This is a genomic window from Nonomuraea guangzhouensis, from assembly GCF_019396345.1.
Taxonomy (GTDB): domain Bacteria; phylum Actinomycetota; class Actinomycetes; order Streptosporangiales; family Streptosporangiaceae; genus Nonomuraea; species Nonomuraea guangzhouensis.
The window spans coordinates 1-56,503 of the sequence record NZ_JAHKRM010000006.1 but is presented as its reverse complement, the minus strand read 5'-3'; the positions used below and the strand labels follow the sequence as shown (position 1 = coordinate 56,503).

At 69.5% G+C, this 56,503-nt stretch carries 55 protein-coding genes and 1 pseudogene (1 of these 56 cut by a window edge); 30 read left to right on the top strand and 26 right to left on the bottom strand.

Annotated features, from left to right (window positions below; all coding sequences use genetic code 11):
• A protein-coding gene (locus tag KME78_RS13135; RefSeq protein ID WP_219529138.1) for an acetoin utilization protein AcuC crosses the window boundary here: on the bottom strand, positions 1–70 show its beginning. It extends 1,094 nt beyond the left edge of the window; only the first 70 of its 1,164 coding nucleotides appear in the window; the start codon lies at positions 68–70; the stop codon falls past the left edge of the window.
• Between the two features lie 129 nt (positions 71–199).
• Between KME78_RS13135 and KME78_RS13130 the strand changes: the two genes are divergently transcribed.
• The 4 genes from KME78_RS13130 to KME78_RS13115 all read left to right on the top strand — a co-directional run bounded on the left by KME78_RS13130 (position 200) and on the right by KME78_RS13115 (position 3,751).
• Entirely contained in the window at positions 200–1,387 is a 1,188-nt protein-coding gene (locus KME78_RS13130) for a sensor histidine kinase (RefSeq protein ID WP_219529137.1), read from the top strand.
• Entirely contained in the window at positions 1,384–2,043 is a 660-nt protein-coding gene (locus KME78_RS13125) for a response regulator (protein WP_219529136.1), read from the top strand. The genes KME78_RS13130 and KME78_RS13125 overlap by 4 nt, the downstream gene beginning before the upstream one ends.
• A gap of 80 nt (positions 2,044–2,123) precedes the next feature.
• On the top strand, positions 2,124–3,014 hold the full coding sequence (locus KME78_RS13120; RefSeq protein ID WP_219529135.1) for an ABC transporter ATP-binding protein: 891 nt from the start codon (positions 2,124–2,126) through the stop codon (positions 3,012–3,014).
• Positions 3,011–3,751, top strand: a complete 741-nt coding sequence (locus KME78_RS13115) for an ABC transporter permease (protein WP_219529134.1) — start codon at positions 3,011–3,013, stop codon at positions 3,749–3,751. Before KME78_RS13120 ends, KME78_RS13115 begins: the two co-directional genes overlap by 4 nt.
• A gap of 39 nt (positions 3,752–3,790) precedes the next feature.
• Here KME78_RS13115 and KME78_RS13110 read toward each other — a convergent pair whose 3' ends face one another.
• The 5 genes from KME78_RS13110 to KME78_RS13090 are packed head-to-tail and all read right to left on the bottom strand — an operon-like array spanning position 3,791 to position 8,795.
• Positions 3,791–4,975, bottom strand: coding sequence for an ABC transporter permease (locus tag KME78_RS13110; RefSeq protein ID WP_219529133.1), 1,185 nt, complete (start codon positions 4,973–4,975; stop codon positions 3,791–3,793).
• On the bottom strand, positions 4,972–5,685 hold the full coding sequence (locus KME78_RS13105; RefSeq protein WP_219529132.1) for an ABC transporter ATP-binding protein: 714 nt from the start codon (positions 5,683–5,685) through the stop codon (positions 4,972–4,974). Before KME78_RS13105 ends, KME78_RS13110 begins: the two co-directional genes overlap by 4 nt.
• A complete protein-coding gene (locus KME78_RS13100) occupies positions 5,682–7,049 on the bottom strand; it encodes an efflux RND transporter periplasmic adaptor subunit (RefSeq protein ID WP_219529131.1) in 1,368 nt (455 codons plus the stop codon). The genes KME78_RS13105 and KME78_RS13100 overlap by 4 nt, the downstream gene beginning before the upstream one ends.
• 52 nt (positions 7,050–7,101) lie before the next feature.
• Positions 7,102–7,896 carry a pyrroline-5-carboxylate reductase gene (gene proC, locus KME78_RS13095; RefSeq protein WP_219529130.1) on the bottom strand — a complete coding sequence of 265 codons (795 nt, stop codon included), beginning with the start codon at positions 7,894–7,896 and terminating at the stop codon, positions 7,102–7,104.
• Between the two features lie 17 nt (positions 7,897–7,913).
• Positions 7,914–8,795 (bottom strand): proline dehydrogenase family protein, encoded by an 882-nt coding sequence (locus tag KME78_RS13090; RefSeq protein WP_219529129.1) that lies wholly within the window; start codon positions 8,793–8,795, stop codon positions 7,914–7,916.
• 92 nt (positions 8,796–8,887) lie between these two features.
• Here KME78_RS13090 and KME78_RS13085 point away from each other — a divergent pair, with 92 nt between their 5' ends.
• The 7 genes from KME78_RS13085 (at position 8,888) to KME78_RS13055 (ending at position 17,072) form a co-directional block, all read left to right on the top strand.
• A complete protein-coding gene (locus KME78_RS13085; RefSeq protein WP_246651025.1) occupies positions 8,888–9,346 on the top strand; it encodes a hypothetical protein in 459 nt (152 codons plus the stop codon).
• 167 nt (positions 9,347–9,513) lie between these two features.
• Positions 9,514–11,385, top strand: a complete 1,872-nt coding sequence (gene dnaK, locus KME78_RS13080) for a molecular chaperone DnaK (protein ID WP_219529128.1) — start codon at positions 9,514–9,516, stop codon at positions 11,383–11,385.
• Complete coding sequence (gene grpE / locus KME78_RS13075; RefSeq protein ID WP_219529127.1) at positions 11,385–11,981, top strand: nucleotide exchange factor GrpE; 597 nt, start codon at positions 11,385–11,387, stop codon at positions 11,979–11,981. Before dnaK ends, grpE begins: the two co-directional genes overlap by 1 nt.
• Before the next feature lie 23 nt (positions 11,982–12,004).
• The gene (gene dnaJ / locus KME78_RS13070; RefSeq protein ID WP_219529126.1) at positions 12,005–13,186 is read left to right on the top strand and encodes a molecular chaperone DnaJ; all 1,182 of its coding nucleotides are present in this window, start codon (positions 12,005–12,007) and stop codon (positions 13,184–13,186) included.
• A 3-nt stretch (positions 13,187–13,189) separates the two neighbouring features.
• The gene (locus KME78_RS13065; protein WP_113703558.1) at positions 13,190–13,540 is read left to right on the top strand and encodes a heat shock protein transcriptional repressor HspR; all 351 of its coding nucleotides are present in this window, start codon (positions 13,190–13,192) and stop codon (positions 13,538–13,540) included.
• 6 nt (positions 13,541–13,546) lie between these two features.
• Positions 13,547–16,117 (top strand): ATP-dependent chaperone ClpB, encoded by a 2,571-nt coding sequence (gene clpB / locus KME78_RS13060; RefSeq protein ID WP_219529125.1) that lies wholly within the window; start codon positions 13,547–13,549, stop codon positions 16,115–16,117.
• Between the two features lie 268 nt (positions 16,118–16,385).
• On the top strand, positions 16,386–17,072 hold the full coding sequence (locus KME78_RS13055) for a hypothetical protein (RefSeq protein ID WP_219529124.1): 687 nt from the start codon (positions 16,386–16,388) through the stop codon (positions 17,070–17,072).
• Positions 17,073–17,364: 292 nt separating this feature from the next.
• Here KME78_RS13055 and KME78_RS13050 read toward each other — a convergent pair whose 3' ends face one another.
• Positions 17,365–17,895 carry a tetratricopeptide repeat protein gene (locus KME78_RS13050; protein ID WP_308126929.1) on the bottom strand — a complete coding sequence of 177 codons (531 nt, stop codon included), beginning with the start codon at positions 17,893–17,895 and terminating at the stop codon, positions 17,365–17,367.
• A gap of 170 nt (positions 17,896–18,065) precedes the next feature.
• On the opposite strand from KME78_RS13050, the gene KME78_RS13045 reads away from it, so the two are divergent.
• On the top strand, positions 18,066–18,416 hold the full coding sequence (locus KME78_RS13045) for a hypothetical protein (protein ID WP_219529123.1): 351 nt from the start codon (positions 18,066–18,068) through the stop codon (positions 18,414–18,416).
• Positions 18,417–18,418: 2 nt separating this feature from the next.
• On the opposite strand, the gene KME78_RS13040 is transcribed toward KME78_RS13045, so the two are convergent.
• The 4 genes from KME78_RS13040 to KME78_RS13025 form a co-directional block, all read right to left on the bottom strand.
• A complete protein-coding gene (locus tag KME78_RS13040) occupies positions 18,419–19,060 on the bottom strand; it encodes a TetR/AcrR family transcriptional regulator (protein WP_219529509.1) in 642 nt (213 codons plus the stop codon).
• Positions 19,061–19,103: 43 nt separating this feature from the next.
• Positions 19,104–20,912, bottom strand: coding sequence for an SDR family oxidoreductase (locus KME78_RS13035; protein WP_219529122.1), 1,809 nt, complete (start codon positions 20,910–20,912; stop codon positions 19,104–19,106).
• Between the two features lie 41 nt (positions 20,913–20,953).
• Positions 20,954–22,057 carry a CapA family protein gene (locus KME78_RS13030; protein WP_219529121.1) on the bottom strand — a complete coding sequence of 368 codons (1,104 nt, stop codon included), beginning with the start codon at positions 22,055–22,057 and terminating at the stop codon, positions 20,954–20,956.
• 70 nt (positions 22,058–22,127) lie between these two features.
• Entirely contained in the window at positions 22,128–22,961 is an 834-nt protein-coding gene (locus tag KME78_RS13025; RefSeq protein WP_219529120.1) for a helix-turn-helix transcriptional regulator, read from the bottom strand.
• Positions 22,962–23,068: 107 nt separating this feature from the next.
• On the opposite strand from KME78_RS13025, the gene KME78_RS13020 reads away from it, so the two are divergent.
• Together KME78_RS13020 and KME78_RS13015 are read left to right on the top strand one after the other, a co-directional pair.
• The gene (locus KME78_RS13020; RefSeq protein WP_219529119.1) at positions 23,069–24,478 is read left to right on the top strand and encodes an MFS transporter; all 1,410 of its coding nucleotides are present in this window, start codon (positions 23,069–23,071) and stop codon (positions 24,476–24,478) included.
• 73 nt (positions 24,479–24,551) lie between these two features.
• Positions 24,552–24,746 (top strand): annotated as a pseudogene (locus tag KME78_RS13015) (catalase-related domain-containing protein); the annotation flags it as partial.
• A 236-nt stretch (positions 24,747–24,982) separates the two neighbouring features.
• Here KME78_RS13015 and KME78_RS13010 read toward each other — a convergent pair.
• Both KME78_RS13010 and KME78_RS13005 read right to left on the bottom strand, forming a co-directional pair.
• The gene (locus tag KME78_RS13010) at positions 24,983–25,210 is read right to left on the bottom strand and encodes a DUF397 domain-containing protein (protein WP_219529118.1); all 228 of its coding nucleotides are present in this window, start codon (positions 25,208–25,210) and stop codon (positions 24,983–24,985) included.
• A gap of 55 nt (positions 25,211–25,265) precedes the next feature.
• Positions 25,266–26,129 (bottom strand): helix-turn-helix domain-containing protein, encoded by an 864-nt coding sequence (locus KME78_RS13005; RefSeq protein ID WP_219529117.1) that lies wholly within the window; start codon positions 26,127–26,129, stop codon positions 25,266–25,268.
• A 282-nt stretch (positions 26,130–26,411) separates the two neighbouring features.
• On the opposite strand from KME78_RS13005, the gene KME78_RS13000 reads away from it, so the two are divergent.
• From KME78_RS13000 to KME78_RS12970, 7 genes are all read left to right on the top strand, one after another.
• Positions 26,412–26,633 carry a hypothetical protein gene (locus KME78_RS13000; RefSeq protein ID WP_219529116.1) on the top strand — a complete coding sequence of 74 codons (222 nt, stop codon included), beginning with the start codon at positions 26,412–26,414 and terminating at the stop codon, positions 26,631–26,633.
• 172 nt (positions 26,634–26,805) lie between these two features.
• A complete protein-coding gene (locus tag KME78_RS12995) occupies positions 26,806–27,021 on the top strand; it encodes a hypothetical protein (RefSeq protein ID WP_219529115.1) in 216 nt (71 codons plus the stop codon).
• Between the two features lies 1 nt (position 27,022).
• Positions 27,023–27,664, top strand: coding sequence for a hypothetical protein (locus tag KME78_RS12990; RefSeq protein WP_219529114.1), 642 nt, complete (start codon positions 27,023–27,025; stop codon positions 27,662–27,664).
• A gap of 142 nt (positions 27,665–27,806) precedes the next feature.
• Complete coding sequence (locus KME78_RS12985; RefSeq protein WP_219529113.1) at positions 27,807–29,996, top strand: molybdopterin-dependent oxidoreductase; 2,190 nt, start codon at positions 27,807–27,809, stop codon at positions 29,994–29,996.
• Position 29,997: 1 nt separating this feature from the next.
• Positions 29,998–30,609 carry an HD domain-containing protein gene (locus KME78_RS12980; RefSeq protein ID WP_219529112.1) on the top strand — a complete coding sequence of 204 codons (612 nt, stop codon included), beginning with the start codon at positions 29,998–30,000 and terminating at the stop codon, positions 30,607–30,609.
• Between the two features lie 63 nt (positions 30,610–30,672).
• Complete coding sequence (locus tag KME78_RS12975) at positions 30,673–31,551, top strand: Rieske (2Fe-2S) protein (protein WP_246651023.1); 879 nt, start codon at positions 30,673–30,675, stop codon at positions 31,549–31,551.
• 28 nt (positions 31,552–31,579) lie between these two features.
• Positions 31,580–32,419, top strand: coding sequence for an NAD(P)H-binding protein (locus KME78_RS12970; protein ID WP_219529111.1), 840 nt, complete (start codon positions 31,580–31,582; stop codon positions 32,417–32,419).
• A gap of 18 nt (positions 32,420–32,437) precedes the next feature.
• Here KME78_RS12970 and KME78_RS12965 read toward each other — a convergent pair whose 3' ends face one another.
• The 4 genes from KME78_RS12965 to KME78_RS12950 all read right to left on the bottom strand — a co-directional run bounded on the left by KME78_RS12965 (position 32,438) and on the right by KME78_RS12950 (position 35,254).
• Entirely contained in the window at positions 32,438–32,656 is a 219-nt protein-coding gene (locus KME78_RS12965; RefSeq protein ID WP_219529110.1) for a DUF8836 family protein, read from the bottom strand.
• 30 nt (positions 32,657–32,686) lie between these two features.
• Entirely contained in the window at positions 32,687–33,442 is a 756-nt protein-coding gene (locus KME78_RS12960) for a sulfite exporter TauE/SafE family protein (RefSeq protein WP_219529109.1), read from the bottom strand.
• A 32-nt stretch (positions 33,443–33,474) separates the two neighbouring features.
• Positions 33,475–34,398 carry an SPFH domain-containing protein gene (locus tag KME78_RS12955; RefSeq protein WP_219529108.1) on the bottom strand — a complete coding sequence of 308 codons (924 nt, stop codon included), beginning with the start codon at positions 34,396–34,398 and terminating at the stop codon, positions 33,475–33,477.
• 67 nt (positions 34,399–34,465) lie between these two features.
• Positions 34,466–35,254 (bottom strand): ABC transporter ATP-binding protein, encoded by a 789-nt coding sequence (locus KME78_RS12950; RefSeq protein ID WP_219529107.1) that lies wholly within the window; start codon positions 35,252–35,254, stop codon positions 34,466–34,468.
• A gap of 70 nt (positions 35,255–35,324) precedes the next feature.
• On the opposite strand from KME78_RS12950, the gene KME78_RS12945 reads away from it, so the two are divergent.
• Positions 35,325–36,131 (top strand): Rv1486c family protein, encoded by an 807-nt coding sequence (locus KME78_RS12945; RefSeq protein ID WP_308126928.1) that lies wholly within the window; start codon positions 35,325–35,327, stop codon positions 36,129–36,131.
• On the opposite strand, the gene KME78_RS12940 is transcribed toward KME78_RS12945, so the two are convergent.
• The gene (locus KME78_RS12940) at positions 36,121–37,065 is read right to left on the bottom strand and encodes a CPBP family intramembrane glutamic endopeptidase (protein ID WP_219529106.1); all 945 of its coding nucleotides are present in this window, start codon (positions 37,063–37,065) and stop codon (positions 36,121–36,123) included. The two genes, KME78_RS12945 and KME78_RS12940, sit on opposite strands and share 11 nt — an antisense overlap.
• A gap of 137 nt (positions 37,066–37,202) precedes the next feature.
• Between KME78_RS12940 and KME78_RS12935 the strand changes: the two genes are divergently transcribed.
• Together KME78_RS12935 and KME78_RS12930 are read left to right on the top strand one after the other, a co-directional pair.
• The gene (locus tag KME78_RS12935; protein ID WP_308126927.1) at positions 37,203–38,402 is read left to right on the top strand and encodes a sensor histidine kinase; all 1,200 of its coding nucleotides are present in this window, start codon (positions 37,203–37,205) and stop codon (positions 38,400–38,402) included.
• Complete coding sequence (locus KME78_RS12930; RefSeq protein ID WP_308126926.1) at positions 38,399–39,013, top strand: response regulator; 615 nt, start codon at positions 38,399–38,401, stop codon at positions 39,011–39,013. The genes KME78_RS12935 and KME78_RS12930 overlap by 4 nt, the downstream gene beginning before the upstream one ends.
• Here KME78_RS12930 and KME78_RS12925 read toward each other — a convergent pair.
• A complete protein-coding gene (locus KME78_RS12925) occupies positions 39,005–39,628 on the bottom strand; it encodes a response regulator (RefSeq protein ID WP_219529105.1) in 624 nt (207 codons plus the stop codon). The genes KME78_RS12930 and KME78_RS12925 overlap by 9 nt on opposite strands.
• Positions 39,625–40,764 carry a GAF domain-containing sensor histidine kinase gene (locus tag KME78_RS12920; protein WP_308126925.1) on the bottom strand — a complete coding sequence of 380 codons (1,140 nt, stop codon included), beginning with the start codon at positions 40,762–40,764 and terminating at the stop codon, positions 39,625–39,627. The genes KME78_RS12925 and KME78_RS12920 overlap by 4 nt, the downstream gene beginning before the upstream one ends.
• Positions 40,765–40,886: 122 nt before the next feature.
• On the opposite strand from KME78_RS12920, the gene KME78_RS12915 reads away from it, so the two are divergent.
• From KME78_RS12915 to serB, 3 genes are read left to right on the top strand one after another with little or no spacing between them, the layout of a single operon-like run.
• A complete protein-coding gene (locus KME78_RS12915; RefSeq protein ID WP_219529103.1) occupies positions 40,887–41,543 on the top strand; it encodes an SDR family NAD(P)-dependent oxidoreductase in 657 nt (218 codons plus the stop codon).
• Positions 41,540–42,550 (top strand): S-adenosylmethionine:tRNA ribosyltransferase-isomerase, encoded by a 1,011-nt coding sequence (locus tag KME78_RS12910; protein WP_219529102.1) that lies wholly within the window; start codon positions 41,540–41,542, stop codon positions 42,548–42,550. Before KME78_RS12915 ends, KME78_RS12910 begins: the two co-directional genes overlap by 4 nt.
• A gap of 49 nt (positions 42,551–42,599) precedes the next feature.
• Entirely contained in the window at positions 42,600–43,817 is a 1,218-nt protein-coding gene (serB, locus tag KME78_RS12905) for a phosphoserine phosphatase SerB (RefSeq protein WP_219529101.1), read from the top strand.
• Here serB and KME78_RS12900 read toward each other — a convergent pair.
• From KME78_RS12900 to KME78_RS12885, 4 genes are all read right to left on the bottom strand, one after another.
• Complete coding sequence (locus tag KME78_RS12900; protein WP_308126924.1) at positions 43,807–44,283, bottom strand: SixA phosphatase family protein; 477 nt, start codon at positions 44,281–44,283, stop codon at positions 43,807–43,809. The two genes, serB and KME78_RS12900, sit on opposite strands and share 11 nt — an antisense overlap.
• A 232-nt stretch (positions 44,284–44,515) precedes the next feature.
• Positions 44,516–46,834: a sodium-translocating pyrophosphatase gene (locus KME78_RS12895; protein ID WP_219529100.1), complete on the bottom strand. Its 2,319-nt coding sequence runs from the start codon at positions 46,832–46,834 to the stop codon at positions 44,516–44,518.
• A 562-nt stretch (positions 46,835–47,396) separates the two neighbouring features.
• A complete protein-coding gene (locus tag KME78_RS12890) occupies positions 47,397–47,834 on the bottom strand; it encodes an ATP-binding protein (RefSeq protein ID WP_219529099.1) in 438 nt (145 codons plus the stop codon).
• 2 nt (positions 47,835–47,836) lie between these two features.
• A complete protein-coding gene (locus tag KME78_RS12885; protein ID WP_020542579.1) occupies positions 47,837–48,187 on the bottom strand; it encodes an STAS domain-containing protein in 351 nt (116 codons plus the stop codon).
• A 168-nt stretch (positions 48,188–48,355) separates the two neighbouring features.
• On the opposite strand from KME78_RS12885, the gene KME78_RS12880 reads away from it, so the two are divergent.
• Positions 48,356–51,073 carry a DEAD/DEAH box helicase gene (locus KME78_RS12880; protein WP_504740160.1) on the top strand — a complete coding sequence of 906 codons (2,718 nt, stop codon included), beginning with the start codon at positions 48,356–48,358 and terminating at the stop codon, positions 51,071–51,073.
• A 332-nt stretch (positions 51,074–51,405) separates the two neighbouring features.
• Here KME78_RS12880 and KME78_RS12875 read toward each other — a convergent pair whose 3' ends face one another.
• Complete coding sequence (locus tag KME78_RS12875) at positions 51,406–51,996, bottom strand: TetR/AcrR family transcriptional regulator (protein ID WP_219529097.1); 591 nt, start codon at positions 51,994–51,996, stop codon at positions 51,406–51,408.
• 79 nt (positions 51,997–52,075) lie between these two features.
• On the opposite strand from KME78_RS12875, the gene KME78_RS12870 reads away from it, so the two are divergent.
• Positions 52,076–52,516 (top strand): VOC family protein, encoded by a 441-nt coding sequence (locus KME78_RS12870; protein WP_219529096.1) that lies wholly within the window; start codon positions 52,076–52,078, stop codon positions 52,514–52,516.
• 243 nt (positions 52,517–52,759) lie between these two features.
• Here KME78_RS12870 and KME78_RS12865 read toward each other — a convergent pair whose 3' ends face one another.
• Positions 52,760–55,132 carry a hypothetical protein gene (locus KME78_RS12865; protein WP_219529095.1) on the bottom strand — a complete coding sequence of 791 codons (2,373 nt, stop codon included), beginning with the start codon at positions 55,130–55,132 and terminating at the stop codon, positions 52,760–52,762.
• 719 nt (positions 55,133–55,851) lie between these two features.
• Here KME78_RS12865 and KME78_RS12860 point away from each other — a divergent pair.
• Positions 55,852–56,503: transposase (locus tag KME78_RS12860; RefSeq protein ID WP_219529094.1), on the top strand; the 652-nt coding region annotated here is incomplete at its 3' end.

Here is a 56,503-nt window from a genome sequence, read left to right as displayed (position 1 = left end):
GCGGATGGCCCGGCCCGAAGTCGTAGGAGATGAGAGCGTCGTCCCAGATGGCCCGTGCCGTCGAACTCATGCCCGCTCCCGTCGCCTCGCCCCTTGAGGCGACGTTACCGCAGCGTCAGCGGAGCACGTCCATACGGTGACGTCGGCTACTCCGGCGAAATATCGTCACTTTTCAAAAATTGAAACATAGGGTTGGATCATGCGCTTCATGCGTCGGATCACGGCCGCATGGCGTTTCTTCAAGCGTCCGCGCGTCTTCGACAGCACGCTGGTGGCCGTGCTCGTCATCGGCGCGAGCATCGGCCTGTACTCCACCTGGCGCGACGGCTACCCGGACGTCGCCAAGGGCGCCGGTCTCTTCATCATCTGCACGTTCCCGCTGCTGTTACGGCGGAACAGGCCGATCACCGTCGCCGCGATCGAGACGGTCGCCGACGTCTTCGGCATGACCGCCGACATCCTGCCGAGCAACTCCCTCACCTCGATGATCGCCTTCTACAGCGTGGGCCGTTACACCCCGGGCAGGACCGCCGCGCTCACCGCCGCCGGCGTCAGCGTGGTCTACGGGGTGGCGACCGCCCTGACCAGGCCGCTGGCCGGTTCCTGGATAGGAGGGATGATCTATCCGCTGATCATCGTGGGCATCGGGCAGTTCGTCAGGATGCGCGCCGAGCTCAGAGAGCGCGGCCAGCGGGAGGCGGCCGAGAGCGCGGTCCGCGCCGAGCGGCGGAGGATCGCCAGGGAGCTGCACGACGTCGTGGCCCACCACATCAGCGTGATCAACGTGCTGGTCGGCGGCGCCAGAGCCACCCTGCCGCCGAGCGAGGATGTCGCCCTTGACGCCCTGGCCGGTGCGGAGCGGACCGCCCGCCAGGCACTGGCCGAGATGCGCCAACTCCTCTACGTGCTCAGGGCCGACGACCCGGTCAGGACCGGCGGCGTGCTCACCACCGATGGCCTGGTCCGGGTCGAGGGCGGCGCGGACGCGGCGACCGGGGTGGGCGCGGCCCGGCTGCCCGCGCTGGTCCAGGAGGCCGAGACCGCCGGGCTGCCCGCGAGCCTGACCGTGACCGGCGAGCCCGTCACGCTGCCCGCGGCCGTCGACCACGCCGTCTACCGGATCGTGCAGGAGGCGCTGACCAACACCCGCAAGCACGCCGCGGGGGCTCGGGCGAGCGTCCGGCTGGCGTACGAGGGCGAGGCCGTCGAGGTGGAGGTCATCGACGACGGCCTGCCCACGCCGGGCGGCCGGACGGCCGCCGCGCCGGGGTTCGGGCTGGACGGGATGGCCGAGCGCGTGGCACTGTGCGGCGGCCTGCTGCGCACGGGTCCCCGCCTGGAGGGCGGCTTCGTCGTGCATGCCCGGATCCCCCTGGAGAGAACATGATCGCCGTACTGCTGGCCGACGACCACGCGCTGGTGCGCAAGGGCTTCCAGCTCATGCTCGACGCCCAGCCGGACCTGCGCGTGGTGGGCCAGGCGGCCGACGGCGCCGAGGCGGTCGAGCTGAGCAGGCGGCTGCGCCCCGACGTGGTGCTCATGGACCTGCACATGCCCGGCCTGGACGGGGTACGCGCGACCGAGCAGATCACCGGCGAGCTGTCCGACGTGCGGGTGCTCGCGCTGAGCACGTTCGACCTGGACGAGAACGTGGTCGCGGCCCTGCGTGCGGGCGCCGCCGGGTTCCTGCCCAAGGACGTCTCCCCCGAGGAACTGGTCGAGGGCGTCCGCGTGGTGCACCGCGGCGAGTCCGCCGTGGCGCCGCGGCTGCTGACCCGGCTGATCGGCACGTTCGTACGGGCGTCACGGCCCCGCAAGCGGGCGGTTCCCACGCGGCTGGGCGGGCTGACCGAGCGCGAGCGCGAGACGCTCGTCCTGATCGCCCGCGGCCGGTCCAACGCGGAGATCGCCGAGGAGCTGGACGTCTCCCCCTCGACCGTCAAGAACCACGTGACCAGCCTGTTCGCCAAGATCGGCGCCCGGGACCGGGCGCAGGCGGTGATCGTGGCCTATGAGGCGGCGCTGATCACCCCTGGAGAGTAGGAGCAGGGTCCCAGAAGCCGCGCGCGCGAACGGTCCCCGAGCAGGAAGAAACTCCGGCCGACCGCGGCCACGCTGGAGTCATGACCGCAATTCGGGCAACCAACCTGACCAAACGCTACGGCGACACCGTGGCCGTCGCGGACCTGTCCTTCGACGTCGAACCCGGTCAGGTGACCGGATTCCTGGGTCCCAACGGCGCGGGCAAGTCGACCACCATGCGCATGATCCTCGGCCTGGACCATCCGTCGGGCGGCTCGGTCCTCGTGGACGGCAAGCCGTACGCCGAGCTGCGGCATCCGTTGCGGAAGGTCGGCGCGCTGCTAGACGCCAAGGCCGTGCACGGCGGGCGCAACGCCCGCAACCACCTGCTGGCCATCGCGCAGACCAACGGCATCCCGGCGTCCAGGGTCGAGGAGGTGCTGGAGGTGGTCGGCCTGGCCAAGGTGGCCAAGCGGCGGATCGGCGGGTTCTCGCTCGGCATGTCGCAGCGGCTCGGCATCGCCGCCGCGCTGCTCGGCGATCCGGAGATCCTGCTGTTCGACGAGCCCGTCAACGGGCTGGACCCGGACGGCATCCTGTGGATCCGCACCTTCATGCGGAAGCTGGCGGGCGAGGGGCGCACGGTGTTCGTCTCCAGCCATCTGATGAGCGAGATGGCGCAGACGGCCGACCACCTGGTGGTGATCGGCAAGGGCGCGCTGATCGCCGACACGAGCGTGTCGGAGTTCATCGGGCGCAGCTCCCAGGCGTACGTACGGGTGCGCTCGCCGCGGCTGGCCGAGGTGGCCGAGCTGATCAGGGTCGGCGAGTCGCACGGCGACCACCTGCGGGTGACCGGAGTGACGCCGCTGGAGATCGGCACGATCACCGCGCGGGCCGGGTTGCCGCTGGAGGAGCTGACGCTCGTCCAGCCCTCGCTCGAAGCGGCCTACATGGAGCTCACCAAGGACAGCCTGGAGTACTCGTCATGATGGACATCCTCAGGTCCGAGTGGACCAAGATCCGATCCGTCCGGTCCACCGTGTGGACGCTGGCCGTCACCGCCGGGCTGATGCTGGGCTTCGCGGCCCTCATCAGTGTCACGGCAAGGAGCACGGCCGGCGGGCGGGTCCCGGGCGATCACGTGATCACGGCGAGCTTGACCGGTTCGATGCTCGCCGCGCTGTCCATGGCCACCCTGGGTGTTCTGGTGATCTCCAGTGAGTACCGCACCGGGGGCATCCGCACCTCGCTCATGGCAGTGCCCAAGCGCATACGCCTGCTGACCGGTAAGATCGTGGTGTTCGTGGCGGTCTCGCTGGTCGTCTGTGTGGCCGCGTCGGCCGGGGCGATCGGCATCGGCGTGGCGATCTTCCAGCCGCCGTCGATCGAACTGGGCGAGGTGGTGCGGTCCGCACTCGGGTCCGGTCTTTACCTGACCGCGTGCGGGCTGTTCGGGCTGGGACTGGGCACGCTGATCAGGCACACGCCGGGCGCGATCGTGTCGGCCATCGCGCTGATCCTAGTCCTGCCCATGGTGGCGAACCAGCTCCCGGGCGAGTGGGGCAGCACCGTGGCCGACTATTTCACCACGAACGCCGGCTTGCTGGTCGTGTCCGGCCAGAGCAACGGCTCCCTGGGCCCGTGGAGCGGGTTCGCGGTCTACCTCGTCTGGGTGGCCGTCGCCGTGCTCGCGGGCGCCGTGCTGATGCGACGGCGCGACGCGTGATCACTCGGCGGGGAGGGCGAGCACCGGAGCGGACCGCGCTCACTCGGCACGGAGGGCGATGACCGGGTCCAACCGGCCCGCCCTCCGCGCGGGGGCGACGCCGAAGAACACGCCCACCGCCGCGGACACCCCGAACGCGAGCGCGACCGACCACCAGGTGACCGAGGCGGGCACCGGCGTGAGCGCCTGGATGGCGAACGCGCCGCCCACGCCGAGCAGGATCCCGATGACGCCGCCGATCGTCGTCAGCAGCACCGCCTCGATCAGGAACTGGGCCAGCACGTCCCGCTGCTTGGCCCCGAGCGCCTTGCGCAGCCCGATCTCGCGGGTCCGCTCCCGGACGCTGACCAGCATGATGTTCGACACGCCCACGCCGCCCACCAGCAGCGAGATGCCGGCGATCGCGGCCAGTACGCCGGTGAGCATGCCGAGCACGCTGCCGATCGTGCCGAGCAGCTGGGTCTGTGTGACGGCCGAGAACTTCTCCCCCGGATACCTGTCGGTCAGCGCCGCCACGACCCGCTCCTGGAGCGGCTCGATCTCGTCGGGCCCCGAGGCGCCCACCGCGATGCCGTTGACCCTGGCGATGCCGAGCAGGCGCTGGGCCGTCGTCACCGGGATGTGCACCTCCTGGTCGCGCGACACGCCGAAGGTCTGGCCGATCTTGGCGTAGACGCCGACGACCCGGAACCGCGCCCCGGAGACGGTGAGCTGCCGCCCGATCGGGTCGAGGTCGCCGAACAGCTTGTCGGCCACTTCCGAGCCGAGCACGGCGACCCTGCGCCGGGTGTCGACGTCGGTCTCGCTCAGGTGGCGGCCCTTGTCGAGCGGGCGCTCGAAGATGTTGGTGAGGTTCTGGTCGGTGCCGACGATCGTGACGAACGCCTCGCTCCCGCCGACCCGTACGGTCTCGCCCGACTGCAGCGACACCGTCACCTTGGCCGGGTCGCCGACCACGCGCCGCACATACGCGACGTCGGCCAGGTTGAGCTTGCTCTGGGTCGGCGCCGCGCCCACGCTGAGCCGGCCCGGGACGACCAGGATGATGTTCGTCCCGAGGCCGGAGATCTCCTTCTCCACCGCGTCCTTCGCGCCGGTGCCGACGGCCACCAGGATCACCACGGCGAGCACGCCGATGATGACGCCGAGCATGGTCAGCACGCTGCGCAGCCGGTTGACCCGCAGCGCCTCCAGCGCCATCCCGAACGCCTCGCGCCCTCTCACGCCGGGTTACGCTCCGCGGTGTCGAGCTCGATGAGCCCATCGCGTACGTGGATCTGCCGCCGGGCGTGCTCCGCGACCTCCGGCTCGTGCGTGACCAGCACCACGGCCACCCCGCTGTCGCTGTTGAGCCGGTCGAGTATGGCCATGACCTCGGCGCCGTTGCGGGTGTCGAGGTTGCCCGTCGGCTCGTCGGCCAGCAGCACCTTGGGCTGGCCGACCAGCGCCCTGGCGATCGCCACGCGCTGCTGCTCGCCGCCGGACATCTGCGAGGGCCGGTGGTCCATCCGGTGCCCGAGCCCCACCGACTCCAGCGCCGCCCGCGCCCTGGCCCGGCGCTCGGCCTTGCCGACGCCTCGGTAGACCAGCGGCAGCGCCACGTTCTCCAGCGCGGTGGTCCTGGCCAGCAGGTGGAACGACTGGAACACGAACCCGATGGTCTTGTTGCGCAGCTCGGCCAGCTGGGTGTCGGACAGCTGCGACATCTCCACCCCGTTCACCCGGAGCCGCCCGGAAGTGGGCTGGTCGAGGCAGCCGAGCAGGTGCATCAGCGTGGACTTGCCGGACCCGGACGGCCCGATGATGGCCACGAACTCGCCGGGGCCGATGCGGAGCGACACCCCGCGCAACGCCTCCACGGCGACGCCGTCGAGCTGGTAGCGCCTGGTGAGGTCGACGGCTTCCAGGGCGGCTTCTAAGACGGGGGTCGTCATGGCAGTCGCTGCCCCTGTCGTACCGAGTCCGCGCCCTTGACCACGATCCGGTCACCCACCGACAGTCCGTTCAGCACCTCGACCACCGCCTCTCCCTGTGCGCCGAGCTTGACCACGCGGCGCTCCGCCGTACCGTTCCTGACCACCCAGACCACGCTCTCGCGTCCGCTGGAGACGATCGCCGAGGCCGGGGCCGCGATGGCGGCCGGCGACTCGCGGACCGTCAGCCGCGTCACCGCGCTCATACCCGGTTTGGGGGTGGGCGCCTCGGCGCCGTCGTCGAACCTGCCCGCGCCGAGCGTGAGCTGCACCGGGTAGCTGACACCGCCGGTCGTGCCCGCCAACGGCGTCACGCCGACACCCGTCACGCGCGCCGTGTAGCCCGCGCCGGGGACCGCGTCGAGCTCGACCGTCGCCTCGGTGCCCTTCTTGACCAGCAGCACGTCGGTCTCGTCGATGTCGGCGGAGAGCGTGAGCTCCGAGACGTCCGTGACGGTGACGATCGGGTCGCCCGCCGACACGGGGACGCCCGCGGCCACCGGTGTGCCGCCGCTCGCGGAGCCGCCCGAGGTGTCGGCGGGCAGCTGCTGGCCGCCGGTGGGCAACTGGCTGAGCAGGCCGTTCAGGCTGCTCGCCGAACCGCCGCCGGTGGGCCGGCCGAGCGTGACCACCCCGCCGAACGGCGCCTTGACGGTGAGCGACTTCACCGTGCTCTCCGCCGCCTTGACCGCGGCCTTCGCCTGGGACTTGGAGGCCGCCTGCAACGACGCCATCGACGACGTCAGGCCGCCGAACCCGCTCGTGACGCCGGCCAGCACGCTGTTGATCGACCGGTTGAGCTGGGCGGTGATCGACTTCAGGGCCCTGGTCTGCGCCTTGTGCTGGGCCTCGGCCAGGCCGATGGCGCTGAGCAGCTGCCGGCGGGCCTGGGCGTCGTCGATCTTCTTGGCCTCCCTGCGCGCCCTGGCGAAGTGCCTGGCCACCTTGAGGTCGAACGCGCCGGTGTCGAAGGAGGCGAGCCGGACGTTCGGGCGGCCCAGGCCCGGGGTGGCGGGCGCGGCCGACTTCGACGCCTGCCTGGCCTGTTTGAGCTGGTCCTGGGCCTGTGGTGAACGGATCTTGGCCACGATCTGGCCCTTGCGCACGTGGTCGCCCTCGCGTACGTAGAGCTTGGCGATCGTGCCCTGGGCGGGCGAGCGGAGGGTGGCCGTGGCGCGGGCGCCGATCGTGGCGGGCGCCTCGACGACCTCGGTGACGGGGGCGCGCTTGACGTCGGCCAGTTGTACGGCGGCCGGTTCCTCGGACGAGCAACCGGTCAGCGCGAGCAGGACGAGCAGCGGGGGGATGCCGCGACGGATCGTCACCCGACCCATCGTAGGAGCAGGGCGGTCCGGGCGGCCTTTGGGCCTCCCGGGCTCAGCCCGAGGCCAGCTCGCGGCTGCGGTCGCGGGCGGCCTCGATGGCGGCCAGGAAGGCGGCGCGGACGCTGTGCCGTTCGAGCTCGGCGATCGCCGCGATCGTGGTGCCGCCGGGAGAGGTGACCGCCTCGCGCAGGATCACCGGATGCTCGCCCGAGTCGCGCAGCATCACGGCGGCGCCCACGATCGACTGGGTGACCATGTCGAGCGCCGCGGCCCTGGGCATGCCGAGCAGGATCCCCGCGTCGACCATGGCCTCGACCAGGTAGAAGAAGTAGGCGGGCCCGCTGCCCGACAGGGCGGTGGCCGCGTCCTGCTGCGACTCGGGCATGCGCAGCACCTTGCCGACCGGCTTGAGCAGGTCCTCGGTGTGCTTGAGGTGCTCCTCGCCCGCGTGGGCGCCCGCCGAGATCACGCTCATCGCCTCGTCGAAGCGGATCGGCGTGTTGGACATCACCCTGACCACCGGGACCTCGACGCCGAGCCGCTGCTCGACGAAGGCGGTGGTGATGCCGGCGGCGGCGGTGATCACCAGGCGGTCGGCGGGGACGTAAGGGGCGATCTCCGCCAGCAGCGTCGCCATGTCCTGCGGCTTGACCGCCAGGATGAGCGTCTCCGCGGCCTTGGCGGCCTCGGCGTTGGTGACGGTCCGCACGCCGTACGCCTCACGCAGCGCCTGTGCGCGCTCCGGTCGGCGGGCCGTCGCCATGATGTCGCCCGAATCGAACCCTGCCCGAAGGAGACCGGACAGGAGGGCCTCGCCCATCTTGCCCGTGCCCAGAATCGCAATCACGCCGGTAGCCTACCTAGCTAGTGCCTGCTCACCAGCGACCGGGCGAAGAAGGCCAGGTTGCGCGGGCGCTCGGCGAGGCGGCGCATGAGGTAGGCGTACCAGTCGGTGCCGTAGGGCACGTAGACGCGCACCTGGGCGCCGAGCCCGGCCAGGCGGGCCTGCTCGGCGGGCCGGACTCCGTACAGCATCTGATACTCGAAGCCCGTCGCGTCCCGCCCGGTCAGTACGGCCAGCGCCGAGGCGATCTCCACCAGCCGGGGGTCGTGCGTGGCGACCATGGGATAGCCGGTGCCGTTCATCAGCACCTTGAGGCAGCGCACGAACGAGCGGTCGATGTCGGCCGGTGCGGTATAGGCGCCGGGCGCGGTGTAGGCGCCCTTGCACAGCCGCACTCTGGCCCCTTCGAGCCGCTCGCAGCGCTCGCGGGCGTCCGGAAGGTACGCCTGCACCACGACGCCCACGTCAGGATGCTCCTTGCGCAGCGTGGCGTGCACGGAGTGGAGCGCGAGGATCGTGTCGTGCTCCTCGGCGTCGAGGGTGATCGTCACGCCCTTGGCCGCGGCGGCCTCGCAGATGGTGGCCGCGTTGTCGAGCGCGAGCTGCTCGGAGAGCCGCAGTCCCAGCGCGGTCAGCTTGATCGACACGTCGGCGTCCCGGGGCAGCCGGCCGAGCAGCGCGAGGTGGTCCTGGACCGAGCGCTCGGCCTGCGCCCGGTCGGTGACGTCCTCGCCCAGGTGGTCGACGGTGACCAGCAGCCCGTCGCGGGTCAGCCGGGCGATGACCGCGTCGACGTCGTCGGCGACATAGCGCCTGACCACGTCCCTGGTCAGCGGCGATGTGGTGACGACCCGCTCGGCGAGGTCGCTCCTGGAGACGGCCAACAGGGCCTGACGCAGCACGTGTTCAACCCTAACTTCACCGGCGGGATTTCCGCCGGATCCCGGTGACTGAACCTCCGAGGCGTCCCATTCGTCCAAGAAGTATGCGCACAATGACAGCGACTCTTCTGGCCGGATGTCTGGTGCTTGCGACGAGCTGCGGGGCCCCGGCGCCTGCCAAGCAGGCCCCCGCTTCTGCCCCCCAGGCGCCGGTCACCACCGACCCCGTGGCGAGCGGCCCCGTGGCGACGACTCCCACGAAGTCCCCGAAACCGGTCAAGCCCACGGGCGACACGATCAACACGCACAAGGTCCGCTGGACCAAGGCGCAGCCGACGTCCCACGGCCGCAAGCTCAAGCTGACCTGGTGGTCGGGCGTGGCCCCGTGCAGCGTCCTGGACCGGGTCAAGGTCAAGGAGACGGGCAAGCGCGTCACGGTCACGCTCTACGAGGGCACCGCCCCGAAGGCCAAGGACGTCGCCTGCATCATGATCGCGGTGGAGAAGACCACGACGGTCAAGCTCAAGTCGCCACTCGGCAAGCGCAAGGTCGTGGACGGCGCCAAGTCCTGAACCCCCTATGAGACCTCCGGCACATGTGTCGGAGGTCTCGTCTTGCAGGGGGGAGTGCGGGTGCTCGGGGCGGGGTTGAGTCGAGTAGGCTCAAGCTGTTTGACAAACACCGCGGGCATTCGTACGTTGAGTCCGACCGACTCAACTTTAACTACAGGGACGTACTCATGGCACGTGCGGTAGGTATCGACCTTGGGACGACCAACTCCGTCGTCTCGATCCTCGAGGGCGGTGAGCCCACCGTCATCGCCAACGCGCAGGGCTCGCGGACCACGCCGTCCGTGGTCGCCTTCGCGAAGAACGGCGAAGTCCTGGTCGGCGAGGTCGCCAAGCGACAGGCCGTCACCAACGTGGACCGGACCATCCGCTCCGTCAAGCGCGAGATGGGCACCAACTGGTCCCAGGAGATCGACGGCAAGAAGTTCTCCCCCCAGCAGATCAGCGCCTTCGTCCTGCAGAAGCTGAAGCAGGACGCGGAGGCCTACCTGGGCGAGAAGATCACCGACGCGGTGGTCACCGTCCCGGCCTACTTCAACGACGCGCAGCGCCAGGCCACCAAGGAGGCCGGCACGGTCGCGGGCCTCAACGTGCTCCGCATCATCAACGAGCCGACCGCGGCGGCGCTCGCGTACGGGCTCGACAAGGAGCAGGACCAGACGATCCTGGTCTTCGACCTCGGCGGCGGCACCTTCGACGTGTCCCTGCTCGACGTCGGCCAGGAGGACGGCCACGGCTTCGTCGAGGTCAAGGCGACCTCCGGCGACAACCACCTCGGTGGTGACGACTGGGACCAGCGGGTCGTCGACGAGCTGGCCAACCGGTTCAAGAACGCTCACGGCGTCGACCTGTCCAAGGACAAGATGGCCCTCCAGCGCCTGCGTGAGGCGGCGGAGAAGGCCAAGATCGAGCTGTCCAGCCAGGCCGAGACCAACATCAACCTGCCCTACATCACCGCTTCGTCCGAGGGCCCGCTGCACCTCGACGAGAAGCTGACCAGGGCCGAGTTCCAGCGGCTGACCGCCGACCTGCTCGAGCGGACCAAGGGCCCGTTCCACCAGGTCATCAAGGACGCCGGCATCAAGATCTCCGACATCGCCCACGTGGTGCTCGTCGGCGGCTCGACCCGCATGCCCGCCGTCTCCGAGCTCGTCAAGGAGCTGACCGGCGGCAAGGAGCCCAACAAGGGCGTCAACCCGGACGAGGTCGTCGCCATCGGCGCCGCCCTGCAGGCCGGTGTGCTCAAGGGTGAGGTCAAGGACGTCCTGCTGCTCGACGTGACCCCGCTGTCGCTGGGCATCGAGACCAAGGGCGGGATCTTCACCAAGATCATCGAGCGCAACACGACGATCCCGACCAAGCGCTCCGAGGTCTTCACCACGGCCGAGGACAACCAGCCGTCGGTGCAGATCCAGGTCTACCAGGGCGAGCGCGAGATCGCCTCGTACAACAAGAAGCTGGCCACCTTCGAGCTGACCGGCATCGCCCCGGCGCCGCGCGGCATCCCGCAGATCGAGGTCACCTTCGACATCGACGCCAACGGCATCGTCAACGTCTCCGCCAAGGACCTGGGCACGGGCAAGGAGCAGACGATGACGATCACCGGCGGCTCCGCGCTGCCGAAGGACGACATCGAGCGGATGATGCGCGAGGCCGAGTCCTACGCCGAGGAGGACAAGAAGCGCCGCGAGGAGGCCGAGGTCCGCAACAACGCGGACGGGCTCGCCTACCAGACGGAGAAGTTCCTCCGCGAGAACGACGACAAGGTCCCCGGCGAGATCAAGACCGAGGTCAACGACGCGCTCGGCGAGCTGAAGAAGGCTCTTGAGGGCACCGACACCGACGTCATCCGCAACTCGGCCGAGAAGCTCGCGACCGTCAGCCAGAAGATGGGCTCGGCGATCTACGCTCAGAGCCAGGGCCAGCAGGCCGACGGCGAAGGCGCCCCGCAGGACGCCGCGGCCGGCGAGCAGCAGAAGGCCGACGAGGACGTGGTCGAGGCCGAGATCGTCGACGAAGACCAGCCGAAGAAGGACAAGTGATGCCGACGCGTGACAACGGGCACGACGAGCCGGTGATCCGCGACAACCGTAAGATCGACCCGGAGACGGGCCAGGCGCGCGAACGTCCGCAGGACCAGGAGACCCCCGTTCCCCCCGCCCCCACCGAGGTGGCGGCGCAGGACGGGGACCTGCTGGCCCAGCTCTCCGAGCGGACGTCCGACCTGCAGCGTCTCCAGGCGGAGTACACCAACTACCGCAGGCGGGTCGAGCGTGACCGGGTCGCGGTTCGCGAGCAGGCCGTCGCGAGCGCCCTCCAGGAGCTCCTGCCCGTGCTCGACGACATCGGGCGGGCACGTGATCACGGCGAGCTCACCGGTGGCTTCGCGAAGGTGGCAGAGTCACTGGAAGCGGCGGTCACCAAGCTCGGCCTCAACTCCTTCGGGCAGAAGGGCGACCCGTTCGACCCGACCGTTCACGAGGCGCTGATGCACAGCTACTCGCCGGACGTCACCGAGCCGACCGCGGTCGAGGTGCTACAGCCCGGTTACCGGATGGGTGACCGGGTGCTCCGCCCGGCGCGGGTGGCCGTGGCGGAGCCAGAAGACGCCCCTCCGGCGTCCGACGACGACAACTGACGAAGCAGAACGAAGGGCGATAGATGAGCACCAAGGACTACCTGGAGAAGGACTACTACGCCGTCCTTGGTGTGCCCAAGTCAGCCACGGCCGAAGAGATCAAGAAGGCCTACCGCAAGCTGGCCCGGCAGTACCACCCCGACACCAACCAGGGCGACGTGGCCAAGGAGACCAAGTTCAAGGAGATCTCCGAGGCCAACGACGTCCTGTCCGACAGCAAGCGCCGCAAGGAATATGACGAGGCGCGCGCGCTGTTCGGGTCGGGGGTGGGCGGCCAGCGTCCCGGCAGTGGCGGCTTCCCGTTCGACTTCGGCGACCTGTTCGGTGGCACCGCCAGCCAGCAGCAGCAGGGCCACGGTGCGGGTGAGCGGCTCGGCGACCTGTTCGGCGGGCTGTTCAACCGCGGCGGCGGCTCGGCCCGTACGACCAGCACCACCAGGCCGCGGCGTGGCCAGGACATCGAGTCCGAGGTCACGCTCACGTTCACCGAAGCGGTCGAGGGCTCCACGGTCTCGCTCCGGCTGACCAGCTCGGCCGCCTGCACGGCGTGCAGCGGCACCGGGGCCAAGGCCGGCACCACCCCGCGGGTCTGCCCGACCTGCGAGGGCACCGGTGCGGCCAGCCGCAACCTGGGCAACTTCGCCTTCTCCGAGCCCTGCCGCGACTGCAAGGGCCGTGGCCTGCTCGTGGACGACCCCTGCCCCGTGTGCGAGGGCAGCGGCCGGGCCAAGAGCACCCGCAACATCCAGGCGCGCATCCCCGCGGGGGTGGCCGACGGCCAGCGGGTCAAGCTCAAGGCCAAGGGCGCCCCGGGCGAGAACGGCGGCCCGGCCGGCGACCTCTACATCCTCGCGCACGTCAAACCGCATGCCGTGTTCGGCAGGGCGGGCGACAACCTGACGATCACCGTGCCGGTGACGTTCTCGGAGGCCGCGCTCGGCGCCGAGATCAAGGTGCCGATACTCAAGGGCCTGCCGGTCACGCTGCGCATCCCGACGGGCACCCCCAACGGCCGGACGTTCCGGATCCGCGGCAGGGGCGTCGCCCACAAGGACGGCACCAAGGGCGACCTGCTCGCCACGGTCGAGGTGGTCGTCCCCAAGACGCTGGACGACAAGTCCCGCGAGCTCCTCACGGAGTTCAACACCGCGACCGCGGGCGACGACCCGCGAGCTGATCTCATACAGAGAGCCAGAAGCGAGTAGCCGATGGACGCCAACTATTTCGACCTGTCAGACGAAACACCGGTCTATGTGATCTCGGTAGCCGCGCAACTGTCGGGTCTCCACCCGCAGACGCTGCGGCAGTACGACCGGCTCGGACTGGTGTGTCCAGGCCGTACGGCGGGGCGCGGCCGCCTCTACTCCACCCGCGACATCATCCAGCTCCGCGAGGTCCAGCGGCTCTCCCAGGAAGAGGGCATCAACCTCGCGGGCATCAAGCGGATTCTCGAGCTCGAGAACGAGGCTCTGCGGCTGCGTGAGGAGGTTCACCGCCTGCGCGCCGAGATGCAGATGGTCAGGGCGCTGATCCGCTACGAGCTGCCACCGGGGGCCTAGAAACACATGGACTACAAGCTCACCCAGAAGAGCCAGGAAGCTCTCTCCGGGGCCATGCGGCGTGCCGCCGCGGAGGGCAATCCGGAGATCGCGCCCGCGCACCTGCTGACCACCCTGCTCGCCCAGACGGGCGGCACCGCCATTCCGCTGCTCGAAGCCGTCGGCGCCGACTGGAAGACGCTGCGCGCCAAGGCCGAGGAGCAGCTCGCCGCGCTGCCGAAGGCGCAGGGCTCCACCGTGAGCGCGCCGTCGAGCTCCCGCCAGCTGCTGACCGTGATCAACACCGCCGCGCAGCGGGCCAAGCGGCTCGAGGACGAGTACGTCTCCACCGAGCACCTGCTCGTCGGCCTGGCCACCGACGGCGGCCAGATGGCCGAGCTGCTGAAGTCCCAGGGGGCCACCCCGCAGGCGCTGCTCGACGCCTTCGAGAAGGTACGCGGCCACGCCCGCGTCACCAGTGAGACGCCCGAGGACACCTACCAGGCGCTGGAGAAGTACGGCGTCGACCTGACCGAGCGGGCCCGCAGCGGCAAGCTCGACCCGGTCATCGGCCGCGACTCCGAGATCCGCCGGGTCGTGCAGGTCCTGTCCCGGCGCACCAAGAACAACCCCGTGCTGATCGGCGAGCCCGGCGTCGGCAAGACGGCCGTCGTCGAGGGCCTGGCCCAGCGCATCGTGGCCGGCGACGTGCCCGAGTCGCTGCGCAACAAGCGGCTGATCTCGCTCGACCTGGGCGCGATGGTCGCGGGCGCGAAGTACCGCGGCGAGTTCGAGGAGCGGCTCAAGGCCGTGCTCTCCGAGATCAAGGAGAGCGACGGGCAGATCATCACGTTCATCGACGAACTGCACACGGTCGTCGGGGCGGGCGCCGCCGAGGGCGCGATGGACGCGGGCAACATGCTCAAGCCCATGCTGGCCCGCGGCGAACTCCGCATGATCGGCGCCACGACCCTCGACGAATACCGCGAGCGCATCGAGAAGGACCCCGCGCTGGAGCGCCGCTTCCAGCAGGTCTACGTCGGCGAGCCCACGGTCGAGGACACGATCGCGATCCTGCGCGGGCTCAAGGGCCGCTACGAGGCCCACCACCAGGTCCAGATCGCCGACAGCGCGCTGGTCGCCGCCGCCGCGCTCTCCGACCGCTACATCACCAACCGCTTCCTGCCCGACAAGGCCATCGACCTGGTCGACGAGTCCGCCTCCCGGCTACGCATGGAGATCGACTCGCGGCCCGTCGAGATCGACCAGCTCCAGCGCAACGTCGACCGGATGAAGATGGAGGAGCTGGCCCTGTCCAAGGAGACCGACGAGGCCTCCATCCAGCGGCTCGAACGCCTCCGCAAGGAGCTGGCCGACCGCCAGGAGGAGCTCAACGCCCTCGTCGGCCGCTGGGAGACCGAGAAGGCCGGCCTGAACAAGGTCGGCGAGCTCAAGAAGCAGCTCGACGAGGCCAGGAGCAGCGCCGAGCGGGCGCAGCGCGACGGCGACTTCGAGGCCGCCTCCCGGCTCATGTACGCCGAGGTGCCGCGCCTGGAGCAGGCCCTGCGGGCCGCCTCCGAGGCCGCCACCCCCGACAACGCCATGGTCAAGGAGGAGGTCGGCCCCGACGACATCGCCGAGGTCATCTCGTCCTGGACGGGCATCCCGGCGGGCCGCCTGCTGGAGGCTGAGACGGCCAAACTGCTGCGGATGGAGGAGGAGCTGGGGCGGCGCCTCATCGGGCAGCAGCAGGCCGTACAGGCCGTCTCCGATGCCGTACGGCGGAGCCGGGCCGGGATCTCCGACCCCGACCGGCCCACGGGCTCGTTCCTGTTCCTCGGCCCGACGGGTGTCGGCAAGACCGAGCTGGCCAAGGCGCTGGCGGAGTTCCTGTTCGACGACGAGCGGGCGATGACCCGCATCGACATGAGCGAATACTCCGAGAAGCACAGCGTCGCCCGGCTCGTCGGCGCCCCTCCCGGCTACGTCGGCTACGAGGAGGGCGGCCAGCTCACCGAGGCCGTCAGGCGGCGGCCCTACACGGTCGTGCTGCTCGACGAGGTGGAGAAGGCCCACCCCGAGGTCTTCGACATCCTGCTGCAGGTGCTCGACGACGGCCGGCTGACCGACGGCCAGGGCCGGACCGTCGACTTCCGCAACACGATCCTGATCCTCACCTCCAACATCGGCTCGCAGTTCCTGGTCGACCCCAAACTGGCCAACGGCGCCAAGCGCGAGGCCGTCATGGGCGCGGTGCGCAACGCGTTCAAGCCGGAGTTCCTCAACCGGCTCGACGACGTGATCCTGTTCGACGCGCTCGGCTCGGAAGAGCTGACGCGCATCGTCGACCTCCAGGTCGAGCGCCTGGCCCAGCGACTGGCCGACCGCCGGCTCACGCTGGAGGTCACCGACGCGGCCCGTGAATGGCTGGCGCTCACCGGCTACGACCCGATGTACGGGGCGCGCCCGCTGCGCCGCCTGGTGCAGTCGGCTATCGGCGACAAGCTGGCCAAGTCCGTGCTGTCGGGTGAGGTCGTGGACGGTGACCGCGTCCTGGTGGACCTCGGCGACGACGAGCTCACCATCGCCCGCGGCTGACCCCGCGCTCGCACGACGCCCGGAAACCGGCTGGTTTCCGGGCGTCGGCGTTTCCGGGCGCCAGCGCTTCCGGGCGCCAGCGCTTCCGGGCGCCAGCGCTTCACGGCACCGGCGCTTCACGGCACCGGCGCTTCACGGCACGGTCAACGGCGGCCCTTCGTCGTCAAGCGTTGCGCCACCCTTCCGGCAAGCCGGCCCGCGGCGGAGGCGGTCGTGGCTAGCTTCGGCCTTCTTCGCATCACCGAAAGCCGAAGCAGGAGGACGTGCAGTGTCATCTCGGAAGTTCCGCCTCGCGGTGGCCACGCTGACCGTGGCAGTGAGCTGGACGGCGGCGGGTCCCGCAGCCGCCCGCAGCTCCTTCGATGCCTCGGATGGCTGCACCGGGCCGTCTGCGGAGGTGACGTCGTCCGCGTCCACGGTCCGTGTCTGCGACGACAGCACGGATCTCGTGGTGCTGGACGGGTCGCAGGGCGGCTCGGCCGGCGACCGCCTGTCCATGGCCGCGATGCGGCTGGCCGACCGGCTCGGCGTGGCCGGTCTGGCGACGGGCCGTTCGGTGATGAACATCGCCGACCAGGGCGGGATGGCCGCCACCACGGGCGCCTCGACGCTCCCCGGCGGCATCCCCGGCACGGCGGGCCTGGCGGACGTGTCGAGGCTGGCGGAGGCACCCGACCTCCCCATGCCGCGGCACCTGCCACACACCGGCAACCTGGCCGACGACGCGACCGCGGCCGGCTCACGCATAGTGGGCACCGTGGCCGAGTCTCCCGTCGGCCCGCTCCAGTCCGGCAGCCCGCTCCAGTCCGGCGGCCCGCTCCGGCCTGTCGACGCGCTCCCGCCCGTCGATCAGGTGAAGCGCGAGACCGTCGACCCCGTACTGCCGGAGGTGCCCGATCGCGCCCCCGCCATCGACGGCGTCAACGGACTGATCCAGAGACTGGCCCTGGACTGACGCCTCGCGCGCCCACGCCCTGCCCACCGCACAGCTCACGCCATTCACCCACGGAACGGCTCGCGCGACCCGCCCGAGTGAGCGGATCGCGCCACCCATCCACGGGCCGTCGCCACCACCCACGGGTTGCGCCACCCGCCCAGCAGGGCGCGCCACCTCAGAGTTACGCCACCCGCCCAGCGGGGGCAGACCGCGCAACCCACCTGCGGATCACGCCATGCGCCCAGCAGGACAGACCGCGCCGCCCTCCTACGGGCGGGCGGATCGCGTCATCTGCCCACGGCGTCCCTCGTCAGGAAACCAGGGCGTCCAGGTCGTCCTCCGGCAGGCCGAGGTCCACCCTGATGCGGTAGCGGGTGCGCAGCAGGGCCACCTGCTCGGGGTCGTTCTCGTCGCAGGCCAGCACCGCCTGGGTCGCCCACTCGTGCCCCGCCCTCAGGTCACCGTAGGCGACCAGGGTCTCGGCGATCGTGTGAGCGGTCGCCGTGGTGGCACGGCCTTCCGCACGGATGGTCTCGATGACCTCCCTTGCCTCGTCCGGTCTGTCGAGCTCGAAGAGCGTGTCGGCTATGCCGGCTCGCGGGTCGATGCTCGACTCGCCACCGTCTTCCATCGCGCGCTGGAAGCACTCCATCGCACGTGCGGGTTGTCCCGCCGCTCGCCATTCCTCAGCGGCCAGGACCAGGATGGATGCCCTGGAAACGTCGCCCGACGAATAGCCGAGCGCGACGTCGTACAGCCGCTTGGCCAGCGAACCGTGGTCGTCGGCCAGCAGTGCCTGCTCTAGCAGGCGATCAAGGTGCTCACGGGTCACATGCGCCACACCGCGAGACTACCGAGCCGCTTGCGGTTTTGCCCGGTCAATGCACATCGCGGATCTCGCACGGGTTCGGCAACGTAGCGTTAAAGTATGACTACAGTCAGCGTGTCTGTGCTGGTCGGAGGGGATATAACCGTCGCGCTCGTCCGCTAGTGGAGGGAGTCGCGATGGGCATGTCCAAGCAGATGACCTTCGTCTTGGTCTGCGTCATCGTGCTGTCGGCCGTGATTCCCGGGGCGGTCGGCTACCTTTCGGCCCGCCTGGAGGCCATCGAATCGGCTGAGCGAAACCTCCACGCGCTGGAGGCCAGACTGCACACCAGGATGGCGAGGGAGGCGCGTGACGCACGGCCGGTGACGTTCCCGGCACCGTGCGTGCCGGGCACCGCCCCGTCGCGGCCCCAGCTACGCCAGCCACCCCCCGCCGCGCTCGTCCCGGAATCCAACGACCAGGCACAGCGCCAGCACGGCTCGACTCCCGCCTGGCTCCCGGAACTCCTCAAGGAGCTACACGAAAACGAGTAGCCTCACGGGGACCAGGACTTGAGCTGGCGGGACAGGAAGCCGCGGATCAGCTGCTTGGCCGCCTCGATGATCTCCGGTGACCCGTCGGGATCGCGGCGGAAGGCCAGCTTCAGCACCGCGTCGCCCGCCTCGACGGCGACCAGCACGGCCAGGTCGAGCTCCTGGCTGTCGGCCAGCCCGAACTCCTTCAGCAGCAGCCCGCGCAGCCGTCCGGCGATCACCATGTTGTTGTCGGAGTCGGAGTCGAGCAGGTTGAGGTCGACCACGTCGCCGAAGCGCAGGTTCCTGAACCCGGGCACGGTCCGATGCATGTCGACGAACTCGTCGATGATCGCGTCGACCGCCTCCCACCAGCCGCGATAGTCCTCTTCGAGGAACCTGCGGCCGACCCGGGAGACGAACTGCTCGACGTTGCGCCTGGTCAGCTCCTGCGTGATGGCCCGCTTGTCGGGAAAGAACTGGTAGACCGACCCGATCGCGACGCCGGCTCGCTCGGCGATGCGGGTGGTGGAGAGACCCTCGTAGCCCATCTCGTCGAGCAGCTCGGCGCACGCGTCGAGCATCCGCTCGACGCGGCGGGCACTGCGGCGCTGCGTCGGCCGTCGCCGGAGCGATTTGGGCGGCGCGCAGCCGTCTTCAATCATCGGGGAGGACACGAGCTCCATCTTCCCCCCAAGTGCACGATCGTTACCTGGCGAATGGCGGAATTCCTGTGACGCCGGTCACTCGGGCCAGCCGCCGCAGTGTTCCCGGCGAGATTCTCGACAGCGCGTAGCCGATCTTCCCTTCCGCGTTGACCGGCACGACGGCCTGGTCACGGTGTACGGCCCGCAGGATGTGGGCGGCGACGCGCTCGGGCGGGTAGCCGCGGCGGGCGAGCCGCTGTTCGGCCGTCTCCCTGATGTCCGGCCCGACGTACGTGGCGTTGCGCGCGATGGGCGTGGACACGAAACCAGGACATATCACGGTGACCCCGATGCCCTGCGCGGCGACTTCCGCTCTGAGGCAGTCGCTCAGCATCTTCACGGCCGCCTTCGAGGTGGAATAGGCGGGCAGCAGCCGCGACGGTACGAACGCGGCCAGCGAGGCGATGTTGACGATATGGCCGCCTTCCCCCCGCTCGACCATCTGAGCGGCGAACAGGCGGCAGCCGTGGATGACGCCCCACAGGTTGACGTCGAGGGTCCGGCGCCAGTCGTCGACCGAGTGGTCGAGGAACGGCCCGCTGACCGCAATCCCGGCATTGTTCACCACAATGGCCGGCACTCCATACTCAGCGCGGATATTTCCGGCGAAGTCTTCCATCTGGGTGGTGTCGGCGACATCGACCCGTACGGCGTGGGCCGTACCACCGAGGTCCTTGGCGATGCCGTCGGCCGTGCGCGTCGCCGCTTCGAGATCGAGGTCCGCGCAGACGACCTCGGCCCCGTGCGCCGCGAAGGCGCGTGCGGTGGCCCGCCCGATGCCGCTGCCCGCGCCGGTGATCACCACCAGTTGCCCGTGGAAGGCCTTCTGTCCCTCCTCGACGCGTGCTCCGCGCAGGCTTCTGGTGGGCGCGCCGCCGTCGGTGTGGGTGGCGAACTCGGCGATCATCCTGGCGATGACCTCGGGATGACTGCGCTGCGCCCAGTGACCGGCCGCGATCTTGCGGTGCCAGAACCTCGGCACCCACTGCCCGAGGGAGGCCAGCAACGCCGGGGTGACGAACGGGTCCCGCGTCGGCTCGATGAGCTGGACCGGCACGGCGACGGTCGGCCCGTCACCACGGCCGACGCCGTCGTCACGGGGCCGGTCGGACGCGTCACTCGCGGACCGGTCGGACGCGTCACTCGCGGACCGGTCGGACGCGTCACCGGCAGGCCGGTCGGCCATGTTGGCGCGGTAGAGCCGCAGACCGTTGCGGGCGTCACTGACCAGCGTGTCGGCGGGATGGCCCGGTCTGGGCTCGATGCCCTCGTTCAAGCGCATCGTCCGTTCCAGGACCCGCGGCATGAACGTGCTCCAAGCCACCTCGGGCAGCACCGGAAGCTGGAAGACGCCGATGTACCAGGATCTGGCCCGCTGTGCCAGCACGTCGCGCCGCCGGCCGTACCTCATGAAGTGGCGCCACTGCGCGAGACCCGGACCGCCGAAGCTGGTGAAGGAGGCCACCCGGTCGCGGAGGCCGGGCCGGCTCACGGCGTCCCAGCCCTGCAGCGAACCCCAGTCGTGCCCCACCAGATGGACCCGCGGCTTGCCGATCGCGTCGAGCACCGCCGTCAGGTCGGCCGCGAGCCGGTCGAGGGCGTAGTCGCGGGTGTGGCGCGGGGCCGTCGAGGAGCCCGCGCCGCGTACGTCGTAGCGGACCACGTGGAAGCGGTCGCGCAGCCGCTCGGCGACCTCGTCCCAGACCCGGTGCGTGTCCGGGTAGCCGTGGACGAGCAGGATCGTGGGGTCGCCGGGGTCGCCTTCCTCGAAGACCGCCAGCCGTACGTCATCGGACTCGACCCAGCGCATCGCGACCTCCTATTGGACAGATTGTCCAATGATAACCGTCGTCAAGGGCGGGCGGCCAGACCCGTACAGGACCGCAGGGCCCTCCAGTCGGCCACCGCCTGTGTCTTGGCCGTGCCCGTCATGGGGATCGGTACTCCCCCCTGGATCGTGGCCGGGGTCCACTGGTCCTTGAGCACCTTGCGGCCCTTGATGGTGAGGGTCAGCACGCCGGTCTTGCCGGTGGTGCCGGGCTTGGAGTTGTAGAAGACGAAGTTGCCCAAGCCGTAGCTGATGTACCCGTTGCCGATGTACCCGGCGCCGAGCAGGATGTGCGCATGCCCGCCGACCACCACGTCGGCGCCCGCCTTGACCAGCTTCGGGCCGAGCGCCAGCTGCGCCGGATTGGGGCACTTCTGCATCTCGGTGCCCCAGTGCAGGTGCACGATGACGGTGTCGGAGTTCTTGCGCGCCTGCCGTACGGCCTGGAGCAGGCGATCCTCGTCCTTGGCCGACGCGAGCCCGCCCTTGTTGGGCGTCGCCGTCCACGCCTGGATGAACTCGGCGTCGAGCACCTGCGTGGCGCCGATGATGGAGACCCGGTTGCCGTTGACGGTCTTCCTGAAGGGTTTGTAGGCCTGCGTGGCGTTCGCCCCGATGCCCACGATCGGGAACTTGCTCTGCTTGATCGCCGCCAGCGAGTCGGCGAGCCCGGTCTCCATGTAGTCCATGCCGTGGTTGTTGGCCATCGACGCCACGTCGACCCCAGCGGCCTTCAGCGCGGCGAACGCCGTGGCGGGCGCCCTGAAGGTGTAATCCTTGCCGGGCGCGGGCGTACCGCCGGTCGTGATCGCCGTCTCCAGGTTGACCATCGCGAGGTCGGCCTTGCTCAGCACCTGCGCGATCGGCCCGAGCGCCGTGCGCGGCGCGGCGAGCCTGTTGCGCAGGCCACCCTCGAAGTGCACGTCCCCACCGAACGAGATCGTGTACGGCCGCCGGGCCGGGGTCTCGGAGACCGTCGTCTCCTTCGCCTTGCCCGTTGCCTCCTTCGGCTTCTCCGCCGCCTGTTCGGTCTTCGGCGGCTGCTCCGGCTCGGCCGCCGTGCATGCGGCGACGGCGGCCAGTGTGACGACGAGAGGCGCGGAGAACAGGGGGCGGGGGAGTCTCATGTGCGGTCGCTTCCGCTCGATCCTGACTATCAGCCATCGAGCATGGCATGAGCGGATGAACCACAGTGATTCAGGGGCGCTGACCTTCGGTCATAAGACGAGTCATGACATCGAGGCACCCCTCGTCCAGCGGCGTGTAGACGATCATGCGGGTCTCCGGCGCCGACGAGAGGTTGAAACTCGTCGTCCTGAAGCTGATCCGGCCCATCTGCCGGTGCTCGTACGTCTTCACCCGCGGCCCGGGCTCGGCCACGTCCTGCCGGGCCCAGAGCCGGGCGAACTCGGCGCTCTCGGCGGCGAGCCGCCGGGCGAAGTCCTGCCAGCACGGGTCGTCGGAGTGGCGGCTGTAGGCACCCCTGAAAACGGCGACGGCGCGGGCCAACTCCTGGTCGCGATCGACGAGCATGGTCGTCCACGACGCGCTGACGAACGTCTGCCAGAGCGAGTTGCGCTCGCATTCCGCCGCGCCCACGATCTCGGGGAAGATCGTCGCGTAGGCGGAGTTCCAGGCCAGCACGTCGTAGCGGCTGTTCGTGATGTTCGCCGGCATCGCGCCGAGCTGGTCGAGTATGGCCTGCATCTCCGGCGTCACCGGCGTGGAGCCGTCGAGGATGGGCGTGCCCGACTGGCCCGCGAGCCGGTAGAGGTGCTGCCGCTCGGCGGTGTCGAGCTGGAGCGTGCGCGAGATCGCGTCGAGCACCTGACTGCTGGCGTTGATCGGCCGCCCCTGCTCCAGCCACGTGTACCAGGTGACGCCCACCCCGGCGAGCTGGGCGACCTCCTCGCGACGCAGGCCGGGCGTGCGCCTGCGGGGCCCCGGCGCCAGATCGACCATCTCGGGGGTGATCCGCTCGCGCCGGGTGCGGAGGAATGCCGACAGGTCGGAGCGCCTTGCTTCTGTCACGGTCACTCCTCAACTATGGGAGAGCGGGCGTCAGCCATCCAGGTAGCATTAATACCAGTATAAAGGGGCTCTCGTTACTGGTACTGGATTGGCGCCACACTTAACCTATGACCCAATCTGCTCCCCTTGCTCCCCCTGCGCCGGTTCACCAGCCGGAGAAGAGCAAGGCCAGCGGGCTGCTCCTGGCGGTCATCCTCGTGGGGCAGTTCCTGGCCATCCTGAACGTCAACATCGTCAACGTGGCCACCCCGACCATCGAGGCCGATCTGCACTCATCCGGTGCCGGGCTGCAGATGATCGTCGCCGGCTACACCATTGTCTACGCCGTCCTGTTGATCACTGGTGCCAGGCTCGGCGACCTGTTCGGCTATCGCCGGGCCTTTCTCATCGGGCTCGCCTTGTTCACCCTCACCACGCTGGGGGCGGGGCTCGCGCCCACGACCGGCACGCTGGTCGCCGCCCGGCTGGCCCAGGGCGCCGGGGCCGCGCTGATGATGCCCCAGGTCATGACGCTGATCCAGCACAACTACCAGGGCGCGGCCAGGGGCCGGGCGCTGGGCTTGTGGTCGGCGGTGGTGAGCGGCGGCATCGTGGTCGGCCAGGCGCTCGGCGGGATTCTGCTCGGGCTCGGCGCCGGCTGGCGGATCGTCTTCCTCGTCCTGGTGCCGATCGGCGTCCTGCTGTTGATCGCGGGCCTGCGCGTGCTCCCCGCCGACCAGGGCAGCGGCCAGGGCGGGCTCGACCCGTGGGGTCTGGTGAGCCTGTCGGCCGCCGTGTTGCTGTTCGTGGTCCCGCTCGTGCTCGGCAGGGATCTCGGCTGGCCGTTGTGGGGCTGGGCCTCCATGGCGCTGAGCGTGGTGCTCTTCGTGGTGTTCGTCCGGGTTGAGCGCTGGGTGACGAACCGCGGCGGGCGCCCGCTGGTGAACGCGCGCGTGCTGCGCGCCCCCGGCATGCGGCCGGGGCTCGCCGTGCTGCTCCTCGGGCCTGCCACCTGGGGCGCGTTCCTGTTCACCTCGGCGCTGCACCTGCAGGGCGACCTGAAGCTGTCGCCGCTGGCCTCGGGCATGATGCTGGTGCCGTGCGCGCTGGCGTTCGCACTCGTGGGGCTCGCCTGGCCGCTGCTGCCGGCCCGCCGCCAGCGCTCGTTCGTGCCCTTCGGTTACGTCGTGGCCGCACCCGCCTACGTGGGTCTCGGGCTCGCCGCCGGAGGCGGTGTGGCGTACGCGGCCATGAGCGCGCTCATCGGCGCCGGGCTCGGCGTGCAGGTCGCGGTGACCAACCTGGCCACCACCCACGTCGACGACGTCTACGCCGCGGACGCGAGCGGGGCGCTCCTCACCGTGATGCAGCTCGGCCAGGTGATCGGCGTCTCGACGGTGGGCACGCTGTTCATCTCCCTGAGCCAGGGCGGCGGCACCGGGTCCGCCTCGATGGTGACCGCCGTGGCGCTCGCGGCGCTGGCCGTGCTGGCCGGGTTGAGCTCGATCTTCCTGGTACGGCGCGGCGGCGTGAGCTGAAGCTTGCAGCATTCCTTTAGTTGAATCGTTCAGGTTTAGTGCATAGCGCGTCCGGAAGCACGCCGAGGACGACGACTATGTCCAGCCGCGCGCCCTCTGGGAGAACGTGCTGTCCGAGACGGACCGCGAGCACCTGGTGAGCAACATCGTCGGCCACGCCTCGGCCCCCGAGGTCACCTCGGACATGAAGCAGCGGGTCGTGGAGTATTGGAGCAACATCCACAAGGACCTCGGTCAGGGCGTCGCCCGCGGCCTCAACCTGGCCTGACACCGAGCACTGAAACTGCCCGCGTCCCTCATGGGGGCGCGGGCAGCTTCACATTGAGCCTGTTGGGGGGCGGTCCAAATGGAGCCTGATTCTCTGCGTCGAACAGGCGAGTCGTTAGTTGATCTCCAACGCACTTCAGGCCAAGATATGTGGATCTTCGGTTCTCGCGAAAGATGACGAGCTGGAGTCGCGGCGGCCCTGATGGTGTTGTGTCAGCAACCTGCCAGGGCCGTTATTCATGACGCGGTAGCGGCAAGCGAGGTCAGGTCGAACTCGCCGTCACGAACCCCGGCCGTGAAGGCGGCCCACTCACTCGGCGTGAAGACCAGGACAGGACCGTCCTGCTCCTTGCCGTCTCGCAAGGCGACGTTTCCGTCGGCAAGCGGCGCGACTTCGACGCAGCTGCTAGCACCGTTGCAGAAGCTGCTCTTCTGCCAGGTCGCTGCCACGGGATCGATGTACATTTTCTCCCCAAACGGGCGAAAGGGGCACCGTTGCCCCTTGTTGTGATCTTTGGCGCTAGCCTCGCCACATCATCGCCTTGCGCTGGATGAGCACACGTGACTCGTCCTCGTCCAGCGCCTGGGACTTGATGTAGTCGAAGGCTTCCTCATATCCAGCCACTCGTTCGAGATCATCGACGAAGTGAGCAGTGTAGAGCTGCTCCAGATATACAACATCGTCGAATTCCGCGAACTTCAGATGGATGAAAGCCCCCGTGTTGACGGGGTGCAGCGCATCCATCACCAGCACTTGCACGCTGACGTGCGGCAGCAGCGACATCTCCAGGAGATGCTCCATCTGCTCCCGCATGACCGAGGGCTCACCGAATCGGCGCATCAGAGCCGGCTCATCGAGCACGAAGCACAGCTGGGACGGCTGCGGACGGTGCAAAACCCGCTGCTGCCGATCCATGCGCGCCTCGACCCGGCTCCGGACACCGCTGTGCGTGATGCGCGAGATGCCGCGGACGGAGAGGACGACCTCCCGTGCATAGTCCTCAGTCTGGAGGAGACCAGGCACGATCTGGGGTTCCCAGTTGCGCTGGAATGTCGCCTCCGCCTCCAACCCGAGGAATCTTGTGTATTCCTCAGGTAGGGCGTCTTCGTAATCTTCCCACCACCCACGCTGATCCGCATCCCTCAGCAGGGCGAAGAGTTCGTCACGTTTACCACTGTCGATCTTGTAGAGCTCTGCCAGTGCCTTGATGTCCTCGGCGCTTGGCACAGTCTTGGCCGCTTCGATCCGGCTGATCTTGCTGGCGCTCCAGCCCAGATCCTTGGCCGCCCTGGCCCCCGTCAGCTTCTTTCGTTCGCGTAGGAGACGGAGCTCCTGACCGAGTCTGAGCCTGCGAACAGTCGGACTGCCCTGCTGCGATGGCACCGTCCACTCTCCTCGTCGGGAATGAAGGTGTAACGGGAAAGGCCGTTTGGCCGTTCGGTCAATCTTACACTGCAACTTGCACGAGCATTGCCGATGAGGCTTGCCATAAGGGTTTCACGTAGTGAGCGCAAGGTGCAAGAGGGGCTCGACCAGGGGCGGCAGGCAGATGGCGGGTCCCCCTCGTGCGCTCTGGTCCCAGGGGCACGTGATAGGTGGCGTGCAAGTTGCATCAACAGATGCACCACAAACTTCAAGCAAGGACCAAGAAAACAAAATCTTCTCTTGCTGAATGTATTGCACCAGGCCGGTCTGGGAGAGACGATCGAGCCCTGGAAGGTTGCCGACGGATGGGAGGCCGAGATGACCACACGGCCGAACACACCGGGCCTACCGCTTCTGATCGCTGGCGGCCACGCGGGCCGCACCACCGGCAACGTCGCCGTCCCGGATCTGAATCTCTGCCCCAGGGAGGCCGCTTGCCGGAAGGACCGCGCATTCATCTGATCGACCGCCACGAATGTCGCTCATTCGAGCACGGAGCACCACAGAAAAGCCGAATCCAGGCTGACCACCTCATTGCCGCTCAAAAGGGCTGCCACCCTGCGGCGACACCGGTCATCAGCCTGCGATCCGGCGCAAGAACCCACCTCGAGTAATGCCGCGAAAGAGGTGTTCTATGTACTCACAAGGTACCAAGGGACTCAGCCGAATCAAGACCCGGATCCAGGAACTCATCGCTTGGGCGGATCGAGAGATCTGCATGGAGCCGGACGAGTTCGCGTACCGGCGCGGCTGGACCGTCGCCAAGGCCGGATTCGGGGCACGTCGCTACCGCGACCCCCGGTTCGACCAGCTCAAGGTTCCCTCCCGCATCGCCGAGGAGGTGTCCTGAGATGTCGAGGAACCCACGTAACCAGATCTACCCGGCCAACGAGGACCTGCCGGCCGCCGGTTCCGGACTGCTCGCCAGGCTGTGGCGGATCCGCACCGAGCTGCTGCTGATCGGGGCGCTCACCCTGTTCGTGCTGACGCTGCTGGGCGCCACCCAGCAGGGCCGGTGGTGGCCGTTCATCATGCTGACCAGCGCGGTCTCCGTGCCGGCGGTGACCAGGACCGGCCGCAACTGGGTGGCGGCGCACTTCTGGTGCGTGGCAACCCGGCACCGGCTGCAGAAGACCTGCCTGGAGACCACGATGCACACCCGGGCGGGTCGGATCCCGCTGGTGTTGTGGATCACCCCCACCCGCACGGGTGAGAAGGCCCTCGTCATGACCAGGGCGGGCATCTCCGCCGCGGAGTTCGAGGCTTACGCCGAGGAGATCGCGGCGGCTTGCTGGGCCAGGAGCGCCAACGTCTACCGGCACCGCAAATGGGCGCACCTGCTGATCGTTGAGGTCGTCCGGCGTGACGAGCTGCCCGGCGCGGCCTCCCCCGGGCTCGCCCGGCTCTACGGCCATGCCTGGGTCGCCTTGCGCAGCGATCTTGAGGAGCCCCCTGATCTGGCCAGGCCGTACGCGCTTCCGCAGGTCGGCTGACGGCCCGCCGATGACCTGGGGAGCGCCTCGGGCCTGAGGTGCTCTCCAGTGCAAGCCCCGGAGACCGCGGGGGCTCCGGGGCTTCCCCATGCGTGCCGTACGGGCCAAGATGAGTTCAACTGACGAACTCAGGAGCCGAGAGATGACGTCGACCGTCCACCGCACCTGCCCCCTGTGCGAAGCCGTCTGCGGCCTGACACTCACCCTCGACGAGGGCGGCCACGTGACGAGCGTGCGGGGCGACAAGGAAGACCCGTTCAGCAAGGGCTTCATCTGCCCCAAGGGCGCCAGTCTGGGCCGCCTGGACGAGGACCCCGACCGGCTGCGCAAGCCGCTGATCAGGGAGGGCGAGCTCTGGCGCGAGGTCGGCTGGGACGAGGCGTTCGCCGCCGTCAAGCAGGGCCTCGATCAGGTCACGGAGCGGCACGGCCGCCAGTCGGTCGGCGTCTATCTCGGCAACCCGAACGTGCACAACATGGCGGGCCAGCTCTACGGCACGCCGCTGCTCAAGTCCCTCGGCACCCGCAACATCTTCTCGGCCAGCACCGCCGACCAGATGCCCAAGCACGTGGCCAGCGGGCTGATGTTCGGCCATCCGCTCGCCGTCCCGGTGCCGGACCTCGACCGCACCGACTACCTGCTCATGCTGGGCGCCAACCCGCTGGAGTCCAACGGCTCGCTGTGCACCGCGCCCGACTTCCCGGGCCGGCTCAAGGCGCTGCGCGCTCGCGGCGGCCGGCTGGTGGTGGTCGATCCGCGCCGCACCAGGACCGCCGGACTGGCCGACGAGCACGTGTTCGTCCGGCCGGGCACCGACGCCTACCTGCTCTTCGGGATCGCGCACACGCTCTTCGCCGAGGACCTGACCACGGTGGCGCACGAGGTCAACGGCCTGGACGAGGTACGCGAGGCGGCCAAGCACTTCCCGCCCGACGTGGTCTCCCGCCGCACGGGCGTGCCCGCCGAGGTGATCGTCCGGCTGGCCAGGGAGCTGGCGGCGGCCAGGACGGCGGCCGTCTATGCCAGGATCGGCACCTGTACGGCCGAGTTCGGCACGCTGGCCCAGTGGCTGGTGGACGTGCTCAACGTGCTCACCGGCAACCTCGACCGGCCCGGCGGCGCCATGTTCGCCAAACCCGCCACCGAGTTCGGCCTGGCCCGCAGGCCGTACACACTGGGCCGGTGGAAGAGCCGCGTCAGGGGCCTGCCCGAGGCGAACGGCGAGCTGCCGGTCGCCACGCTCGCCGACGAGATCGAGACGCCCGGCGACGGGCAGATCCGGTTCCTGGTCACCGTGGCGGGCAATCCGGTGCTCTCGGCGCCGCACGGCGCCCGGCTCGACGCGGCCTTCGGGCGGCTCGACTTCATGGTCAGCGTCGACCCGTACCTGAACGAGACCACCAAGCACGCGAACGTCATCCTGCCGCCGCCGCGGGCGCTCCAGTCGGGGCACTACGACTTCGCCCTGCTCAATTTCGCGGTACGCAACTACACCCGATACTCGCGCCCGCTGCTGCCGCTGGACGGGCAGCCGTCGGAGGCGCAGATCCTGGCCAGGCTCACCATGATCGCCTCCGGGCTGGACGGCGATCTCGACGAGTTCGTCATCGACCAGATGCTGCGCAAGGCCGTCGACCTGCCGGGCTCCGGGGTGGAGGGGCGGGACGTGGCCGAGCTGCGGGCCGCGCTCGACGGCGATTCGGGGGCCGAGCTCCGGCTCGACCTGATGCTCAAGCTGGGCCCGTACGGCGAGTGGGCGGGCAAGGGCGACCTGTCGCTGCGCAAGCTGCTCGACAACCCGCACGGACTGGATCTCGGGCCGCTGGAGCCCCGGCTGGCCGAGGTGCTCAGGACCGCTTCCGGGGTGATCGAGCTCGCGCCGCCGCAGCTCATCGAGGACGTCGAGCGGCTGCGCGCCGGGCTGGAGCAGGAGCCGCCGGAGATCGTCCTGATCGGGCGGCGCCATCTGCGCTCCAACAACAGCTGGCTGCACAACGTGGGTTCGCTGGTCGGCGGCAGCAACACCTGCACGCTCCAGATCAACCCGGCCGACGTGGCCCGGCTCGGACTGGACGGCGAGGCCCTGATCCGCTCGGCCAAGGGCGAGCTCAGGGTGCCGCTCGAACCCACCGACACGATCATGCCGGGCGTGGTCAGCCTGCCCCATGGCTGGGGACACGGGGGCAGCGCTCAGACGGTCGCCGCCGAGCACGCGGGTGTCAGCGCGAACGAGCTGACCGATGAGTCGGCGATCGACGTTCCGTCAGGTAATGCCGTGTTCAATGGGGTTCCCGTGACAATTCTGCCAACCAGTGTGATCACCGCACATTAGGGTGTCGCGCGTGACTATCGCACCAGAAGAGGACCGCCTGACCGCCCAGATCGCCTTCGCCGTCGAGATCGACAAGTTAAAGCGGATCATCCGCCGCAACCATCTCATGGACGGCTCACGGCGAGAGAACGACGCAGAGCACTCCTGGTACGTAGGCATGCTGGCCATGGTCCTGGGCGAACACGCGCCACCGGGGACCGACATCCAGCGGGTGGTGTCGATGCTGCTCGTGCACGACCTGGTCGAGATCGACGCCGGTGACACGTTCGTCTACGACACGGCCGCGGTGGCCGCCCAGCCCGACACGGAGCGGGCCGCCGCCGACCGCATCTTCGCGCTGCTCCCGGGCGAGCAGGGGGCGGGGATGCGGGCGCTCTGGGATGAGTTCGAGGCTCGGGAGACGCGGGAGGCGAGGTTCGCCAGGGCGCTCGACCGTTTCGCGCCGATCCTGGCCAACCACCACACCGAGGGCGGCACCTGGTCGCTGTTCAAGGTGACGGCCGCGCAGGTCAAGGAGAAGGTGCGGCTCATCGAGGACGGCTCGCCGTCGCTCGGGGCGTACGCGCTGGAGCTGGTCGAGCTCTCCATCGCCAGGGGGCACCTGTCCGAGTGATGCCCTCATGCCCGGGGTAGGGGACTTGTCGTGAAAGAGATAGTGCGAGCTAACCGGCGGTATTTGCGGCGTTTCGCGGGGCCGGTCGATCTGGCCGACCGGCTTGAGCGGTCCAAGGCCATGGACCGGCCGATCCGGGTGCTGGCCAAGGCCGTACGCGACCGGATCCGGCCGGGACGGCTGCGCGACTGGCTGCACGGCGTGCCCACGGGCAAACCGCTGCATCCGCCGCTCGCGACCTTCAGCCTGGGCTGCTGGATGTCCACCGCGGTGCTCGACTGGACCGACGCCGACCCCCGGGCCGCGCGGCTGCTGCTGGCCACGGGCCTCGGCAGCGCGTTGCCGACCGCGGCCGCCGGCCTGACCGACTGGTCGTCGCTCCACCGCGAGCAGCAGCGCGTCGGGTTCGTACACATGCTGGCCAACGTGACCGCGCTCGGGCTCCTCTCCGCCTCGCTGCTGGCCCGGCTGCGCGGGGACGAACGCGCCGGCAAGGTGCTGACCGTAGCCGGGCTCAGCGCCGGCAGCCTCGGCGCCTACCTGGGCGGGCATCTGGCCTACCGGCAGGCGGCGGGCGCCAACCACGCGCCCCAGGTCACCCATCTCGTGCCGCTGGGCTGGCACGACCTGTGCCTGGTCAACGACCTGCCCAAGGGCCGTCCCGTGTCGCGGCGACTCGGCTACATTCAACTGTTCGTGCTGCGGCACGCCGAGGGCGTCACCGTGCTCGCCGACCGGTGCTCACACCTCGCGGGCCCACTCCACCAGGGTCGGCTCGTCGTGGAGAACGGCGAGACGTGCGTGGTCTGCCCCTGGCACGGCAGCACGTTCCGGCTGGCCGACGGCTCCGTCAAGCATGGTCCCGCGACCGCGCCCGCGCCCACCTTCGAGACCCGGATCCGGAGCGACGGCACGATCCAGGTACGGCCGAGCTTGACCTGAACATTGGTTTAAGTTCTACGGTCCGACCATGAGCACAATTCTGGTGACCGGAGCGACCGGCAACGTAGGTAAGCACGTCGTCTCCCAACTGGCCGGGGCGGGCCTCCCGGTCCGCGCCCTGGTCCGCGACCCCGGCCGGGCGCAGCTGCCCGAAGGCGTCGAGGCGGTCAAGGGCGATCTGACCGTCCCCGAGACCCTGGAACCGGCGCTGAAGGACGTCGAGTCCGTCTTCCTGATCTGGCCCGGCTTCGCGGCCGAGACCGCCGCACCCGTGGTGAAGGCCATCGCCGCCCACGCGCGCCGCGTCGTCTACCTGTCGGCCGACGTCGAGGATCTGGCCGACGGGGAGGAGGCGACGCTGTTCCATCAGGAGGTGGAACGGCTGATCCGGCATACCCGGATGAGCTGGACGTTCCTGCGGCCCGGCGGATTCGCGGCCAACACACTCGGTTGGGCCGACCAGATCCGGCAGGGCGTGGTGCACTGGCCGTACGGGGAGGCGCGCCGGGCGCTGATCCACGAGAAGGACATCGCGGCCGTGGCCGTGCACGTGCTCACCTCGGCCGGGCACGGCGGGGCCAGGTACGCCCTCAGCGGGCCCGATCAGCTGTCACAGGCCGAGCAGGCGCGGATCATCGGCGAGGTGGTCGGACGCGAGGTGCGGTGGGCGGAGCTGCCACTGGCGGCCGCCCGCGAGCAGTTGCTGGCCGCGTGGGGCGACGCGCGGTTCGTCGACGGCGCGCTCGCGGGCTGGGGAGCGTTCGTGGACACGCCGGAGCGGATCACGGACACGGTGCCGAAGCTGCTCGGCCGGCCCGCGCTGACGTTCCGCGAGTGGGCCGCCGACCACGTGGCCGACTTCAGCTGACGGTCCACGCGCGCCGGTTCAGCTTTCGTCGGCGGGGTGTTCCACCAGGGCCAGGATGCGGCTGGACATGAATCGCGCGGTGCGTACCGCCGTGCCGCTCCTGGTCACCTCACTGACCTCGACCACCCCGCGCCCGGTGGCCACCTCGACGCGGCGACCCGCGCGGGTGGCGATGATCTCGTAGGTGCGCGGGGAGCCGCCCGCATCGATGACGATCTCGACCCGATCACCCTTCATGTACGGATTTATACCCAGAATGCCGGGTATTTATCCGTACACTAGTTTGATAATCGCCACGATTCCCACGCACACGATGATCCCCCGCAGCACCGGAGCCGGGATGCGACGCCCGAACGTGCCCCCGATGAACCCACCCACCGTGGCACCCACCGCCACCGCCAGCACCGCCCACCAGTCCACGTGCGCGATGAGGATGAACAGCACGGCCGCGGTCCCGTTGACGATCAGCGCCAGGACGTTCTTGGCCGCGTTCACCCGCTGCAGGGGTTCGGTCAGGAAGCTGCCGAGCAGCCCGATCAGCAGCACGCCCTGCGCCGCGCCGAAGTAGCCGCCGTAGATCCCCGCCCCCAGCACGCCCAGCCAGAGCACCACGCCGCCGTGGGGATCGGCCTCCTCGCGCCGGGCCGACAGCCACCCGCTGAGCTTGGGCTGCACCACGACCAGCACGCAGGACAGCCCGATCAGCACCGGGACCACGACCTTGAAGACACTCGGGTCGAGGAACAGCAGCAGGATCCCGCCGATCAGCGATCCGATCGCCGAGGCGGGCCCGAGGCGCAGCAGCCGTTCGCGCTGCCCGGTCAGCTCTGCGCGGTAGCCGTACGCGCCGGTGAAGGAGCCGGGAACCAGGCCGATGTTGTTCGAGACGTTCGCCACAACCGGGTCGATGCCGACTGCCACGAGTGCGGGAAAGGTGACCAGCGAGCCCGATCCGACCACCGCGTTGATGGCTCCGGCCGCGATCCCGGCCGCGAACACCGCGACGGCCTCCCAAATTGTCACCCGACAGAGCTTAGAGGTGGACCATTTCCCGGCTACTGGTCGGGGTCATCCTTGGGCGGCGAGAAAAGACCGCCGAGATTCTCCAGTGCCCGGCCCATCTCCGACGGGACGATCCAGATCTTGTTGGCGTCGCCCTTGGCGATCTCCGGGAGCATCTGCAGGTATTGGTAGGCCAGCAGCCGCTGGTCCGGTTTGCCCTCATGGATCGCCTTGAACACCATCCCGATCGCGTCGGCCTGCCCTTTGGCCCGCATGGCCTGGGCCTCGGCCTCCGCCTGGGCGCGCAGGACGGCCGCCTCCGCCTCACCGCGGGCCCGCAGGACCGCCGCCTGCTGCTCACCTTCGGCCGTCAGGATCGCCGCCTGCCGCTGCCCCTCCGCGGCCAGCACCGCGGCCCGCTTGTCGCGGTCGGCGCGCATCTGCTTCTCCATCGAGTCCTGGATGGAGGAGGGCGGGTCGATGGCCTTGAGCTCGACCCGGTTGACCCGGATGCCCCACTTGCCGGTCGCCTCGTCGAGCACGCCGCGCAGCTCGGTGTTGATCTCCTCGCGAGAGGTCAGCGTGCTCTCCAGGTCCATGCCGCCGACCACGTTACGCAGCGTGGTGACGGTCAGCTGCTCGACTCCGACCAGGAAGTTCGCGATCTCGTACGTGGCCGCCTTCGGATTGGTCACCTGGAAGTAGATGACGGTGTCGATCGAGACGACCAGGTTGTCGGAGGTGATCACCGGCTGCGGCGGGAACGAGACGACCTGCTCCCGGAGGTCGATCAGATCCTTGATCCGGTCGATGAACGGCACGACCAGGTTGAGCCCCGGTTTCAGCGTGCGGTGATAGCGGCCGAGCCGCTCGATGATCGCCGCGGTCGCCTGGGGGATGATGCGGACCGTACGCGCCACCCCTAACCCCACCGCCGCGACCACAACGAGGGCGACGATGAGCTGCGACGTGGACATGGCACGCTCCGAGGCCGAGGGGACCGCCTTCGTAAATGCTACTTGCCGATCACCGGATAAAGGCGATCTAGTGCGCGCGGGCGTACCAGCGTCCTTCGGCGCTGCGGTCCAGCGACAACGGCACCCCGAACGTCTGCGTCAGGTTGTCGGCCGTCATCACGTGCTCCAACGGCCCCTGGGCCACAACCGAGCCGTGCTTGAGCAGCAGCCCGTGCGTGAACCCGCTGGGGATCTCCTCCACGTGATGCGTGACGAGCATCAGCGTGGGCGAGCGGAGGTCGTTGGCAAGCACCGACAGGCGGCGCACCAGATCTTCCCGGCCGCCCAGGTCGAGCCCGGCCGCCGGCTCGTCCAGCAGCAGCATCTCGGGGTCGGGCATGAGCGCGCGGGCGATCTGCACCCGTTTACGCTCGCCCTCGGACAGGGTGCCGAACCTGCGCCTGATCAGATGCGCGGCACCCATCATGTCGATCAGCTCGACGGCCCTGGTGACGTCGTTGGAGTCGTACTCCTCGGTCCAGCGGCCCATGATCGCGTAGGACGCCGTCAGAACCAGGTCGATGACCTTCTCCTCCGGCGGGATGCGCTCGGCCAGCGCGGCGCTCGCCAGACCGATGCGCGGCCGCAGATCGAAGACGTCGGCCTGGCCCAGCCGCTCGCCGAGCACCTCCACGATGCCCTCGCTCGGATACAGCAGCGTCGCGGCGACCTGCAACAACGTCGTCTTGCCCGCCCCGTTCGGCCCAATGACGACCCACCGCTCGTCCTCATTGACCGTCCAGTCGATGCCGCGCAGCAGGGCCGCCCCGTCGCGCCTGACGGCGACGTCCTGGAGCCGCAGCACCTGACCACCCATCCCCGGATCCCTCCTTTAGGAGTAACGCTCGGGACAAACCTATTGCAGGGCGAGCGCATATCGTGGACCGGTGCTCCCTGAATCATCTCTCTCTCCTCCGCTGGTCGCCTGGGGCAACGCCTGGCTCGCCGGTCACGTCGGCCTCGACGAGGCCGTCGACCGGGTCGAAGCCGCCTCGGGTCCTGCCGTCGTGGGACCCCCCGACGGCCCGGGTTCCGCCGCCTCGGGCACCCCGGCCGACGTCCTGGGCTCCGCTGCCGACGTCCCGGGTTCCCCTGAGGTGGGCGACGTGCCGTTGCGGGCCTACCTCGCCGGGCTGCGGTCCGACGGGCTGACCGAGTTCCGGCTCGCGCTGCCCGCGCCCGGCGACCCGCTCGGGCTCTCCGGGCCGCCCGCCTTCAACACGGCCGCGGTGGAAGCCGGCCAGGCCGTGATCGCGGTGCTCTCCGACCGGTGCCTCGGGATGGTGCCCTCGCCCGACCTACGCGGGTCCTCCTATGTCGGGGTACGCCTGGCCGTACACCCATCTGGCCCCGTACGCGTGGACCTGCCGTCTGTGGCCGAGGCGGAGCGGGAGCTGTCGATCGCGATGCGCTCGGCGACCGAGACGCTGGCCGCGGCCGGCGGCCCGGCACAGGAGTGGCCCGACCGGCTGGGGAAGCTCGGCGGCGAACTGGCGCCCGGCTACCCGGGACGGGCGCACCGCGTCTCCGCCCTGGCCACCCGCCTGGCCGCGGTGCTGCGCCTGGCCGACGAGCGGGGCCTGACCGCCGGGGAGATCGCCGCCCGTGGCGCCGCCCTGCGCGACCTCGACCGGGCCGTACGACGGGCCCTGGTGGCGGCACACCACGCCATCTTCGAGCCGGTCAGACAGTAACGACCGTGGGGGGCTCGACGCGAGACCTCCGGAGATAGACCGCCAGGGCGCCCGCGCACAGGAGAGCCAGCAGGAGCGTGGTCGGCAGGCCGGTGAACGGTCCGGCCAGAGCCGCCTCTCCGGCCAGCGGGCTCGCTTTCGGCTGGCTCAGCAGGAGCACGGCCATGTCCGGTGGGCGCTGACCCGGCACACCCACCGCGAAGACATAGGTGGCCAGCCAGAGCGGCGTCGCGTGGAAGGCCATCGCCGCCCAGAGGCTGCGTGTGGTCAGCGTGAGCAAGGCCCCCAGCACCGACCAGAGCACCAGGTTGGTCGCGAGCACCCAATGGAAGGTGTGCAGCGGCGCGATCAGCATCAGGGGTCCGACGAAGTGGAAGAGCGCGAACGCCGCGGACGACAGGGCGATGCCCGCGGGCACGCCCCATCGCGCCCCGGCGCTCTGCAGGATCCAGCCCCGGTAGAGGATCTCCTCGATGGCGATCATCATGACCCTGGCCAGGTAGGCGACGGGCAGCAGGTAGATCAGGGCGGAGTCCCAAAGCGAGCCGTCCACGCGCAGGTTGCCCGTGGCGTACTGCAGCGCCAGCCAGCCCGCGATGAAGGCCGTACCCAGGACGAAGCCGATCAGGTGCTGCCGCCAGGCGTCGCGGCCCCAGGCGAGGCCAAGCGAGGCGAACGGCCGCTTCTCGTAGAAGCGGGTCCAGAGCCACAGCAGCACGAAGATCGGTGCGTGCTGGATCACGGTCGTCAGCAGCATCAGGACAGCGAAGAGCGGGCCCGACTGCCGGCCGGGGAAGAGCATGCCGAGAGGCAGTAAGAGGGCCATTCCGATGACGACCCCCGCGGCGTAGATCAATTGCGCCAGCAGGACCGCGACGAGCGGGTGGGTGCCGCGTTTCCCGGCCGTCGAAGCATCGACGAAAGCGTTGTTCATATCGCTGAACGTAGGGATGGGCGGCACCAGGGCGAATCCTGCGCGAGACCGAGCCCGGCCTGTTCTTCCATGTGTCGCAGGTCATGTTCGGCCGCTCATCCCGAGGGCTTCGCCGTTCCCGCTGTTAGCGTGGAAGCGTGGCCGGAAGTGATCGTTGGACACATGGCACCGATGACCGGGCCCCCTACATTCTGAGCGCCCTGTTCTACTGCTCGGATCTGATGCTGCTCTGGGGCCTGCTCATGGCGGCGGGCGCGGGCCTTGTGCCGTGGGCGTTCTGCGTACCGTCCGTGGTGATGCTGGCCGGCTGGCGGCTCCTGCGGTGGAATCGCACGGCGGCGCCCGGTCGCAAGGCACTGAGCCTCCTTTTCGTGCTGGCCTCACTGGGCGGGATGACCGTCGGGAGCGCGATCACCACCATCCCGCTGGTGGTGGTGACCATCGTGCACGTCGTCTGCGTGTTCGGGCTCGGCGGTGGCACCGGCTTCAGCGTGGCCGCGGTGCTCCTCACCCTGGTCGGCAATCTGGTGGCGGGGCGCGGTTCCTCGGCGCTGGCCGAGGCGACCGTGATGACCGTGTTCACCGTGTGGGCGCTGATCACCGCCCGCGTCCTGCTGGGCGCCAGGCAGCGCGCCAGTGACAACGAGCGACTGCTGGCCGAGCTGACCGATGCTCATGTGGAGCTGCGCCGCTACGCCGCCCGGGTACGCGAGCTCACGGTGGCCGAGGAGCGGGCCCGGATGTCGCGCGAGATGCACGACTCCGTCGGCCACTACCTCACGGTGATCAACCTCGGTCTGGAGAACGCCCAGCGTTACCGCGAGGCCCGCCCTGGCGAGGCGTGGGCCGAGGTGCGCCAGGCCCAGCAGCTCACTGTCGAAGCCCTGGCCGACACCAGGCGCTGGGTGCGGGCGCTCAAGCCGCTGGCACTGGAGGGCAAGGCGGGTGCCGCGGCCCTGGCCGAGCTGGCCCGGTCGTTCGAGGGCACCGAGCTGGACGTCGCGTTCCGCACGGAGGGCACAGAACCGGCCTTGGCGGAGCAGGCCGAGCTGGTGATGTACCGGGCGTTGCAGGAGGGGCTGACGAACGCGGTGCGCCATTCGGGAGCGCGGCACGTGGAGGTCGTGCTCGGCACCGCGGACGACCGCGTCGAGCTGGCCGTCACCGACGACGGGCGCGGCGCGACGGACGAGGAGCTCGACGGCGGTGGGCACGGCCTGACCGGGCTGCGCCAGCGGGTCGACGCCCTCGGCGGCTCGCTCCACGCCGGAAGCCTCGCGGACGGCGGGTTCGCGTTACGGGTCAGCCTGCCCTGCGGTGTGGGGGTGGGCGTGTGACCGTACGGGTGCTCATCGTGGACGATCAGGTGCTGATGCGCCAGGGCCTGCGCAAGCTCCTGGAGCTGGAGGAAGGCATCGAGGTCGTGGGTGAGGCCGCGGACGGGCTGGCCGCGCTCGACCTGATCCCCTCGGCCCGGCCCGATGTGGCGCTGGTCGACGCCCGGATGCCGAGGATGGACGGGATCGAGCTGATCGGCCGGCTCGACGTCCCCGCGATCATCCTGACCACGTTCGACGACGACGACTACATCTTCGGCGGCCTGCGCGCCGGCGCCCGCGGCTACCTGCTCAAGGACACTCCGCCCGACGAGCTGGTGGCGGCCATCCGCAAGGCGGCCAGGGGCGAGACCGTGCTGGGCGGGGTCGCCGCCGAGCGGGTGGTCGCCGAGCTACGCAGCGCCCCCGCCCCGCCGCACCTCGCCGACCAGCTCTCCGAACGCGAACACGAGGTGGCTGTCCTGGTCGGCGATGGCGCGACCAACCGGGAGATCGCCAGGCGGCTGTTCATCACCGAGGGCACGGTGAAGAACCACATCTCCAGCATCCTGCGCAAACTGCGGCTCCGCGACCGCACCCAGCTGGCCATCCACATCGCCCGGTCAAGCTAAGCCGTGGCGTACGGCGTACAGGGCGGCCTGGGTGCGGTCCTGGACGCCGAGCTTCATCAGCACGTTGGACACGTGGGTCTTGACCGTCTTCTCGGCGACGGACAGGCTCCTGGCGATCTCCCGGTTGGAGTGGCCTGCCGCGATCAGCGCCAGCACCTCGCGCTCCCGTTCCGTCAGCGGCACCGGACCGATCGATGCCGGCGAGCCGTTCGGAGCGGCCAGCATCGCCTCCGCCGCCTCGGGGGCGAGCAGCACCTGCCCCCCGTGTACGGCCCGCACCGCCTGTACGAGCGCGTTCGGATCGACGTCCTTGTACAGGAACCCGGCGGCGCCCGCCCGCATCGCCGGAGCCACGTCGGACCGGTCGCTCACCGAGGTCAGCACGATCACCCTGGGCAGCGGCCCCGACAGCCGCGCCAGCGCGCCGAGCCCGTCGAGTACCGGCATCTTCAGATCGAGCAGCAGCACGTCAGGGACGAGATCGTCGGCCAGCGCGACGGCCTCGGCCCCGTCGGCCGCCTCGCCGACGACCGTGATGTCCCCCTGGAGGTCGAGGAAGGTCCGCAGGCCCTGCCGCACCACTGGATGATCGTCGGCGATCAGCACCCGGATCAAACGCCCACCTCCACTCGGACCGTCGTGCCCTCGTCGCGGGCCGAGGCCACGGTCATGACGCCGCCGACAGACTCCGCCCGGTCCCGCATCGACACCAGGCCCAGGCCACGTGACTCGGCCTGTTCGAAGCCCTTGCCGTCGTCGCGTACGGTCAGCACCAGCTTGCCGCCCTCCTCACCCAGGTGCACCTCGACCGTCCCGGCGTCGGAGTGCCTGAGCGCGTTGTGCAGCGCCTCCTGCGCAACTCGTAGCACGGCCACCTCGATCGCCGAGTCGAGCGGCGGCAGTTCGTCGCCCTCGAACGTGACGTGCGCGGGGTGGAGCCGGTCGAGCAAGCGCACGTGCTTGCGCAACGTCTCCGCCAGGCCGTGCCGGTCGAGTTCGGCCGGGCGCAGCTCGACGATCACTGCCCGGAGCTCGGCCAGGGCCTCGCCCGCCAGGCGCTGCACGCGTTCGAGTTCGGCGGCGGCCTCGTCCGGGGCACTGCGCAGCAGGACGGCGGCGGACTGCGCGGTCAGCCGGAGCGAGAACAGCTTCTGGGTGACGGCGTCGTGCAGCTCACGGGCCATCCGGTTGCGCTCCTCGAGCATGGCCAGCTCGCGGCCCCGCTCGTACAGCCGGGCGTTGGTCAGCGCGATCGCGGCGTGCGCGGCGAACAGCGTGAGCAGGTCCTGGTCCGCCGGGGTGAAGCCGTCGGGCGTGCGCTTGTTGGCCAGGAAGATGATGCCGAGCACCTCGTCGCCGTCGCGGATCGGGACGCCGAGGAAGTCCTTCATCACCGGGTGCGCCTTGGGCCACCACTCGAACCTGGGGTCCTCGCGCAGGTCGGGCAGCCGCACCGGAGCCCCGTCGCGGAGCATCGCGCCGAGCATGCCATGCTGCCTGGGCAGCGGGCCGATCGCGTCCCACTGCTTGTCGGTGAGGCCCTCGGCGACGAACTCGGCGAACGAGCCGTCCTCGTCGGGCACACCGAGCGCGGCATAGCGGGCGTCGAGCAGCCGCTGGGCCGAGCGGACGATGACCTGCAGCACCTCGCGCACCGAGAGGTGCCGGGTGACGGCGAGCACGGCGGTGCTCACCGCCTGCATGATCTCGTCTCTGTCGGAGGCTCTGTCCGGGGCTCTGTCTGAGGCCACGGGGTCCACTCTATGGTCCTGGGCCTCTTTGCCCACGTCCCATGGTCTTAGGTCCATATGCCCAGGAGGAGGCGGGTCCTCAGCCCGATGTCCGGCCGCCGCCGCGCTCCTAACGTCGAGACATGACGAACACCGCACTGATCACCGGCGCCTCCCGCGGCCTGGGTCTGGCTCTGGCGACGACACTCGCCACCGCCGGGTGGGAGCTCGTGCTCACCGCCCGTGGCGCGGCGGACCTGGAGCGGGTCGCGGCCGAGCTGGGCGCCACCGCCATCCCCGGCGACGTGACCGACCCGGCGCACGTCGAGCGGCTCGCGCGGGCCGTACCCGAGCTGAACCTGCTGGTCAACAACGCGAGCGGGCTGGGCGTGACCCCGCTGCCGCCGCTGTCGGTGTACCCGCGGGAGGAGTTCGGGGCGCTGCTGGAGACCAATGTGATCGCTCCCCTGGCTCTCATCCAGGCGACGCTCCCCGCGCTGCGCGCCACGCGCGGCGCCATCGTGAACATCACCTCCGACGCCGCGACCGGCGCCTACGAGGGCTGGGGCGCTTACGGCGCCACCAAGGCCGCCCTGGAGCAGCTCTCCAACGTACTGGCGGCCGAAGAGCCCGACCTGGCCGTCTGGTGGGTCGATCCCGGCGAGATGAACACCCGCATGCTGGCCGACGCGGTCGGCGCCGACGAGGCGTCCGGCGCCACGGATCCCGCCAAGGTGGCCGCGACACTGTGTGAACTGGTCTGGTCCCGCCCGGCGAGCGGCAGGGTGAGCCTGCAATGACCGCCGCGCTCGACTTCGCGCTGCCGGACACGCTGTCGGCGCACGAGCCGCCCGAGGCCCGCGGGCTGACCCGCGACTCGGTGCGCCTGCTGGTCTCGCGCGGCTCGCTCCCTCCGGAGCACCACCACTTCACCGACCTGCCGGGGTTGCTCGACCCGGGCGACCTGATCGTGGTCAACAACTCGGCGACCTTGCCCGCCGCCATCAGGCTCGACCGGCTCGCCGTGCACTTCTCCACCGCGCGCGAGGACGGCACCTGGCTGGTCGAGCTCCGCCGCCGTACCTCCAAGGCGTCCGAGCCGTACGGCGGCGGCGAGCCCGGCGAATGGCTGCCGCTGCCGGGACGGGCGACGCTGCGGCTCATCGAACGCGAGACGCCGCGCCTGTGGCGGGCCAGGCTCGACCGTGACGTGGAAGCGTACCTGCGCGATCACGGGGTGCCGATCCGCTACTCCTACGTGTCCCGCGACTGGCCGCTCGACTCCTACCAGACCGTCTTCGCCACCGTGCCGGGCAGCGCCGAGATGCCGAGCGCGGCCCGGCCGTTCACCGCCGAACTGGTCACGGCTCTGGTGGCGCGCGGCGTCGGGATCGCGCCGATCACCCTGCACACCGGCGTCGCCTCACCGGAGAAGGACGAGCCGCCCTACGCCGAGCGCTACGAGGTGCCCGCGGCAACGGCGCGCTTGGTCAACCTGACCGCGGCGAACGGCGGGCGGGTGGTGGCGGCCGGGACCACCGTGGTGCGCGCGCTGGAGACGGCCGTCGGCGGCGACGGGCGGGTGGCCGCCTCGGCCGGCTGGACCCGGCACATCGTGACGCCCGCCATCGGGGTAAAAGCCGTGAACGGGCTGATCACCGGGCTGCACGAGCCCAGATCGAGCCACCTGATGATGCTCAGCGCGATCGCCGAGCGGGAGCCGCTCACCCTCGCCTATGAGGCGGCGTTGCGGGAGGGATACCTGTGGCACGAGTTCGGTGACACCCACCTGCTGCTGAGCCGATAGTGGCCCCTCGTGCGCGTGCGGCGCGACGTGTTCAGTAGCCTGGCTCAATGTGGACCAGCGCACCCTCCTGATCACCTTGACCGGCCCAGACCGGCCGGGCGTCACCTCGCGGCTTTTCTCGGTTCTGTCGGGGTTCCCGGTGACCGTGGCCGACATCGAGCAGGTCGTCATCCGCGGCCGGCTCACCCTGGGCGTGCTCGTCGCCTACGCGGGCGGTCCGTCGACCGGCACGGGCAGCACCCTCGGCGCCATGTGGACCGCCGTCGAGCGGGTGGCTGAGGATCTCGGCCTGGAGCTGGAGCTCTCCACCGGCTCGACGACCAAGGAGCAGCGCCGACGCGGCCGCCTGTCGGTCAGCGTGCTGGGCGCGACGCTCCAGCCCGCCGCGATCGCCGGGATCGCCGGGCGCATCGCCGCCGCCGGCGCGAACATCGACCGCATCGAACGCCTCGCCCAGTGGCCGGTCACCTGCATCGAGCTGTCGGTCTCCGGCGCCGACCCGAGCGCGCTCCGCGTCGAGCTGGCCGCCGAGGCCGCCGCCCTGCACGTCGACGTGGCCGTGCAGCGCACCGGCCTGTCACGGCGGGCCAAGCGGCTGGTCGTCATGGACGTCGACTCCACGCTCATCCAGGGCGAGGTCATCGAGCTGCTGGCCGGGCACGCGGGCTGCCTCGAAGAGGTCGCCCGGGTCACCGAGGAGGCCATGCGCGGCGAGCTCGACTTCGCCGAGTCGCTGCGCCGCCGCGTCGCGCTGCTCGAGGGGCTGCCGGCCGAGGTGTTCGAGCAGGTACGCCAGCAGGTCGTGCTCACCCCCGGCGCCCGTACGCTCGTCCGTACGCTCAAGCGGCTCGACTACCGCTTCGCCATCGTCAGCGGCGGCTTCACCCAGATCACCGACTCCCTGGTCGATGACCTCGGCATCGACTACTCGGCGGCGAACGTCCTGGAGGTGGTCGACGGCAGGCTCACCGGCCGCGTCGTCGGCGAGATCGTCGACCGGCCGGGCAAGGCCCGCGCGCTGGAGCGGTTCGCCCGCGAGGCGGGGCTGCCGATCAGCCAGACGGTGGCCATCGGCGACGGAGCCAACGACCTCGACATGATCGCGGCGGCCGGGCTCGGCATCGCGTTCAACGCCAAGCCGGTCGTCCGGGAGGCGGCGGACACGGCGGTCAACACGCCTTACCTCGACTCGATCCTCTACCTGCTCGGGATCTCCAGGGACGAGGTGGAGGCGGCGGACGCCGAGGACGGCGTACTCACCCGGTGACCTCGCCCTTGGGGTCCCAGCGCGTGACCAGCTCGGCCTGGCCCGGCCACAGGTCCACCCAGTCGGACTCGGTACGGATGACCGCGAACGAGCCCGGCCGGAACCCGTAGTCGCCTCCGGCCAGCGAGATCGCCAGCTCGTGCACGCCCGGGTTGTGACCGCACAGCACCACCGTCCCGAGCTCCGGATCGGTCAGCTTGACCAGCGCGAGCAGCTCCTCGGGGTAGGCCTGGTAGACGTCACGCTCGTAGCTGACCGCCACCTCGGGGAAGGCCAGCTCGGCGGTGCGCCGCGTACGCAGGGACGGGGAGCACAGCACCAGATCGGGAGCCAGCCCGAGGGCCCGCACCTCGTCCCCGGCCCGCTTCGCGTCGCGCTCGCCCCTGTGCGTCAGCGGGCGCTCGCTGTCCTCCAGCCCGGGAACCTGCGCGGCCTTGGCGTGGCGGAGCACGATCAACGTACGCACGTGCTTCATCATCCTCTCGTCGCCCACACGCCCAGCGCGACGATCACGGCGAGGATGGCCAGCATCGCCAGCAGGATGTAGGCCAGCGTCTTGCCGCCGCTGGGCGGCTTGTCGTTCATCTGCCCAGTTTCCCACCGAGGGGTCGCGGGGTGGTCCTTGGGACACGCCTTCCTGGGACGTGAAACGCCCGCTCCCCCAGACCTCGGAGGAGCGGGCGTCCGGACGGGGGTCGCTACGAGGCGACCGGCTGGTGCTCCTTGTTCTTGTCGTTGCTGGTCGATTCGCTGGAGACCGAACGGCGCTTGGAGACGAGGATGGCGCCGATCACCACGCCCACCGCCACGACCGTGATCCCGATGCGCAGCGCCGGGTTGCCCGCGTACAGGACCACCGCCGGCGCCACCAGGAGCGCCACCAGGTTCATCACCTTGATCAGCGGGTTGATGGCCGGACCGGCAGTGTCCTTGAACGGGTCGCCGACCGTGTCACCGATGATCGTGGCTTCGTGGGCCTGCGACCCCTTGCCACCGTGGTGCCCGTCCTCGACCAGTTTCTTGGCGTTGTCCCAGGCACCACCCGAGTTGGACAGGAAGACCGCCATGAGCGTGCCGCACGCGATGGCTCCGGCCAGGAACGCGCCCAGCGGCGCGTAACCGAAGGCGAACCCGACCGCGATGGGCGTCATGACCGCCAGCAGGCCGGGCGTGGCCAGCTCGCGCAGCGAGTCACGGGTGCAGATGTCGACCACGCGGCCGTACTCGGGCTTCTCGGTGCCGTCCATGATGCCCGGGTGGTTGCGGAACTGGTCGCGTACCTCGAAGACCACGCGCATCGCGGCCCGTCCGACCGCGCTGATCGCCAGGCCGGAGAAGAGGAACACGACCGCCGCGCCGATGACCAGACCGACGAGCACGTTGGGCTGGTCGATGCCCAGACTGAAGGTGGAGAACGCGCCGAGCGCCTCCTTGGCCGACTGTGTCGCATCGGCGAGCTGCGTCTCCACGGCCGTGCGGAACGCCCCGAACAGCGCGGTCGCCGCGAGCACCGCCGTGGCGATCGCGATGCCCTTGGTGATGGCCTTCGTCGTGTTGCCGACGGCGTCGAGGCTGGTGAGCACGCGCGCGCCCTCACCCTCGACGTCGCCGGACATCTCGGCGATGCCCTGCGCGTTGTCGGAGACCGGGCCGAAGGTGTCCATCGACACGATGACGCCGACCGTGGTCAGCAGGCCGGTGCCGGCCAGCGCCACCGCGAACAGCGCGATCGTCACGTTCCCGAAGCCCAGCAGGAACGCGCCGTAGACCGCACCAGCGATGATCAGCGCCGAGTAGACGGCCGACTCGAGGCCGACGCTGATGCCGGCCAGGATGACCGTCGCGGGCCCGGTGGCCGAGCTCTCGCCGATCTCCCGTACGGGTCGCCTGGTCGTCTCGGTGAAGTAACCGGTCAGCAGCTGGATGGCGCTGGCCAGGACCAGGCCGATGAGCACCGCGCCGATGGCGATGATCCTCGGGTTGGCGGTGGACTGCACGGCCGAGCCGGTCAGCTCGGTGAAGGTGCCGGGCAGGTACCAGAACGCCGCCGCCGCGACCAGCACCGCGGAGATCGCGGCCGAGATGAAGAAGCTGCGGTTGATGGCGGCCATGCCGCTGCGGTCGCCGTCGCGCATCCGGGTGACGAAGATGCCGATGATCGCGGTGAGCACGCCGATCATGGGCACGATCAGCGGGAAGATCAGTCCCTGCTCGCCGAAGGCCACCTTGCCCAGGATGAGGCTGGCGACCAGCATGACCGCGTACGACTCGAACAGGTCGGCGGCCATACCCGCGCAGTCACCGACGTTGTCGCCCACGTTGTCGGCGATCGTCGCCGCGTTACGCGGGTCGTCCTCCGGGATGCCCTGTTCGACCTTGCCGACCAGGTCGGCGCCCACGTCGGCGGCCTTGGTGAAGATGCCGCCGCCGACTCGCATGAACATCGCCAGCAGCGCCGCCCCGAAGCCGAAGCCTTCGAGGACGCCCGGCGCGTCACCTTGATAGACGAAGACGACGATGGCCGCACCGAACAGGCCGAGGCCCACGGTGAACATGCCGGCCACGCCGCCCGTACGGAAGGCGATGCGCATGGCGCGCTTCTCGCCCGAATCACGGGCGGCCGCCGCGACGCGTACGTTTCCGCGTACGGCCAGCCACATGCCCATGAAGCCGGTCAGCGCGGAGAATACCGCCCCGACCACGAAGAAGATCGAGCGGCCGATGCGCACATCGGTCTCACCCGGTAGAAGGAGCAGCAGGAAGGGGATCACGACGACGAAGACCGCCAACGTGCGGAACTGCCGCGCGAGATACGCGGCGGCCCCTTCCTGTACGGCACGGGCGATGTCCTGCATGCGCTCCGTGCCCGCGTCGGCGGACAGCACCTCGCGCACCAAGCCGCCGGCGACGGCTAGGGCGATCAGTGCGACCGCGGCGACCACGATCACGATAGTGAGATTGTTACCGTTCAGGGCCAGATTGGACGCTGGCTCTGCGGCCAGCAGTTGCCTAAACATCGTTCTCCTCGGCAAGACCGGTCGTCCTGCCCGGGCGGTGCGCAAAGATCGACGGACTGGTGCGGCACCATCCGGGTTGTGGGTGCCGCTTCCGGATGAGTCCGCAGTTTCGCCGGATCACCTTGGCCGGTGCCGGGAGTCTACGCACGGGCTGCGCGGATATGAAGGCTCTGGTGGTCGCTATTTGGCCACGCGTCCAGTAATCCCCGAGCAATCCCCTGCCAGCACGGCGATTTGCCATCTGACAACCGATATTTCCGCCGGTTTACGGCCATGACAAGGTGCCCGAAACAACACGCCCGAAACCTGGGATTCGGTCCCGCCGGAGCCCTGGGGGCGCCGGTGCCCTGCCGATGCTCTGGACATGCCGAAGCCGAGCCGTGGGCACCACGGCTCGGCCTTGTAGGGAGGCCCTACGGCTGTCGGCTGGCGGAAGCCATGGGTGCCGGGCCTCGTATCGGCGCCCGGCCCCGTCTCACCAGAGGAGCGTGCCCCTGGACAGGGGCCGGCCACGGTCGGCGGTTGGGGCCCACCGTGCTGTGCCGTAAAGAAAAGAAAAAAATTATGCTTGCGTCGGCACGTGACCGTTGCGCGCGGCCGGCCAGCTCATGCGGATGCGCATCCCCTTGGGACTGGGGAACACCTCCACGTCATCGGCCAGCCCCGCGATCACCGCGATGCCGAACCCTGACATGAACGAGTCGGACAGCATGCCCAGATCGAGAGGTTGCTCCTGCTTGATCTCGTCGCTGGGAGCCTGATCGCTGACCGTTACCTCGAACCGCCCCGAATCGTCTTTCAGCTCGATGCGGATCGGCTCTCCCGGGCAGTGTGCGCGATGCGCCTCGACCGCCCGGGAGCAAGCCTCACCAACGGCGAGCCTGACCTCGTCCAGCAGTGACTCCTCCACGCCTGTGCGCCGGGCGATCGCCGTCGCGACCAACCGGGCGGTCCGCACATGCGCGGGGAGGGCGCTGAACGTGAGCTCGACGGTAGCCATCACTACTTGTCTTTGCCGTGAGCTTCCTTGGCCTCGTCGACCGAAGCGTAGATCCCGAAGACCTTGGTCAGCCCGGTGATCCGGAAGATCTTGAGGATGCGCTCCTGCGTGCACACCAGCTCGAGCGAACCGTCGTGCGCCCGAACCCGCTTGAGCCCCCCGACCAGGACACCGAGGCCCGTCGAGTCGAGGAAGTCGACCTTCTCCATGTTGACGAGAAGGTGGAAGTTGCCCTTGTTCACCAGGTCTATGAGGAGCTCACGCAATCTCGGCGCCGTGTAGACATCGATCTCACCCTCGACCTCGACGATGGTGAGTCGGTCCTCGTTGTGGTGATCCAACTTCAGATCCACAGATCCTCCAGCGCCTCGCCTGCGAAAGTACCCTTGCGGGCCTGGCAGTCTGGAACGGGGCTCCAGACCGTCTGACCCTGACGCGCGGCATTCAACCACGCGTCTGGCTTGTGTCTATACGAAATCACGATTCCCGGCGACTTTGCCCACGGATGCAGACTGGAAACAGTGACTTCCTCCGCTTCCTCCCCACACCGGCCAGGTCCACTCCTCCGGCACCTGCTCGGAGTTCCCGCACGTCATGAGCGCGTCACCCATGTGGAGCATGTTCCAGCACGTCAGGCTGGTCAAGCGGGATGGCCGAATTGGGCGCCGGAACTCTTGGTTACGCGCTTGGCGAACCGCGGCATCTCGGGATTGTGGCCACACCAGTACGAAGCCGCCGACCTAGCCCATCGTGGCCGAAACGTGATCATTTCTACCGGAACGGCGTCCGGGAAGTCGCTGGCGTACCTCACTCCGGCCGTCGCCTCCTGCCTCGACGGCGGCACCGTCCTCTACCTCACGCCCACCAAGGCCCTGGCCGCCGACCAACTCCGCAGCCTCCGCGAACTCCGCATCACGCAACTCCGCGCGGCCTGCTTCGACGGCGACACGCCGTTCGAGGAACGCACCTGGATCCGGCAGCACGCCAACTACGTACTGACAAATCCCGACATGCTGCATCGGAGCCTCCTGCCGCAGCATGCCCAGTGGTCGTCGTTCTTCCGGCGGTTGCGCATGGTCGTGGTGGACGAGTGCCACGGGTACCGCGGGGTGTTCGGCTCGCACGTGGCGCAGATCCTGCGCCGCCTGCGCCGGATCTGCGCCCGATACGGCTCTCAGCCCGTTTTCCTGCTGGCCTCAGCGACGGCCAGCGAGCCGGGGGCGTTCGCGATGCGGCTGACGGGGCTTGAGATGGCCGAGGTGACGTCGGACGGGTCTCCGAAGGGTGCGACGACCATCGCGCTCTGGGAGCCGCCCCTGACCGAGCTACGGGGCGAGAGAGGCGCTCCGGTGCGCCGCACCGCCACGGCCGAGGCCGCGGATCTCCTGACGGACCTCGTCCTGGCGAACGTCCGCACACTCGCCTTCGTCCGCTCCCGGCGCGGCGCCGAAACGGTCGCCCTCACCGCCCGCGCCAAACTCGCCGACGTCGCTTTCTCCCTGGGCGGTACGCCGGGGGCGCTCACGGGGGGCTCAAGCACGGGTACGACCGGCAGCCCCGCCCCTACGGCCGGTGCTTTCGGCACACCTCAACTTCCCACAGGCCAGGACCTCCCCACAGCGGCCCCCGACCAGAGAGCAGCCTCACCCTCCCCCTCAGCGCTCTCCCACCGCGACGCCCCCTCCCAGCCCTCAGACCACGACGCACCCACAGCCCCCTCCTACCACGACACTCCGTTGTCACCCGCCGATCGCGACACCCCCTCGCAGCCCTCTGACCAGGGAACTGCCTCGCCAGACCACGACGCGCCCTCGGCACCCACCCACCGCGACGCCCCCTCCCAGTCCCCGGACCAGGGCGCGCTGTCGTGGGCGTTGCCCGACTCCGCCGACTGGGCTGACCTCCCGGACCGGATCGCCGCCTACCGGGCCGGGTACCTCGCCGAAGACCGCAGGCTGCTCGAAAAGGCTCTCCGCTCAGGCTCCATCATGGGCCTGGCCACCACGAACGCCCTCGAACTCGGCGTAGACGTCTCCGGCCTGGACGCCGTCCTCATCGCCGGCTGGCCGGGCACCCGCGCCTCCCTCTGGCAACAGGCGGGCCGAGCGGGCCGCGACGGCCAGGAAGCACTCGCCGTACTCATCGCCAGGGACGACCCCCTCGACACCTACCTCGTACACCACCCCCAAGCCCTTTTCGGCCAGCCCGTAGAGGCGATCGTGCTCGACCCGGACAACCCGTACGTCCTGGGCCCCCATCTCTGCGCCGCCGCCGCCGAGATCCCGCTCACTGACGCCGACCTGCCCGTCTTCGGCCCCACCACCCCGAACGTCCTCGCCGACCTCGTCACCCAGGGCCTGCTCAGACAGCGTCCCGCAGGCTGGTTCTGGACCCGCCGCGAACGCGCCACCGACCTGGCCGACATCAGGGGCGGCGGAGGCGCGCCCATCCAGGTGGTGGAGTCCGCGACCGGCCGCCTCCTGGGCAGCGTGGACGAGCCGTCCGCCCACACCACCGTGCACACCGGCGCCGTGTACCTGCACCAGGGCGAGACGTACCTGGTGGAGCTCCTGGACCTGGAAGCCGGAGTCGCCCTCGTAGGCAGCTCACAGCCCGACTACACGACGTTCGCGCGCGACATCACGGACATCTCCGTCCTCGCCTCCCTGCGCTCGCACGACCTCGGCCCCGGCAGCCTCCACTTCGGCGAGGTGGAGGTGACCCGCCAGGTGGTCTCGTACCTCAAGCGCCGCCTCCAGTCCGGCGAGATGCTCGGCGACGAGCCCCTGGACCTGCCGCCGCGTACCCTCCGCACCCGCGCGGTCTGGTGGACGCTCCCCACCTCAGAGGTGGCCGCCCTGGCCGAGGAGGGCTTCGATCTGGGCGGCGCCGCCCACGCCGCCGAACACGCCGCCATCGGCCTGCTCCCCCTCTTCGCCACCTGCGACCGCTGGGACATCGGCGGCGTCTCCACGGAACTCCACGCGGACACGGGCCTGCTGACGGTGTTCGTGTACGACGGGCACGAGGGTGGCGCCGGCTTCGCCGAACGCGGCTACGCCCGTGCCACCGAATGGCTCACGGCCACCCGCGAGGCCATCGCCTCCTGCGAGTGCGAACGCGGCTGCCCATCCTGCATCCAGTCCCCGAAATGCGGGAACGGCAACGAGCCCTTGGACAAACGCGGCGCCATCCACCTTTTGGACACCTTGCTACGCTCCGCTCCGGCCGCAAGCTAGTCCGGTGTCGACGAACGTTCGCCGGGTGTCCGCTCTCCCTCTCCCCCGAAGGGGGTATCCCTTCAGGGACCCCTGACACTACGGACTGTCACAGGGGCCGGACCAAACCCAGGGGCCATCGTGGTCACCGCACCAGGCAGCGCGCGACCGCTCGAACCTCGATAAGCCCAGGTGAGAGCACCCGCTAACCGATTCCTCCGGGGTCCTCGGCGGGTTGGTCGCGAGACCACGCACTTACCGATTCCGTCAGGGTTCTTGGCGGGTTGGTCGAGGCGAGATCACCCGCTGACCGCATTGCCAGACCCACTCGTAGAACACAACGATGCGCGCGCTCACTCGAGGCGCAGCCCCTGCAGGATCCGGGACAAGGCGGCCCACACGTCTTCCAGATCGCCAGGATCTCCAGAGCCGGCCAGCCACAGGGCGGCCTCATTCATCGCCCCCGACAGCAGGTGAGTCAGCGGGGCGACCGGCTGTCGTGCGATGATCCCCGCCTCGATGAGGTCGGAGAGCGCCTCGGCCAGATGGCGGGCGGAGGCGGCCTCGTCCAGCGCCCGCCACTCGCTCCAGCCAAGGACTGCGGGGCCATCGATGAGCATGATCTGCTGGATGTCCGGATCGGTGCAGGCTGCGAGGAACGCCCGGCACCCGGCCGCCAGTTGCTCCCACGGGTCGTCCTGGGCCTCGGCGGTCGCGGCCACCGTCTCGGCCACCTCCCCCTGCACCTGCTCCAGGACCGTACGGAACAGGTCGGCCTTGCTCTCGAAATGGTGGTACAGCGCACCCTTGGTCACCCCGGCAGCGGCGACGATCTGCGACAGGCCCACCGCCCCATAGCCCCGGCTCGCGAACAACAGCCTGCCCTCGCGTACCAGAATCCGCCTGGTCTGCTCGCGCTGCTCGATCCTGCTGCCCTTGTGCATCGCGGCCACCCCTGTTGACGTACCGATGGTATGCCAATAGCGTAGCTTGGCATACCATCGGTATGCGAAGGAGCTTTCCGTGATGCTGACCAGCTTCTATCCGGTTCTCTGCACCTCCCTGCTGCGGGAGTCCCGGGACTTCTTTGTCAGGTGGTTCGGGTTCGAGGCGACGTTCGAGGCGGACTGGTACGTGAGTCTGCGCCGGCCGGGGACCCCGCCGTACGAGCTGGCCCTTCTCGACCACCGTCATCCGACGCTGCCTGAGGGCCACCGCGCGCACATTCAGGGGCTGCTGCTCAACTTCGAGGTCGAGGACGTGGATGGGGAGTGGGAACGGCTCGTCGTACGGGGAGGTCTGCCGGCCGTGCTCGAACTGCGCAGCGAGGATTTCGGACAGCGGCACTTCATCGTGGCCGACCCCAGCGGAGTGCTCATCGACGTCATCACACCCACTGTTCCCACCGCCGAGTACGCCGACCAGTACCAGACTCAGGATTCACGAAGGTCTGCAGCCCTTTGACCCGCAACAGAGCCCATCCGACCTCGGCTCAACAACGGCTTGCTCGCTGTGCCAGATGACCTCACCCACCACATCAGTGCCCAGGTCTGGGACTCAAAGCCCGACGGCATACCGATGATCTCGGCAAGACCGATCGCATCAGGCAAATCCTCGACGCGGAGGAACACACCGAAGGGCAAGCGCCAGCCTAGGCAGTGCTCCCACCGGCCGATTCCTTCGAAGAACTTGGTGGGTTGGTCGGGGCTAGCTATCGCCGCCGCGATGGCGGTGGCCCGCGAAGGCGTTCTCGTCGTCGTCAGCCGCCCAGAAGTCACCTGCTCCGGGCTGCGGGCGCTCCCAGAAGCCACTGTCCTCCATCGCCCTGGGAGCAGGGGGCAGGTAGTCGTCCCAACGCTCCTCGATCCGTACAACGGGCGGCGTAACGGCGGCGGCCGACTCGGGCACCTCGATCACGGCCGAGCTGGGCAGCGCGATCCGTACGGGCTCCTGACGGGCCGTTCGACCGTCCGGCTCAACACGCATCCGACTGGGCTGGTCGAGAGGCTCTCGATCAGCCCGAGCTGCTCCCCTCCAGCCGTCCTGATCAACAGAAACCAGGTCGTATCGACCGGCATCCGCCCGGCCATCCCGCTCCCCGGACACCCATGAAACCTGCCCAGCACCCACCTGGCCATCCTGTTCGCCGGACAACCACGAAACCTGCTCAGCCCCCGTCCGACCGTCCTGACCGCCGGACGCCCGATCATCCGGATCAGCAGCCCCCATATCGGCGTCGCTGAGGTGCAGCGGGAGGGCGGCGCGTACCTGCGCACGAGCATGTCCCGTCTCCGGCCCGTAACCCCGACCGGCGCTCGGCCTCTCTGCGTAACGCCGCGCTGCGGACGGCGTGGCCAGCAGATCAGACGGTGTCGAGTTGAAGCGATCGGACGACACCACACCGAGCTTTTCGGACCCACCCGAACCGAACCCATCGGACCCGCTCGGACGGGGCACACCATTAACTCCCTGACCAAACCGATCGGAAACCTCCAGACCGGAAGCCTCCAGAGTGGACCCTCCCGAGGCGGGCGCTCCCGGCCCGGATGCTCCCGGACCTGGTTGGTCGGACACCCCCGGACCAGGTAGGTCGGACGCCGCCGAGCCAGGGTGTTCCAGTGCCTGCATGTGGGATTCCAGTGCCCGCATGCGGGATCGTGCGGGCGTCTGCGCGCCGGAGCGTCCTGGCGGCGTACGCGAGGCTCCGGGAGCCTGGGCGGCACCACGCCGCTCTGACGCGCGCGAACGCTCAGGCGTCTGAGCGCCGGACCGCTCCGGCGCACGGGACTGTTCAGGGGACTGCGTACGAGGATGCTCACCGACCGGTCGGATCTTGGCGACTGCCAGCACCACGGCAGGCCGTCGGGGTGCCGAAGCGGTGGGCGGGACGCTATCCGTACTGGGTTGAGCAGAAATGCCGAGACTTGGCGAAGCAGCAGCCGAGTGCGGCACCGAACCCCCAGCACCAGCTCCAGCGAGAGACCGGCGACGCGCCCACGCGCCTCCGTGCGCGGCCAGCAGCAGCAAGACGAGCCCACCTGCGACGTACATGCCGTACTGGCCGATACTTCCGGTCGGCGACTCCGACGACTGAGCCTTCACCCTGGAGTCGACGGGAGCGGACTCCGCGTCACCTTTGGTGCCGTCGGGAGTGAGCCCGTCGGTCTTGCCCGAGTCTCCGGTCGTGTCAGCGGTCGGAATCGGCAGGTTGCCCTTGGGGTCGGTGTCGGGCATGGCGGGTAGTTTGTTGGTGTTCTTCGTCGTGGTCGCCTTGCGCGTGGGCGCGGCCGTGGGCTGCGTGTGCTTCTTGCCGGGCAGCGTCGGCAGGGTGTCGACGCCCTTCTTGGTGGTCGGCGTTTCCTGCTTTGTGGCGGTCTTCTTCGGCTTGGCGGTCGGGGGCCCGGGAACGGTCACGTACGCGGCGCCGGAATTGCCCGACCCGATCGACCCTCCGTCACCGTCGCCCCTGAACGCCTTCACGGTGAAGCCCACTCGCTGACCAGCCGCCTTGGACGGTACGGCGAGCACTGCCTTGCACGATGATCCGGAACAGGCGCTGTCGGCGGGCAGCCTGCCCACGATGCCGGACTGGCTGGTCGCGACCTCGTACGACTGGAGATCGGGCTCCGAACCCTTGCTCCATGTCACCACGATCTTCTCGGTGCCCTCCAGGGCCGCGGCGACGTTGTCCGGCGCGGCGGCGGGCCGCCTCAGCTTGAACGTGCTCGTCGCGTAGGTGGTGCCGGTGATCTCGCCCTTGAGGACCACGTTGAAGGTCCCGTTGGGAGCGCTGCCGGCGTCGAACGTACCGGAAAGCGTCTGGTTGGCCCCTCCGCCGGCGACCTTCTGCTTGGCGGTCGAGGGCCCCTCCACGTACACGCCCATGTTGAGCTGCATCACACCGGTACGCGCTGAGATCGGCACGGATCCGCTCGTGACAACCTGGCCGTCGGACGGAGACGTGATCTCCCCGGAGCTCGCACCTTGCCGCATCACCACGGCCGCCTGAGCGGACCCACCGAGCACGATGGATCCCGCCACGACCGCCGTCGCGACTATCGCTCTGCCAACCACCGTCACGGCGCTTCCCTCCATAGAGAGCCTCGCGCCGCCTGACCACCCTGGGGCGCTCACGCGACGACCGGAAGTGCAGTCCCGCTCGGCCGACATTGATCACCGACCGCCCCTGAATCCGCACCCTAACGGCTCAGATCCGGGCTATCCCAGACTCCGGTCCCAGACGGCATGGACTCACGGGTAAGCGGCACCTTATGTGAGCTATCTAACTCTTGGACACTCTGTCTAAGAAGTCGTAATTCGATTGCGACCTAGCCCCGACAGCCCCAGAAGCCACATTGTTCTGCGAAGCAAAAATCGCCGCCGCTTTTACGAACATTGCGCTAAATATCACCTCTATCCGCCCATAACACCATCAGCATGGGCAAAAGGTCCGCCTGTCAAGAACCCGCAGCACGGTGACCCGAGGGTGGTCGTGGGTCCGGAGGCGAGGGCCGGGAGGCGGGGTGGAGCTAGAGGGCATGGAACCAAGATCAGGGCTATAGGCCGGAACGGTGCAGCCACAAACGGGTCTCCGTCGCGCCTTCAGCTCCGCACCCTCAGCCCCGGGTGGCAACGTCGTCAGACCGGCTGATCGATCTACCGCGATGCGGGTCAGTGCTCCCATCTTTAGGACTCCGTTGCCCAATTCGGCGTGTCTTCTGGGAAGCCGATGATGTCCTGAATCAGGATGATCTGCCGCGCGGTTCCTCGTCTGCGAGCGGTGAAAGGATGGTGGACTGATGTCGATGCAGCCGCGTCCGTGGCCGGAGATTCCCGAGTTGACAGCGCGTGTGGCGCGGGCGGCGTTTCCCAAGGGGACGATGGCGATGCGGGTTCGTGACGCGCTGGGTCCGCTGTTCGCCGATGCGGAATTCGCGGGCATGTTCGGTGTGCGGGGGCGTCCCGGCCTGTCTCCCGGACAGTTGGCGCTGGTGTCGGTGCTGCAGTACGCGGAGAACCTGTCTGATCGGCAGGCCGCTGACGCGGTCCGCGGCCGAATCGAGTGGAAGTACGCGCTGGGCCTGGAGTTGGAGGATCCGGGGTTCGACTTTTCGGTGCTCAGCGGCTTTCGCGCCCGCCTGGTCGAACACGGCCAGGAGGAGCATGTCTTCGAGCTGCTCGTGGAGCGGTTGAGTGGCCTGGGGTTCTTGCGTGCGGGAGGACGTCAGCGGACCGATTCCACGCATGTGCTGGCCGCGGTGCGGGCGTTGAACCGGGCGGAGTTCGTCGGCGAGGTGATGCGGTCGGCGTTGAACGCCTTGGCAGCCTGTGAGCCGGGCTGGCTGGCGGCGTGGGCTCCGGCCGCATGGCAGCAGCGTTACGGGGAGCGGGTGGATGCCTACCGGCTGCCTGACGGAGAAGCGGCGCGTGCAGGCTACCTGATCCAGGTCG

Excerpts from the sequence above, each read along its gene's own strand:
- KME78_RS13130 (WP_219529137.1), top strand. The coding sequence starts at position 200 with ATGCGCTTCATGCGTCGGATCACGGCCGCATGGCGTTTCTTCAAGCGT.
- KME78_RS13125 (WP_219529136.1), top strand. The coding sequence starts at position 1,384 with ATGATCGCCGTACTGCTGGCCGACGACCACGCGCTGGTGCGCAAGGGC.
- KME78_RS13120 (WP_219529135.1), top strand. The coding sequence starts at position 2,124 with ATGACCGCAATTCGGGCAACCAACCTGACCAAACGCTACGGCGACACC.
- KME78_RS13115 (WP_219529134.1), top strand. The coding sequence starts at position 3,011 with ATGATGGACATCCTCAGGTCCGAGTGGACCAAGATCCGATCCGTCCGG.
- KME78_RS13105 (WP_219529132.1), bottom strand. The coding sequence starts at position 5,685 with ATGACGACCCCCGTCTTAGAAGCCGCCCTGGAAGCCGTCGACCTCACC.
- KME78_RS13085 (WP_246651025.1), top strand. The coding sequence starts at position 8,888 with ATGACAGCGACTCTTCTGGCCGGATGTCTGGTGCTTGCGACGAGCTGC.
- dnaK (WP_219529128.1), top strand. The coding sequence starts at position 9,514 with ATGGCACGTGCGGTAGGTATCGACCTTGGGACGACCAACTCCGTCGTC.
- grpE (WP_219529127.1), top strand. The coding sequence starts at position 11,385 with ATGCCGACGCGTGACAACGGGCACGACGAGCCGGTGATCCGCGACAAC.
- dnaJ (WP_219529126.1), top strand. The coding sequence starts at position 12,005 with ATGAGCACCAAGGACTACCTGGAGAAGGACTACTACGCCGTCCTTGGT.
- KME78_RS13065 (WP_113703558.1), top strand. The coding sequence starts at position 13,190 with ATGGACGCCAACTATTTCGACCTGTCAGACGAAACACCGGTCTATGTG.
- clpB (WP_219529125.1), top strand. The coding sequence starts at position 13,547 with ATGGACTACAAGCTCACCCAGAAGAGCCAGGAAGCTCTCTCCGGGGCC.
- KME78_RS13045 (WP_219529123.1), top strand. The coding sequence starts at position 18,066 with ATGTCCAAGCAGATGACCTTCGTCTTGGTCTGCGTCATCGTGCTGTCG.
- KME78_RS13040 (WP_219529509.1), bottom strand. The coding sequence starts at position 19,060 with ATGATTGAAGACGGCTGCGCGCCGCCCAAATCGCTCCGGCGACGGCCG.
- KME78_RS13035 (WP_219529122.1), bottom strand. The coding sequence starts at position 20,912 with ATGCGCTGGGTCGAGTCCGATGACGTACGGCTGGCGGTCTTCGAGGAA.
- KME78_RS13030 (WP_219529121.1), bottom strand. The coding sequence starts at position 22,057 with ATGAGACTCCCCCGCCCCCTGTTCTCCGCGCCTCTCGTCGTCACACTG.
- KME78_RS13020 (WP_219529119.1), top strand. The coding sequence starts at position 23,069 with ATGACCCAATCTGCTCCCCTTGCTCCCCCTGCGCCGGTTCACCAGCCG.
- KME78_RS13010 (WP_219529118.1), bottom strand. The coding sequence starts at position 25,210 with ATGTACATCGATCCCGTGGCAGCGACCTGGCAGAAGAGCAGCTTCTGC.
- KME78_RS12995 (WP_219529115.1), top strand. The coding sequence starts at position 26,806 with ATGTACTCACAAGGTACCAAGGGACTCAGCCGAATCAAGACCCGGATC.
- KME78_RS12990 (WP_219529114.1), top strand. The coding sequence starts at position 27,023 with ATGTCGAGGAACCCACGTAACCAGATCTACCCGGCCAACGAGGACCTG.
- KME78_RS12985 (WP_219529113.1), top strand. The coding sequence starts at position 27,807 with ATGACGTCGACCGTCCACCGCACCTGCCCCCTGTGCGAAGCCGTCTGC.
- KME78_RS12970 (WP_219529111.1), top strand. The coding sequence starts at position 31,580 with ATGAGCACAATTCTGGTGACCGGAGCGACCGGCAACGTAGGTAAGCAC.
- KME78_RS12965 (WP_219529110.1), bottom strand. The coding sequence starts at position 32,656 with ATGAAGGGTGATCGGGTCGAGATCGTCATCGATGCGGGCGGCTCCCCG.
- KME78_RS12955 (WP_219529108.1), bottom strand. The coding sequence starts at position 34,398 with ATGTCCACGTCGCAGCTCATCGTCGCCCTCGTTGTGGTCGCGGCGGTG.
- KME78_RS12950 (WP_219529107.1), bottom strand. The coding sequence starts at position 35,254 with ATGGGTGGTCAGGTGCTGCGGCTCCAGGACGTCGCCGTCAGGCGCGAC.
- KME78_RS12940 (WP_219529106.1), bottom strand. The coding sequence starts at position 37,065 with ATGAACAACGCTTTCGTCGATGCTTCGACGGCCGGGAAACGCGGCACC.
- KME78_RS12915 (WP_219529103.1), top strand. The coding sequence starts at position 40,887 with ATGACGAACACCGCACTGATCACCGGCGCCTCCCGCGGCCTGGGTCTG.
- KME78_RS12910 (WP_219529102.1), top strand. The coding sequence starts at position 41,540 with ATGACCGCCGCGCTCGACTTCGCGCTGCCGGACACGCTGTCGGCGCAC.
- KME78_RS12895 (WP_219529100.1), bottom strand. The coding sequence starts at position 46,834 with ATGTTTAGGCAACTGCTGGCCGCAGAGCCAGCGTCCAATCTGGCCCTG.
- KME78_RS12890 (WP_219529099.1), bottom strand. The coding sequence starts at position 47,834 with ATGGCTACCGTCGAGCTCACGTTCAGCGCCCTCCCCGCGCATGTGCGG.
- KME78_RS12875 (WP_219529097.1), bottom strand. The coding sequence starts at position 51,996 with ATGCACAAGGGCAGCAGGATCGAGCAGCGCGAGCAGACCAGGCGGATT.